Raw genomic sequence first — 57,671 nt, forward strand, 5'->3', positions numbered from 1 at the left:
TTCGATTGGCCGGTGGGGCAGGTCAGGCCCTCGTGTTGACGAGGGTGACGAAGTCGCGAGGATCGGTGGCCAGGCCGGTGACTCGCTTGTGCAGCGCGAACAGCGACGGCTGGGTGGAGATCCCGATCGCCCAGGACTCGTCGGCCAGTACCTTGTTCAGCGCCGCGTACGCGGCCTTCTGGTCCGCCGGCGTGATCGCGGAGCCGGCCGCGGCCACCGCGTCGACGTACGCGGGTGGCACCCTGTCGCGGAACGTCGTGTTCTCCTTGCCCGGCAGCATCTGCCGGCCTCGGGCGATCAGCGACGGGCTTTGCAGGTTGTTTGGCTGGTTGGCGACCGTGCACTGCAGTTTGCTGGCGAACAACGCCTCGAGGTACGCGGCCTCCTCCTGCGGGGCGATCTCCAACTCGAACCCGATCTTCTTCAGGTCCGCCTGGATGATCTGAAGCGCCTCCACCGCGACGGTCCCCGAAGCGACCCCCGCGACCGCCTTGCGCGCGCCACCGGACTGCGCCAGCATCGCGGCCGCGGCGTCCAGGTCGAACCCGTGCGAGTCAAGGTAGGCCCGGTCGAACGCGGGCGACGGCGGCATGAACGCCGTGTAGATGGGGTCGCCGATGCCGAAGTTGACCTGCTTGATGATCCGCTCGCGGTCGATGGCCCGCGCCAATGCCTGCCGCAGCAGCTTGTTGTCGAAGGGCGGGATGGTGGCGTTCATGAAGAACAGGGTCATCCGGCCGCTACCCTCCACCAGGGTGAACCGACCCTTGAGCCGCTCGGAGTGCCGGAACCCGATGTATGCGGCGCCGTCGACGGACCCCGACTCGAGCGCGGCCACCAACGCGTCCTCGTCGGTGAAGAACCGGTACTCGACCTCGTCGAGGTACGGCTTGCCCGCATCGTAGAAGTCGGGGTTCTTCGTCAGCTTCAGGCGCTGGTTGCGCTGGAACTCCCCGAGCCGGAACGCCCCGGAGCCGGCCGGCTCGTGTTCCAGCTGGGTCGGGGTGTTCTTGTCCGCCGGAATCAGCGGGAACGCGAACATCCAGTCGATGACGAGCGACTCCGGGGTGGGCGCCTTGAAGGTGACGCGTACGGTGCGGTCGTCGACCGCGGTGGCCGTGGCGATGAACGCGGACGGCTGCGCGAGGGTGAATGCGGTGTCGGGGTTCTGCGCCCGCTTGATGCCGGCGACGACATCCGCTGCGCTGACCGCCGCACCGGAGTGGTACTTCGCCTCCCGCAGGGTGACGGTGACCGACGCGTGGTCGGCGGCGAACTCCCACTTCTCGGCGCCGGCGGGAATGGCCTGGTACGTGCCGTCGGTCGGGTAGTCGACCAGGTACGTGTAGAAGGCATGGATATGGATGTCGGTGTTGGTCAGGTACGGGTCGAACTGCATGATCTTCGTCGTACCGAGCGTGAGCTTGCCGGTGCCGGCACCGGTGCTCCCGTTGTCGCCGGAACCGCAGGCGCTCAGCAGCGGCGCGGTGGCGAGCGCGCCGGTGGCCGCCAGGCCGGTCCGTAGCAGCGCGCGGCGGGAAACGAGGCGGGACTGTCGCGGAGAAATGCCCATGGGGATGCCCTCTGAAGTGGGGTGGGGTGGATGTCAGGTGAGTCGGATACGCGGATCGAGGACGCCGTAGGCCACGTCCACCAGGAGATTCAGCAGCAGGAACGTGGCGACGACGAACAGCACCCCGCCCTGGACCAGGGCGTAGTCGCGTTCCCCGATAGCGGTGTAGAGCAGCCGCCCGAGTCCGGGGTAGTTGAAGACGGCCTCGATGACGACGGTGCCGCCGAGAAAGCTGCCGAGTTGGAGCCCGACGACGGTGACGGTCGGCAGTGCGGCGTTCCGCACGGCGTGCCGGCGGATCACGTCCCGTTCCGGCACGCCCTTGGCACGGGCGGTACGGATGTAGTCCTTGCCCATCACCTCGCCCAGCGAGTTCGCGAGGAACCGGGCGGTGACGCTGGAGGTATGCACGGCGATGGCGGCCGCCGGCAGGATGGTGCTGCGCAGCGCGGCACCGGGGTCCTGCCACAGCGGCACGAAATCGCTGGAGGCGGGCAGCCATCGCAACTGCACGGCGAGCACGATGATGAGCAGCAGACCGAGCCAGAACGCCGGCACCGCCAGGCCCACCGTGAGGTAGCCCTGGAGGACCCGGCCGACGACCGAGTACGGCCGCAGCGCCACCACGATGCCGACCGGCACCGCGATGAGCAGCGTGAGCACCAGCGTGAAACCGGCCAGCTGCACCGTCGCCGGGATCCGGTCCATCAGCTCGGTGAGCACCGGCTGGCCCGAGTAGTACGACGTGCCGAGGTCACCGGTGAGCGCGTGGCCGAGCCAGACCCCGTACTGCGCCAGGAAGGGCTGGTCCAACCCCATCCGGGCGCGGATCGCGGCCAACTCGGCATCACTCGCGTCCGGGCCGATCAACACCGTCGCCGGGTCGCCGGGCAGCAGGAACACGAAGGCCCACACCGCGACCGAGCCGAGCAGCAGCACCACCGCGAACTGCATCAGCCGACGAACCAGGTAGCCGTACATCTACACCGCTCCTCTGCCGATCCCGCGCTCCGCCGCGCGAGGCCCGCCGCCACCGACCGCACGTTGCAGGCCACGCCCGATCCGTTCCAGGAAGAACACGGTGGCGGCCAGGCAGATCCCCGGGAACAGTCCATAGGTCGGGCTCTGGTACAGGTACGAACGGGCGTCCTGGAGCATGCCGCCCCACGACGGCGCCGGCGGTGGGGTACCGAGCCCGAGGAAGCTCAGCCCCGCCTCGATCACGATCGCCATCGACGCGGTGATGACGAACTGAACCACGACCGGACCGAGCACGTTCGGCAGTACCGTGCGGGTCATCGTGTCCGGCGTGCTCGCGCCCATCCCACGGGCCGCCAGCACGAAGTCGCGCTCGCGCACCTCCAGGGTCGCCACCCGGGTCAGCCGGGCGAACTCCGGTATCGCGCCGATCCCGATCGCCAGGATCAGGTTGAGCCGGCCCGGCCCCAGCACCGCGATGATGACCAGCGCGAGCAGGACCCCGGGCACCGCCAGCAGCAGGTCGACCACCCGCATCGCGACCGCGTCGGCCCACCGCCCCAGGTACCCGGCGACAAGCCCCAGCGGGACCCCGACGCCCGCGCCGACCGCGGCGGCACCGGCCGCGACGAGCAGTGAGGCGCGAGCACCGTAGATCATCCGGGAGACGATGTCCCGGCCGAGCTGATCGGTGCCGAGCAGGTGCGTCCCGGACGGGCCGAGCAACGGCTCGCCGCCCTGCGCGGCCGGGTCGAACGGCGCGACGATCGGCGCGAGCAGCGCCATCACCGTGAGCGTGGCCAACCCGACCGCACCGACGACGGCGGACCGGGACCGGGCGAACCGGCGCGCCGCCGCCAGCCGGCGCCGTTGCGGCGCGACCATGGAAGCCTCGGCGGCTGGCGCGCTCATGCGCTCACCTGCGGTACGAGATCGGGAACCTCGTCGGCGTAGTGGCAGGCCGTGTGTCCACCGGCGACGGGACGGAGCAACGGTTCCTCCTCGGCGCAACGGGCCGCCGCGATCGGGCACCGGGTCCGGAAGCGGCACCCCGACGGCGGGCTCACCGGACTGGGGACGTCACCGCCCAACGGCACCCGGCGCCGGGTCTCGCGACCGACCGGATCAGGTACCGGCACCGACGCCAGCAGCGAACGGGTGTACGGGTGGCGCGGGTCGTCGTACACCCGGGTCACCGACCCGGACTCGACGACCTTCCCGAGGTACATGACCGCGACCTGGTCGGCGACCTGGCGGATGACCGAAAGATCGTGGCTGACGAACAGGTACGCCATCCCGGACTCCCGCTGCAGGTCCGCCAGCAGGTTCAGCACCTGCGCCTGCACCGACACGTCCAGGGCTGACACCGGCTCGTCGAGGATCAGCAGCCGGGGGCGAGATGCCAGGGCGCGCGCGATCGCCACCCGCTGCCGCTGGCCGCCGGAGAACTCCGCCGGGAACCGGTCGACGTGCTCCGGCCGCAGGCCCACGCGGCTGAACAGCTCGCGTACGTCTTCCCGGCGCCGCGCGCGGGGCAGGCGCTGTAGCCGCAGCGGCTCGGCAACGTTGTCACCGACGGTCAGGCGCGGGTTCAGCGACGCGTACGGATCCTGGAAGACCATTTGCGCGCGCCGCCGGATCCGCCGCAGACCGGCCCGGCCCGCCCGCCCGACGTCGTCGCCCTCCACGAGGACCTGCCCACCGGTCGGATCCACCAGCCGCAGGACGAGCCGCGCGAGAGTTGTCTTGCCACAGCCGGACTCGCCGACCAGGCCAAGCGTTCCCCCGGCCGGGATGCGCAGCGAAACCCCGTCGACCGCGTGCACCCAGGCGGTCGCCCGCGCGAAGACCCCGGATCGCACCGGGAACCAGCTCACCGCGTCCCGGACCTCCAGGACCGGCACCGCCGACTCCGGTGCTGCCTCGCCGGCACCGACCGGCTGCGCCACGTCGCTGCTCAGTGCCGGCGCGCCGTCTCCCGTGCCGGGCCGCGCCGCCGCCTCGTCCGGGAAGTGGCAGGCGCTCGCGCCGGTACCGGCATCGTCGGCCCGCAACTCCGGCCGGGTCTGTACGCAGACACTGCGGCCGCGAGTAGTCGGGCAGCGCGGCGCGAACGCACACCCCGGCGGTATCTCGGTGAGGTCGGGCGGCTGTCCCGGGATCGGAAGCAGCCGTTCCGCCGTGCTGTCGAGCCGGGGCAGCGCGCGCATCAGGGCGGCGGTGTAGGGGTGTCGCGGCCGAGTGAAGATCGATGTGACCTCGCCGGTCTCCACGATCCGACCGCCGTAGGTCACGGCGACCCGGTCGGCGGTCTCGGCGACCACTCCGAGGTCGTGGGTGATCAGTACGACGCCGGCGCCGGTCTCCTCCCGCGCCAGCCGGAGTACATCGAGGATCTGCGCCTGGACGCTCACGTCCAGCGCCGTGGTGGGCTCGTCCGCGATCAGGACCGTCGGGCGGTTGGCGATCGCCATGGCGATCATCACCCGCTGGCACATCCCCCCGGAGAACTGGTGGGGGTATTGGTCGTAGCGGGTCCGCGGATGAGGCACGCCCACCATCTCGAGCAGTTCCACGACGCGCTCCCGCGCCGCGTTGGCCGGCAGGGCCCGGTCATGCACCCGCAGCGCCTCGGCGATCTGGTCGCCGACCCGCTGGACCGGGTTGAGGGCGGAGATGGCGTCCTGGAAGATCATCGCCACGTCACGTCCGAGCCGCCGCCGGAGCGCCGCCTCCGGCAGGCTCAGCAGATCCACCCCGGCGAGCATCACCTCGCCGGAGACCCGCCGCAGGTTCGGCGTCTGGAGCAGGCCCAGCGCGGCGAGCACCGAGACGCTCTTGCCCGAACCGGTCTCCCCCACCACGCTGAGCGTCTCGCCGCCGTAGACGTCGTAGCTCATCCCGTCGACCGCGCGCACCACACCCGCCGGCGTCGAGAACTCGACGACCAGGTTGCGCACGCTCAGCACCGGCTGGCCGGCACCGCGATCCGGCACGACGGGCGTGGTGCCGCTGTGGGCGATCACGTCTCGGACCACGCCATCCAGGGCTCCACCTGACACCGACGACCTCCTCGCACCGGGGATGCCAGCACGTTGCTGCAAGATGTCCTACAGATTTCGTTACCGTAGGCGGCACCCGATCATGGTGTCAAGGGTGGCAAGATATCCTACAAGTTGACGCGAACGGGAGGTCGATCGAAAGCGTGGCAACTCGGCAGAACGACGTGCAGCCGGAGTTCCGGCGGCTTGGCAACACCCCTCCGCTGCACCAGGTCGTGCAGCAGGAGATCAGGAACTACATCCTCAAACAGCGGCTGCGCCCCGGTGACCCGCTCAAGCCCGAGTCCGAGCTTGCCCGGCTGTTCGGGGTCAGTCGCAACTCGGTCCGCGAGGCGGTCAAGGCACTGGAGTCCACCGGTGTACTGGAGACGCGACGCGGCAGCGGCGTCTACGTATGCGACTTCTCCTTCACTCCGCTGCTCGAGCACCTCCCCTACGGCCTCATGCAGGACTATCGGGCCCTGCGGGAGTTGGTCGCGTTGCGGAAGACCCTCGAGGCCAACCTGGTCGCCGACGCGATGCGGGCCATGTCGCCCACGAGCGTCGCCGCGCTGCGGGAAAACCTGGAGACGATGCGCAGGCTCGCCGAACAGGGGGAGGGCTTCGCCGAGCAGGACCGCCAGTTCCACCAGTTGCTGTTCCGCGATCTCGGCAACGGGATGCTGCTGAGGCTGTTCGACCAGTTCTGGCTCGCCTTCCACGCCGCGGCGCCACCGTCACGCGGTCGCACGCCGATGGATGCCTACCACGGTCACGCCGCCATCTTCGACGCGATCCTCAGCGGCGACCCGGACCAGGCGCGTACGGCGATCCAGGACCACTACATCGGCATCGAGTCCAAACTCACCGAGGACCCGCCGGCGAAGACGCCGCCGCCCACAGAGACACCCACGGAATCAGGTTCCGCCCCGACGTTGGAGGTTTGACCGTGAGATCCCGCGCGCTGTGGAGCAGACTGTCCGTACTGCTGCTGATGGCCGGCACGTTGCTGGTGGTTGCGCCGCCGGCATCGTCCGATGCGGCGATCCCCAACCCGACGGTGCTGTTCACCCGGGGCATGGGGGGCTACGACTGCATCCGGGGTGCCAAGCTGGTGCCCGCCCGTGACGGCACTCTGATCGCCATCGGCAGTGCGAAGTACCGGAACGAAACAGGCGAGTGCCCGGACCTGACCCACACCGACATCGTGATGCGGCGGCGGGCCCTGGACGGCACCTGGGGTCCGCTGGTGAAGATCCGCTCCAACCCCAAGGGCGACGGCAGGATGCTCTCCGCGACTCCCGTCGTCGACCAGCGCACCGGCAACATCATGCTGTTCGTCCGCGACGGTTCGGACACCGATTTCGGCGAGTCCGTGTCGTACGTGCTGACCAGCGACGACAACGGCCAGACATGGCCGGAGACCGCCAGGTACCCGTGGGTGACCCGACCCGGCCCCAGCCACGGCATCCAACTGGAGCACGGACCACATGCCGGGCGGCTGGTCGTCGCCATGTGGCTCGACACGACACCGCAGAAGACCCAGTTGATCTACAGCGATGACGGCGGCGTGAGCTGGACTCGTGGCGCCACGTCCACCGGGGAGTGGTCGGGCGAACCGAGCATCTTCGAGCGCAACGACGGCGCCATCTACGTCATGGCGCGCAACCAGGGCGCCGAGGACCTGGGCGACACCAAGACCTTCGGCATCAGCGCCGACGGCGGCGAGACGTTCACCGGCCCGTTCCAGGTCGTCGACAACCTGGTGGCGCCGAAGGTGTACGGCACCGTACTGCGCCTGCGGTCCACCTTGGACGGTGACAAGTACAACCGCGTGCTGTTCTCCTCCCCCGCCGAATACCGGGAACGGGCCGGGAGCAACACGAAGGACCGCCATCGGATGGTGATCCGGTCGAGCTACACCGAGGGCCGCACATGGCAGGGCGTCAACGACTCCGACAGCCAGACGATCCACACCGGTCCCGCCAGCTATACCAGCATGGCGGAGCTGCCCGACGGCAGGATCGCCCTGGCCTTCGAAGCGGGCGACGAGGGACAGGTGTCCCACCACGAGGTCCGGTTCACTACGTTCACCGAAGCGGACCTCGGCCTGCCGGACGACTACTCGGGCGGCACCAGCACCCCGGACACGTCCGGGCTGGGCAACACTGCCCGCATCCGGGGCACGACCCACGGCGGCGACGGCCGGTTCGACGGGGGCGTGACCCTCGACGGTGTCGACGACCACGTGCAGGTCCCGTTCGCGGAGTCGCTCGCGGTCGACGACACCGACTTCACCACGATGGCATGGCTGAAGTACAACGCCACCACAGGCAACCACCCGATCTTCTGGGCGTACGGCGTCGGCGACGACCGCTCCCAGATGTGGCTGCGGGCCGAACCGGGGAGCAACCGCATCCAGGGCCGCGTCCAGAGTGGCGCCAACGGCGGCTCGGTCATGTCGAGCAGCGCGTACAACGACGGCGCGTGGCACCACATCGCGTTCCAGCGACAGGGCAGCACATTGCGGTTGTTCGTCGACGGCACGCTCACCGGCACCGCCACCGGTCCGACCAGCACGGTCAGCCCTGGCCGACCGTTCCAGATGGACATCGGACAGCGAATCGACGGTGCCCAGCACTTCGCCGGGTCACTGGATGAGGTTCGGCTCTACCAGAGGGCGCTCACCGAAGCCGAGATCGACCGCATCCACGCCAGCAACGCCGTCAACGTCCCCGGCGCACTGTTGCGGCTGCCGTTCCACCCGAACTTCAAGACCACCGACGACACCTCGGCCAACAACAACGACGGTTTCGTCCGGCAGGCGGTGCCCGGTCCCGGCAGGTTCGGCAACGCGATGACCTTCTACGGCGTCGAGGACCGGGTCCACATCCCGTACAGCAACGCGACAAACCTCGGATCATCCCAGTTCACCATCACCACCTGGGTCAAGTACTCCGGCGGCACCGCCAGGCAGACACTGTTGTGGGCCTACGGCGTCAACGAGTCGAACAGCCAGTTGTGGATCCGCGCCGACCCCGCCAACAACACGATCACCACATCCGCCAGAACCCCCACCGGCGTCGTCCGCATCGACACCGACAAGGCATACGCCGACAACGCCTGGCATTTCCTCGCCCTGCGCCGTACCGACAGCCAACTGATCCTCTCCATCGACGGGGAAAACGTCGGCACTGCACCAGCCCCAACGGGATCGCTCACCGCCGGCCACACAGACGGCGTTCAGGGCATCCACCTCGGCGAAAAGCTTGACGGCACCGACACGTTGACCGGTGCCCTCGACGAGTTGCACCTGTACAGCCGGGCGCTGTCGGACGCCGAACTCGACGCGATGCGCGCCGACAACACCACACCTACCAACGGACTAGCCCTGCACCTTCCGCTGAACGACACCAACGTCCCGGCACCCTGACCCGAGCCACGTCGCTCGGGAACCGCGAGCGCGTTTCGAGTGGATACGGTCGTACCTGCGCTGAACCTCTTTCAACCTGAACTGCGCGGCGCTCACACACCGCGTCGGACCTCGCCCTCCGACGGACCGCAAGGGGAGGTTGAGAGAGGTTCACTGGACGTGGAGGTACGACCGCCCTCGGTCGCCAGTCCTGACGAGCGGGCCGACCTGGCCGCCGAGCGATCCGAGGTCGGCACCCGAACGCACGAGCTGCTGGTGCGCTGGCTCGACGGCACCAAGCCGCTGGCACCCGAGGCCAACCGGCAACCGGAAGCTTCATGGTGGACTGGCCGGCCACGGCGATGGTGACGTCGGCGACGGGGTTGCCCTGACAGGTAACCGCTCCGGCGACCGTGCCGGTGCCGGGCGGGTTGGGCGCGAAGGGCACGCCCTGGCCGCTGGCCAGTGCCTGCTCGTTGAAGGCGTACTGGAAGCCGATGGTTCCCGGGCGACCCCCAGCTCAGCGCCAGTTGGCCACACCGTCCCCGTGGAAAGGGAACCCGGACCGCAGGGCAGGCAAGTGGATCCGTCACCGTACTGGGCGGGCGGCTCGATCCCGCACCAGTGTGAACAGCTTTTCGTGCTCGTCCAGGCTTCGCTCGGCCGCGAAGAGTTCCCGCGCCTCGCGGGCCTTGGCCTCCCGCCAGTCCGCCGGGGTGGCCGCCTGCTCCAGGATCGCCCGGTGCAACGCGTCCGGGTCGCGGAGCGGGACCATCGAGCCGAACTGCGTCACCTGGACGGGATACCGCCCGCCGGGCAGGTCGGTGGTCACCGACGGTACGCCACACATCATCGCCTCGGCCTGCACGATGCCGAACGACTCTGCGTTGGACGGCAGTGCGAACACGTCGATCGAGGCGTAGAAGTCATCGATCTCCTGGCCTCGTAGCTCGCCGAGCACCTTGACGCGGTTGTCCGCGCCGATCTCCGCCCTGATGTCCGCGAGGTTGTTGCCGCCCATCACGGTCTGGTAGTTGCCACCGATCAGCAGCCGGGCGTCGGGGTCGGCGATCCGGCGGAAGGCCCGGACGAGGTAGGGAATCCCTTTGTCCTCGACGATGCGGCCGAGGAAGCCGATGTGCAGCCCGCCGGTGCGGCGGTAACGCGGCTGGCCGCCACGGCGGTCGAGACATGGTGCGGCAATAGCGCGGAACTCCCGCCCCTTCATCAGCGGCCAGAACTTCGACGCATGGGCCTGGTCCTCGCTGTAGGCGACCACCGCCGCGGAACGGTGGATCGCGGCCCGGGTCGTCAGGTCAGACACGGCGACCGCGATCCGGCTCAGCCCGCCAGGAGGCAGGTACAGGTCGATGTGCAACATGCTCACAATCGGGGTGGGCCCGGCAAGTCTGGCCACCAGCGCGGCCTCGGCCATCGGCAGGTTTAGGTGGAGCAGGTCGGAGCGGCGGACGATCCGGGCCACCTCGAACGGGTACGCCGGGCTGATCTGCGTCCGGGAGATCCGGCCGAGCACCGGTGACCGGTAGACATCCACCCCATTGATGGTCTCCCGGCGCGGGGTGGACCGGTCGTGCTGGCTGGCCACCACCGCCACCCGCCAGCCACGCGCCGCCATCCCCTCGGCGACGGTACTAGCCGTATGGGTCAGGCCGCTCATGTACGGCAGGTAGTAGGTCAGCGCGACGGTGAGATCGTACCGTTGGTCGGAGTTGTTCATCGACAAGGCGTCCTTTCTCGACAGTCTGGGATCGACACGACGACGAGCTTCCCGCTGAGGTCCGAAAGGCTGCCCTGGGACACCGCGGGAACCGCCCGAAGGTGGATGGTCAGCCGGCTGCGGTCGACGCGCTGATCTCCCACGACCAGCACGTGTCCGGCCCGGTGGCTACCAGCTCGGGTACGACCCGCGCCGGGTGGGTGGCCTGACGGCCGCGGTTTCCGGACCTCACCGTGTTCGCCCAAGATCCGGTACATGGTCGACACCGAGGCCACTTCGTCCATCGACCGCTCTGCGCCCTACTGGCCATCCCCCTCTCAGCCACGTGGCCCCGAGCCCAGGATGTGGTTCGCGCGATTCTTCAGGGCTCACCGCCGGACCACCTCCGCGTACGCCTGCAGCGTGCGGGCGGCCGCCGTATCCCAGGAATGGCGGCCGAGGATGTACCGGCGGGCACGGTCACCCAGCCCTGGGTCGTCGTCGCTCAGCACCCGGAGCAGCGCGGCCGCCAGTTCGTCTGGATCAAGTGTCTCGGTCCGCACGCACGCCCCCTCGGCGCTACCGACCACGTTCGGGTCGAACCCGGGGCCGACCACCGCGCGGGCCCGCAGCGCCATTGCCTCCACGGCGGCGAACCCGAACGGCTCGTACGTCGACGGGAAGACGCAGGCGTCGGCCGCCACCACGTGGGCACGGAGCTCGTCGGTGTCCAGGTACCGCCCGAGTACGTGCACGCGCCCGGCCAGCCCTGCCTTCTCGACCCGCTCGCGCAGCCGCTGGTCGATGGAGGTGTCGTCGGGCCAGCCGGTGCCGGCCAGGATCAAGGTGACGTCGGCGCCGTCGGCGAGCATCCGACGGACCGCCTCGATCAGCTCGTTCACCCCCTTGTGTGCCCCGTACCGGCCGGCGAACATGATCATCCGTCGTTTGTCCGGGATCCCGTACAGCGCCCGGATCTTGTCCCTTACGGCGCCGCGTTCGATGTCGTCCGGGCATTCCATCCGCCATGCCTTCCCAGGGCCGTGTGAGACCACGGCGATGTCGTCACGGCCGGCCAGGTGGGGGATGCCAGCTACGGTGTGCGTCGACGGGACCATGATCAACCAAGCTCGACGACTCAGCGCCCGGTTCAGGGTCCGTCCGAGCGCGGCGACCAGGCCCCGGCCCCGATCCCGGAGAAAGATCTCGGCTGAGTGCACGTGATAACAGACGGGCATCCGAAACAGGACGGCACAGATCAGCCCGGCTGGCGCACACATCCAGTCGTGCACCGCGACCAGGTCGACCTTCTCCCGGGCGTGCAGCCGGCGGGCGTACCAGACCCCGACCATGTTCAGCCGGGCGACCGCGGCCATCATCCCGATTCGGGACCGCGGCAGTGAGGTCCGGGCCCATGGCGGCGTGACCAACACCCGGCGGATGGTCGCCTCGTGGTACTGGAACACGCGCTTCAGGCGGTGGTGCCGGGACGCACCTACCAGATGGACCTCGGCATCCTGGGAGGCCAGGGCACCGAGCAGCCCCTCTATGTAGGTACCGATCCCGCCAAATGGATCGGGCGGCGCGCCGGTGGAGACGATGACGATCCTCACGTCACCCTGCCTTTCTGATCATCCGGAACGACCACCCGGAACACCTGGGCCGCATGGTCGGAGAAGGCCTCACCGCCGCTGCCGAGCCGATAGTCGAACGCGGTCAGGTCTCCGGTCGTGAACAGCCAGTCGAGCCGCCACAGCCGAGGCAGTGGATAGTCGGAGGCGGGCCACGTGCCGGGCGGCGCGAGAGACCCCGTGGGGACATGCACCCGGATATCGGCGCCGGGCGGGGACAACTCCATCCAGGGCGAGTTGAAATCACCGGCCAACACGGCCGCGTGGGGGTTTCCAGCCAGATCGGCGCGCAGCTTGCGTAGCTCGCGGAGCCGCCAGACGCCCTGCTCCTTGAGTGCCCGATAGAAGCCGCCGCTCAAGGGGTTGCCGTTGATCCGGAAGGGCACCGGGAGGTGCACATTGTAGAAGGAGACTAAGCGCCCCCCGACTTGGATGTCGGTACGTTGCGCCTTGGTCCCCTTTCTGAACCATTCCATGCCCGTACCGGGAACTGGATGGTGGTACGCCGCGACGATGGGCAATCGGGACAGCGTTACCAACTCGCCCTCGACCGACATCTGGTAGCCAGGGAACTCCGTGCGGAGCCGGGCCGAGTCGTCGATACGGACCGGCTCCCCCCGCCGATACACGTATTCCTGCAAGAGATAGATATCGGCGTCCTGCTGGCGCAGGAAGGCGTAGAAGGCGTCCTCGTCGTTCACCATCTCCCAGTAGTCCGTGTTCCAGGCGAAGACCTTGACCGTCCTACCTCCGGGGCCGCCGGTAGCGGTGTCCGCACACGCCGGGCCATAGCCTGCCAACTGAGTCCCGGAAAGCAGCACAAGAACCAGGACCACGGAAAGCCGACAGCGCATCTGCCGCGCGAACGGCACCAGCGTGAGAAAGAGCAGTGGCACCGTCACCACGGCAAGCGGTGGGGTGGCCTCGAAGATGAACCATGGCCACCAGCGGCCGACGAGCAGAACATGTAAGAGGAGGAACGTGATCCATGCCGCGGTGGCCGCGACGAGGAGCCGTGTTCCCCTGCCCCAGAGGCCGGTCACCGTGTCCGGGTCAGGAACCGCAACAGTGCCTCTCTTCCGAAGCCACGGCCACGGCCGCTGGCGATCTCCACTGTGGTGCTCTTCAGCGGGAACGGCTCCGCCGGCACCGGGACACCGAGAAACTCGCACAGTGGTCCCCATTCATCACGGATATCATAAATGAGCAGGCGACCAGCGGGGACAGTCTCGATGACCTGATCCGTGTGTGCCTGAAATTGCTCGACGGCGCGCTCTGGTTTCCCTTCGGCCACCAGTTTCAGGGCCTGGCCTTCGAGCGTACGCTGAAACAGCTCAATCAGTGGGGCAAGGTCCGTACCGAGCGTCGACGACACTCGTATGGCACCCCTGCCGTACCACGTGTTTATGTGCCGTCGCCGCTTGAGCAGTGTCCTTTGGATACTGCTTATCCATTGCTCCGGGTCGCGTACCGTGTGGACGACTTTCACCTCCGGGCAATACTCGACAAGTCGCCGCCAGCAGGGCGTGACCGGCTCGCACACGATTGATCTATAACCAGCGAATATCTCCTCCCAGTTCGACGCCCTGCCTTCAACGGCTCCGAGCAATGGCCGGATCAGCCGGGGATTCCTGAATACCTCCCCGGCCTCAAGACACGGCCCGAAGCCGAGTTGCACCAGCGCGGCAGTGAGGGATGTCGTCCCCGTCCGGCCGTACCCGGTACCTATGACGTGCATCATTGCCTACTCCCTGGTAAGCGATTGGGCAGGTGACGCGTGAGCTGCCTCTCGTCTGGCTGTCACGAAGCGGGTCCCGGCCAGCACTCCCAGCACTCCGAGGGTCGCGATCACATGCCCCAAAGTGGTGACGAACCGGCTCAGCAGCAGCAGTACGATGAGGTCCGGGCCACTGACCAGAGCGCCGAGCGTGAGGCCGAGCACGACCTCACGCACGCCGAGGCCGGCAGGTGCCTGCGACAGCGCTCCGGCGATCGCGCTGAGGACGAAACCGCCTATGCCAAGTGTCATCGCGGATGCGGGAGGTGCGCCGAGGGCGACCGCGACGATCACCGCGTGCGTACCGTTGCAGCACCACCCGAGGACGTTGAGTGCGACCACCCCCAGAGTGGTCCTACCGCTGGGCAGCACGATCTCGTGTCCACCACGTCGCAAGATGCGTTGTCCGAGGCCGAGCAGTCTGGTGAGCAGGCGTGGCACCAGGATGACCGCACCGGCGGCGGAGAGCACGACCGGCACCGACAGCCACCACATCGGATCGTCCGTCGCCAGGTGCGGAACCGCCACCAAGCCGACGATGCCCCCGCTGAGCATGGTCATAACGAGCGTGATCAGACCAGCCGCCATGAGCCGGGACGCTGGCGCTCCGACCCTCCTCGCGAGCGCGGCCTGCACGATCGGGGGCCAGATCCCGCCGGGAAGATAGACCGTCACTCCAGACAGGAAGTACACCCAGGCCGCATCAGAAATCGTGAGTCGTACACCGGTGCCGGCTACCAGCAGTCTCCACCCGAAGAATCCTGGAGCGGTTCCCACCACGGTGAATCCGACCGAGAGACCGACGGCGCTCCAGCCCACAGAACTCAGACTGTCGCCGAGCCCATCTCGTACACGCCAGATCTGCCAAAACAGAAATGCGACGATGATCGAGTAGACGATGGTTCGGAGAACCTTGAGCAGACACCGACGGCCGTTCGGTGAATTCGTCACTGCCGCACCAGCGTCCCCGGCAGCCGGGCACCGATCGCCGGCGAGTAACCCTCCACCGGGGCGGCCACTTCGGCTCCTCACGGTAGACGGATTGCATTGATGGAGGGGACCTTGATCACGAGTACGAGTGCGCCGATCGCGCAGACCCAGCTCCCGATGGACACGATGAGGGCACGGTCCCGCAGGAGCAACCGGACCGGGTCACCGCCTTCCTTCAGCACCAGAACCACCTGGAGGTACCGGAAGAGCGTGTACAGCACGAAAGGCAAGGAGATCAGCAGCACCTCCTGTCTGTACGGTGCGATCGGCGCCTCGGTGGCCAGGTACGTCAAGGTGGCGGCGAGACAGAGCACGCTGGCGAGCAGCAGCAGATGGTTCAGGAATTCCACCGAGTAGCCACGGAGCGAGGGGCGGTGCTCAACTCCCACCTCCACCAGTTCGTACCGGCGTTTTCCGAGGATCAGCAGGAGCGATCCGGAGAAGACAGCAATGAGCATCCAACTGGATGCCGCGACGCCGGTGGCCAGGTATCCCTGAACGACCCGCAACACGAACCCACCGGAGATCGCGCCCATTTCGATCAACGGCACATGTTTGAGGCCGGCGGTGTAGACGAGGTTCAGACCCAGATATCCGAGTATCGGCCAGGAACTGCCGTGCGGCGCGAACGCGAACAGCAGGCCCAGACCGCCGGTCAGCACTGCGCCGTACAGGACGAGCGCGGTGACGGAGAGCCGGCCAGCGGCGATCGGACGCCGGCTCTTTCCCGAGTGCAGTCGGTCGAGGCGCCGGTCGACCACGTCGTTGACGAGGTAGACCACGGCGGCGGCGAGGATGAACGCCACGATGGACCAGGCCACGCGCTCGAGAGCGGGCCACGACCACACCTCCAGGTCCACCAGCGCAATCGGCACCACCAGCACGTTCTTGATCCAGTGCGCCGGCCGGGCCAGCAGGAAGAGGTCCATGACCTGCCGCCGTACACCGGCCCGTTCCCGCTTGGTGGGTTGTTCCCGCTTGGTGGGTTGTTCCCACACGACATTGACGCTGTCCACGCGGCCCCCTGCCTGCCTTAGAAGAAGACTCTCGCCAACGACAGGGCTCCCTGGCGCCAGGCGTCCCGGCTGGTTCGGCCTACACCCGCCGGGCGCTGTTGGCACCACCAGTCATAAGAGCGCAGAATCGCGTCCTCATTGGAGAACCGTGGCGAGAATCCGAGTCGTTCACGTGCCTTGTCGATGGACACGTACGAGTCAATCAGCAGTTTGTGTGTCAGCCGGCGATAGACCGGCGAGAGGTGGCTACGCTCCAGCAGCCGCAGAAGCGGCAGGGCAGGCCATACCGGCAGCGATACGACACGCTTACCGTGCCCCGCGGCATCGAGTACCGACTGAAATGCGGCGCGCAGCGTTCCGAACTCGGCGGCACCTAGATTGTACGTATCGCTGGCGGCCTCGTCGGGTGCCGACAGCAGCAGCATGATGAACTCGACGAGGTCCTCCACGGCGAGCATCTGACTCAGAATGTCGCCGCGCCCGAGAACGGGAAAGTTGCGGCCGTCCGCGGCCCATTCGAAAAGCATCGCGAACAGGCCCATGCGGCCGGGGCCGAGAAAGGTCTTCGGGCGGACAATCGACACGCACATTCCATTGTCGCGAAATTCCTCCGCGATCTCCTCCGCCTCCGCCTTGGCCCGGCTGTAGGCGTCCACCGGCCGGCGCGGATGGGTCTCCGAAGTCGGCACCTCTAACGGCAGGCCGTACACCGCGGCCGAGGAGACATGGATGACACGAGGCACATCGGCGGCCCGGGCGGTCTCGAAGACATTGCGGGTGCCGTCGACGCTGATTTCCCGGAGCCGTCCCTTCGAATAGCTCGGCAATCCGCTCGCACAGTGCACGACGGCGGCGGCACCGGAGAACAGGTCGGTCAGGAACACCTTATCGCCGATGTCTCCGATCGTGTGCTCCACGCCGTTCGTCGGCTCCACGGGCGGGCGTAGGTCGACGCTGTGAACCACATATCCCGCACGCGCCAACCGGCGAACCAGGTTGTCCCCCAGCATTCCGGATCCGCCTGTCACCACGATCCGATCGCCCACCGAATCGCCCCCTTCTTACGCTGAACTGAGTTGTTTTGCTCGCGGTGGCGCAGTCCCACGTCCTGAACGATTCCCGAAAAGCCGCCGGACGTCTCTGGCGGGCCGAACAAATGCCCTGAGATAGCCACGCATCGCGGCGGCTACGTCAGCTCGGATCACATTAAGATCGATGAACGATGGATCGATCTTCCCCGGGACACTGGTTTCCTGGTGTCCACGGGCCTAGCTTGCGTCTCGGCCGAGTTCTCGCAGGACGGCCGCGGTCGCGGTGACGGATGCCCTGTACTGTGCATCGGTCACGGCCTGGCCGGCGCCGGATTTGCGGGGCTCGAATACCGCCGCAGTGTGATGCATAGGACGCCGATGGGGTTAAACGGCCCGCTCGCACCTCGTACTGTTGTCTGCCCTTCGCGGGGATGATCGGTTTTGGTCGAATCTCATCAAACCGGCTCCTTATATCCAAGATCTTTGGTGCGCGAGAGTCGCATGCGCCAACCCGATGAACCGAGCACATTGAAGCACACCACACGGCTGTTTCAATCTGGCTTCACCCCGGAAAGTAGTCGTCTGGTCTCTGTCTCTAACCGGGAAAAGACCCTCCCGACTTGGCTCATTTAGTGCGTGCCGTGGATGTCATCGAGGGCGGTGGCGGAGGTCGTCGGGTACTGGGTCGGCTGCCGGTGAGGGTGTGGTCGCCGGTCCGGATTTTCGATGGTGCGGTAGCGGCGGGCGGTGGTGACGAAGCGCCTGATCGATGTGCTGCGGGACGCGGAGCCGGAACACCTCGGCCCCTGCGAAGGCCGCCGAGGCGGCCCGGGCGCACTCGATGTTGCCCACCTGGCCGGCCTCCTGCCGGTACACCCCGGAGACGGCTACCCCGACGCTGCGGCGTCGCCCCGCGCTCGTGCCTGGCGCCGCCCGTGCCCCTGCGGTCGGTCAGCATCGCTTCCCGCGATGCCTGGACCCTCTGTTGCCATGCCGGACCTGGGGATCGAACCTCGATGCCTGCCAGCACAGCCCACACGTCACGGGTGTGGGCTGGGTTACGAGCCCCAGATGGTCGGGACGACGGCATCGCACGTGGTCGCGTGGCGACGCATTGACTGTCTCCTATTCGGTCGGCTAACGTATGACGTCTGATGAATGTTGGACACAGTGACACCCTCGAAGGATTCCCGCGATGTCCTCGTCAACGTTTCGGTTCTCCTGCCGTGCGACCGTCACGACCGGGGCGGCTGGGGCCGCCGCTGCCACTGGACTGTGGACGGTAGGCGCGGCCGCTGCCACCGACGGTCCGAGCAGCTACCCGGCGATGAGGGCGTCGGTTGACCAGCATCCACCGGCCCCCGCGTGGTTCCCGGATGCCAGGTTCGGCATCTACTACCACTGGCGTTTGTAGGGCCCACCACTGACGGCCACGCTGAGCCCCGTCCTGCGCCAGCTAGCGGCCGTTTCAGTCCTCGCCCGGTAGGGGCGGGTGTGGGTCCGTTCGATGGCAAGGCGGACCCGGGCCCTGATCCCGAAGTACCCGTATGCCCGAGCAAAAGCCGACGACCAAGGGTGTGACCGTCCTATGAAACTACGCGCGATCGCCGCGACAGCCGCCGCTGTCCTCCTCGCCGCCGGCACGGCGGCGGCCATTGTCAACCCCGGGTCACCGGCCGCCGCGCACCCGGTGAACTCGGCCGACTTCCAGCAGGTCGAGCTCGCCCGGGGGGTGGCCGAGCTGGGTGAGCCGATGTCCATGGCGGTACTGCCGGACCGCTCGGTGCTGCACACCGCCCGTAATGGGGCGCTGCGTCGAACCACTGCCACCGGGGTCACCAACGTGATCGGCACCCTGCAGGTCTATACGCACGACGAGGAGGGCCTGCAGGGCGTGGCGGTGGACCCGGGTTTTTCCAGCAACCGGTTCATCTACCTCTACTACGCGCCGCCACTGTCCACTCCGGGCGGCGACGCGCCGGCCACCGGGACGGACTTCTCGGCGTGGAACGGGGTGAACCGGCTGGCCAGGTTCACGCTCAACGCTGACTTCACACTCAACACGGCCAGCCAGGTGACCGTGTTGGAGGTCTCGACCAACCGCGGCATGTGCTGCCATGTCGGCGGCGACATCGACTTCGACGCGGCTGGCAACCTGTATCTGTCCACAGGGGATGACTCGAACCCCTTCGACTCGGGCGGTTACACCCCCATCGACGAACGCACCAACCGCAACCCGGTCTACGACGCGCAGCGCAGCGCGGGCAACACCAACGACCTGCGTGGCAAGGTACTGCGGATCAAGGTGAACCCGAACGGGACGTACTCCATTCCGGCCGGCAACCTGTTCCCGCCCGGCACCGCAGGCACCCGGCCGGAAATCTACGCGATGGGCCTCCGCAACCCGTTCCGGCTCAGCGTGGACAAGTCGACCGGCGCGGTGTACGTCAGCGACTACGGACCCGATGCCGGCACGACCAGCGCCACCCGTGGCCCGGCGGGCCAGGTCGAGTTCAACCGGATCACGTCGGCCGGCAACTACGGCTGGCCCTACTGCACCGGGTCGAACACTACGTCCGAGACCTATGTGGACTACGTGTTTCCGAGCGGGCCGTCCGGAAACCGGTTCAACTGCGCCGCGCCGGTAAACAACTCTCCGCGCAACACGGGGCTGACCAACCTGCCGGCCGCGCGCCCGGCGTGGATCAAGTACGACAACTGTTCGCTGGCCGCGTTCGGCTGCGGCTCGGAATCACCGATGGGCGGCGTGGTGTACCGCTACGACGCGGCCAACCCGTCCGCGGTCAAGTTCCCGGCCTCCCTCGACGGGCACTACTTCGCCATGGAGTTCGGTCGGCGCTGGATCAAGACCATCGACGTCAACGCCGACGGGTCGGCCGGGCAGATCAGCGAGTTCCCCTGGCGCGGCACGCAGATCATTGACAGCGACTTCGGCCCCGACGGAGCGCTGTACGTGTTGGACTACGGCACCGGCTGGGGCAGCGGCGACGCCAGCTCCGCGCTGTACCGCATCGAGTACAACCCGGCGGGCAACCAGGCGCCGGTCGCCCGCGCCAGTGCCAACCGCACGTCCGGCATCGCGCCGCTGACCGTCGACTTCTCCTCGGCCGGATCCTCGGACCCCGAGGGCGGTGCACTGACCTACTCGTGGAACTTCGGTGACGGCGGCACCTCCACGGCGGCCAACCCCAGTCACACCTTCACCGGCGACGGCCAGCGTACGGTCACGCTGACCGTGACCGATCCCGCGGGTCGCACCGGCGCCGCGTCGGTGGTGATCACGGTCGGCAACACCGCACCCACGGTCACGATGAGTACGCCGATCGACGGAAGCCTGTTCAACTTCGGCGACAACGTGCCGTACACCATCACGGTGTCGGACCCCGAGGACGGCACGGTCGACTGCGAGCGGGTGAAGCTGACCTATTTCCTCGGCCACGACGATCACGGGCATTCGATCACCTCGCGTACCGGGTGCTCGGGAACGCTGCAGATCCCGGTGGACGGTGAGCACGACACGGCGGCCAACCTGTTCGCGGTGTTCGACGCCGAGTACACCGACGGAGGTGCAAACGGTCAGCCGGCGCTGACCACGCACCAGCAGCACGTCCTTCAGCCACGGCACCGGCAGGCCGAGCACCGTGACACCCAGTCGGGTACCGGGCTGTTCAACAAGGCGACCGCGGAGGGCGGGCAGACAGTCGGCGACATCAGCAACGGCGACTGGATCGCGTTCCAGCGCTACGGGCTCGCGGGAGAGACCCAATTTACCGCCCGGGTGTCCTCCGGCGGCTCGGGTGGCACGCTCTCGGTCCGCGCCGGCTCGCCGACCGGCACGGTGCTCGGCTCGGTCACCGTGCCGGCCACGGGCGGTTGGGACATCTTCACCGAGGTTTCCACGGCGCTCTCCGCGGTTCCGGCCGGCACCACCACGTTGTACCTGACCTTCCACGGCGGCACCGGAACGCTGTTCGACGTGGACGCCTTCACGTTCGGCACGGCCCCCAGTGGCGGCGGCACCGGACGGATCGTCGGCGCCGGCGGCGCATGCGTCGACGTCAACGGGGGCAGCACCGCCGACGGCGCCAAGATCCAGCTGTGGGCCTGCAACGGCGGCACGAACCAGCAATGGACCCGCAACGGCAACACCTGGCGGTCACTCGGCAAGTGCATGGGCGTGGCCGGCGGCGCCACCGCCGACGGCAGCCTGGTGCAGCTGTCGACCTGCAACGGCGCCGGCGGGCAGAACTGGACGGCGGGAGCCAACGGCTCCCTGGTCAACGCTCAGTCAGGCAAATGTCTCGACGCCAACGGCGGCAGCTCCGCCAACGGCACCCAGCTCATCATCTGGAGCTGCCACGGCGGCACCAACCAACGCTGGACCCTGCCATGAGAGGAATCCCAGCCATGCGACCAACAACACGTAACATCCTCGGCGTCGCGGCGGCGGCGTTGGTGATCCTGGCGAGTACCGGCAACACGCCGGCGAATGCCGCGGACGCGCCGTACGACGTGCTGGTGTTCTCCAAGACCGCCGGCTTCCGGCACGACTCGATCCCGGCCGGCATCCAGCTGATCCGAGACCTGGGCACCGCCAACAACTTCACGGTGACCGCGACGGAGGACTCGAACCAGTTCAACGCCACCAACCTCGCCCAGTTCGAGGCCGTTGTCTTCCTCAACACCACCGGTGACGTGCTGAACGCCACCCAGCAAACCGCCTTCGAGAACTACATCCGGACCGGCGGCGGGTACGTGGGCGTGCATTCAGCCTCGGACACCGAGTACGACTGGCCGTTCTACGGCGAGCTGGTCGGCGCGTATTTCGCCTCGCACCCGGCGATCCAGCAGGCCACCGTCCGAGTGGAGAACCGGGCGCACGCGGCGACGGCCGGGCTGAGCCCGACCTGGGTGCGTACCGACGAGTGGTACAACTTCCGGACCAACCCCCGGTCGTCGGCCCGGGTGCTGTCCACCCTCGACGAGTCGAGCTACTCCGGCGGCGGGATGGGGGCCGACCACCCGCACACCTGGTGCAAGACTCTCCAGGGCGGACGCTCGTTCTACACCGGAAGCGGCCACACCCAGGCCAGCTACACCGAGGCGGGCTTCCGGTCGCTGGTGCTCGGCGGCATCAGGTACGCAGCCAACCGGACCAGGGCGGACTGCCGCGCGGAAACCGGCTACACCGCCCTCTACGACGGCGCCACCACCGGCTGGTCCCAGGCCGGGCCGGGCGGGTTCAGCAACAGCAACGGCACGCTGACGTCTTCCGGCGGGCTGGGCATGCTGTGGTACAGCACCAAGGAGTTTCGCTCCTACTCCCTGAAGCTCGACTGGATGATGCCGGGCGACGACAACTCCGGCGTGCTCGTCGGATTTCCGGCGAGCAGCGACCCGAACTCGGCCATGAGCAACGGGTACGAGGTGCAGGTCGATGCCACCGACACCGCGGACAGGACCACTGGCGCGGTGTACGGGGTCAAGTCGGCGGACATCGCCGCCCGCGACGCCGCGCTGAACCCACCCGGCGAGTGGAACACCTACGAGCTGCTGGTCGAGGGAGAGCGGCTGCAGGTCTTCCTGAACGGCGTCAAGATCAACGATTTCACCAACACGGATCCGGCGCGATCGCTGACATCCGGCTACATCGGCATCCAGAACCACGGCACCGGCGATGACGTGTCGTTCCGCAACATCCGGATCAAGGAGTTGGGCGGCACCGCGCCCCGGGTCGGCCCGATCACCAGCGCCACCGGCAAGTGCGTCGACGTCAGCGGTTCCAGCTCCGCCGACGGCGCGAAGATCCAGCTGTGGAGCTGCCACGGCGGCACCAACCAGCAATGGACGGTCAACGGGAACACGCTGCGCGCGTCCAACAAGTGCATGGGCGTCGCCGGCGGCGGCACGGCGAACGGCGGCCTGGTCCAGCTGTCGACCTGCAACGGTAGCGGTGCGCAGAACTGGACCCCCGGAGCCAACGGCGCCCTGGTGAACTCGCAGTCGGGCAGATGCCTGGACGCCAACGGCGGCAGCTCCGCCGACGGTACCCAGCTGATCATCTGGACCTGCCACGGCGGCACCAACCAGCGCTGGACCCTTCCGTAACGGCATCGCTCGGCTGCTTGGAGGAGACAAGATGCCTGAAGTGACACGAAGGAAACTACTCGGAGCCGGGGCGGCGGGGGCCGGCGTCATGCTGCTGCCGGCGGGTTGGACCGCAGCCGCTCGGGCCGGGTCGATTGCACCGCCACAGGTGCTGGCAGCCAATGACATGGCGTTGTGGTACGACGAGCCGGCGGGTTCGGATTGGTTGCGGGCTCTGCCGATCGGTAACGGCCGGTTGGGCGCGATGGTGTTCGGGAATGTCGACACCGATCGGCTTCAGCTGAACGAGGACACTGTGTGGGCCGGTGGCCCGTACGACTCGGCCAACACCCGTGGTGCGGCCAACCTGGCGGAAATCCGGCGGCGGGTCTTCGCCGATCAGTGGACGCAGGCGCAGGATCTGATCAACCAGGCGATGCTGGGCAGCCCCGCCGGGCAGTTGGCCTATCAGCCGGTCGGCGACCTGCGGCTGGCCTTCGGTAGTGCCAGCGGGGCGTCGCAGTACCAGCGGACCCTCGATCTGACCACGGCCACCGCTACCACCAGCTACCTGCTCAACGGGGTGCGGTTTCAGCGTGAGGTGTTCGCGAGCGCACCGGACCAGGTGATCGTGATCCGGTTGACCGCTGACCGGGCCAACGCGATCACCTTCACCGCCACGTTCGGCAGCCCGCAACGGACGACCGTGTCCAGCCCGGACGCCGCCACGATCGGCCTCGACGGTGTTTCCGGCAGCATGGAGGGGATCAACGGGCAGGTCCGGTTCCTCGCTCTGGCCAATGCCGCCGTGAGCGGCGGTACGGTCAGCAGTTCTGCTGGCACGCTGCGGGTCTCCGGCGCGACCAGCGTCACCGTGTTGGTGTCGATCGGATCCAGTTACGTCAACTACCGGACGGTCAACGGCGACTACCAGGGCATCGCGCGCCGGCACCTCGACGCGGCCCGCAACATCGGCTTCGACCAGCTGCGCGGCCGGCATGTGGCCGACTATCAGGCGCTGTTCAACCGGGTGTCGATCGACCTGGGACGCACGGCGGCGGCCGACCAGACCACCGACGTGCGGATCGCACAGCACGCGAGCGTCAACGATCCGCAGTTTTCCGCGCTGCTGTTCCAGTACGGCCGCTACCTGCTGATCTCCTCCTCGCGGCCGGGCAGCCAGCCGGCGAACTTGCAGGGGATCTGGAATGACCAGATGGCCCCGTCCTGGGATTCGAAGTACACCATCAACGCGAACCTGCCGATGAACTACTGGCCGGCCGACACCACCAACCTGTCCGAGTGTTACCTACCGGTCTTCGACATGATCAAAGACTTGACGGTGACCGGCGCCCGCACCGCTCAGGCGCAGTACGGCGCCGGGGGTTGGGTCACCCACCACAACACCGACGCGTGGCGCGGCTCGTCGGTGGTCGACGGTGCCCTGTGGGGGATGTGGCAAACCGGGGGCGCCTGGCTGGCCACCATGATCTGGGACCACTACCAGTTCACCGGAGACGTCGAGTTCCTGCGCGCCAACTACCCGGCCATGAAAGGCGCTGCCCAGTTCTTCCTCGACACGCTGGTCACCCACCCGACGCTCGGCTACCTGGTCACCAATCCGTCGAACTCGCCGGAGCTGCCTCATCACGCGAATGCCAGCGTGTGCGCGGGGCCGACGATGGACAACCAGATCCTGCGTGACCTCTTCAACGGCGTCGCACGGGCCGCCGAAGTCCTCAATGTGGATGCCAGCTACCGCACCCAGGTACTGGCTGCCCGGGACCGGCTGCCACCGACGCGGGTCGGGTCCCGCGGCAACATCCAGGAATGGCTCGCCGACTGGGTGGAGACCGAGCGGACTCACCGGCACGTTTCCCACCTGTACGGGCTGCACCCCAGCAACCAGATCACCAAACGCGGCACCCCGCAACTGCACCAGGCCGCACGTCAAACCCTGGAACTGCGGGGCGACGACGGCACCGGCTGGTCACTCGCCTGGAAGATCAACTACTGGGCTCGACTGGAAGACGCCGCCCGCGCCCATAAGCTCCTCGGCGACCTGGTACGCACCGACCGGCTCGCACCGAACATGTTCGACCTGCACCCGCCTTTCCAGATCGACGGCAACTTCGGCGCTACCTCCGGCATCGCCGAAATGCTGCTGCAAAGCCACAACAGCGAACTACACCTACTACCCGCCCTACCGTCCGCCTGGCCGACCGGGCAGGTTGCCGGGCTCCGGGGCCGCGGCGGATACACCGTCGGCGCCGCTTGGAGCAGCAGCCGGACCGAGCTCGTCGTCACTCCCGACCGCACCGGGCCCGTCCGCGTTCGCAGCCGGATCTTCGCCGGCACCTTCGAACTGCGCGACGAGACGAGCGGCGCCGCCGTCCAGCCGACGCGGATCGAGGCCGATCTCGTCGAGTTCGCCGGCCAGGCCGGCCACACCTACCGCGCGTCCGGGGTCATGTCGGGGCCGGTCGAGGCCGGTGTGCACTACCGGCTCGTGGCCCAGCACAGCGGCAAGGCCGCCGACATCAACGGTGCGTCCACCGCCGCCGGTGCGTCGCTCATCCAGTGGCAGGCCGGCAGCGGACAGAACCAGCAGTTCGAGTTTCTGCCGGCGGACGGCGGCCACTTCCGGATCAGGGCGCGGCACAGCGGTCTGTTCCTGCAGGTCGCCAGCAACAGCACTGGCGCCGACATCACCCAGCAACCCGACACCCCCAACGCCGCCAGCCAGCAATGGCGGGTGGACGACCAGGGCGGCGGGGTGGCCAGACTGATCAACCGGCAAAGCGGTCTGGCGATGGACGTTTGGCAGGCCTCGACCGCCGACGGTGGCCGCATCTCCCAGTGGACACCCGGCACGGGCGCCAACCAGCGATTCCAGCTTCAACGAATCTAGCTCGCGAAAGGAGTCACGTGATGACAGGCCGTCGATCAATTCTCGGATTTTCCGCAGTAGTGGCACTGATCGTCCTGGCAGCGGGTGGCGCGGCGCAGGGCGGCGCTGTCGGCGGGCGCTCGTCACCTACCGATATCGTGGCAGCTGCGGCAACCGCCGGTTGCGGGAAGGCCCCGACACTGACGAGCGGCACGCATACGATCCAGAGTAGCGGTAAGAACCGATCCTTCATCCTGAGCATTCCCACCAACTACGACAACAACCGTCAATATCGGTTGATATTCGGGTTTCACTGGTGGGGTGGCACCGCCGAGGCGGTCGCCTCGGGCGGAAGTGATGGGGACGTCTACGCCCACTACGGACTGCGGCGCCTTGCGAACGACAGCGCGATCTTCGTCGCGCCGCAGGGCATCGGCAACGGCTGGGCCAACTCCGGCAGCGAAGACGTGACCTTCGTCGACGACATGATCCAACGGATCGACGCAGCCCTTTGCATCGACACGACGCAGCGCTTCTCCCTGGGCTTCAGCTACGGCGGCGCCATGAGCTACGCACTCGCATGTGCCCGACCGACGGTTTTCCGTGCGGTCGCGGCCATAGCCGCCCCCGGACCCATCAGCGGGTGCAGCGGCGGTACCCAGCCCTTCGCGTACATGGGTATCCACGGCATCGGCGACAACATCGGTGCCGGACGGGCGCTGCGGGACAGGTTCGTGAACAACAACGGCTGCACTCCCCAGAACCCGCCAGAGCCGGCCGCGGGTAGCCGTACCCACATCACCACCGCCTACACCGGGTGCCGGGAGGGGTACCCGGTTGTCTGGGCCGCCTTCGACGGAGGGCACCAGCAAGGCCCCGTGGACGGGTGCGCCGGCTGTGAGAGCGGCGCCAGGAGTTGGGTCAAGGACGAGGTGTGGAAGTTCTTCACGGGTGAGACGAACCCCAACCCGAACCCCACCGCCTTCCGGCTGCGGAGCGAGTCCGCGGGCCGGTGCCTGGACGTCAACGGCGCGAGCTCGGCCAACGGCGCCCAGATGATCGTCTGGGACTGCCACACCAACGCCAACCAGCAGTTCAGCCAGAGTGGACAGACCCTGCAGGTGTTGGGCAAGTGCCTCGACCTGCCCGCCAACGCCGCCGCTGGCACCCAGGTGCGCATCTGGGACTGCGGAGGAGGCACCAACCAGCAGTGGAACGTGAACAGCAACGGCACGATCGGCAACGCGCAGAACGGGCTGTGCCTGGACGTCAACGGCGCCGGCACCGCAAACGGCACCCCCGTGGTGGTCTGGAACTGCCACACCGGAACCAACCAGCGCTGGGCCCGAGCGTAGGCAGAGGCGTGCAGGCGGCTGTGGTAGCAGCGGCCGCCTGCACCCACCAAGTGTCAGGTAGCGGTGCAGGTCGCGCCGGGCGGTCGATACGGTGGAGTTCAGCCGGTCGGCTCGGTTCTACCGTTCTTCGGGTAGGTGGGCGCGTAACCAGGTCTCGGTCGTGGTGATGTGCATAAGGGCGGCCGCTTGGGCCTGGATGGCGTCCCCGGCGGCCAGTGCCAGGTAGATCGCCTCGTGTTCGCGCAATGTGTGCCCGGCGGCGTCTGCGTCGACCAGCCCGCGCCACACCCGGGCGCGTAGGGTCCGGCTGGAGATGCCTTCCAGGACCATCGTCAGCGTCTCGTTGCCGGTAGCGGCGACGACCGCGCGGTGGAAGGCCAGGTCGTGCTGGTTGAGTAGCTCCACGTCGTCGGCGGCGGCGCGCATGGCCTCCAGATGGCCCTTGACCTCGGCGAGCTGCAGTGCCGAGATGCGGGTGGCGGCGAGCCCGGTCGCGGCGGTCTCGAACAGCCGGCGCACCTCGGTGAGCTCCAGCATGGTGTCGCCCTGCAGCAGTTCGACCGCACCGCCGATGCCTTCCAGCAGCACCCGTGGTTGCAGGCTGGTGACGAAAGTACCGTTGCCCCGTCGCACTTCCAGCACCCGGGCCGCCACGAGTGCCCGTACCGCCTCCCGCATGATGTTGCGCCCCACACCCAGCTCGGCGGCGAGCTGCTGCTCCGGCGGAAGCTTGGTGCCAGGCGGGAGCTCGCCCGACTGGATCAACTCGCGAAGGCGTGTCATCGCCTTCTCGGTCAACGACATGTCGTGACCCCTTGGTGGTCTCCCGCACGGGAAGGGAGCGGGTTGAGATCGCCTGCGAGTCTAACCCTAGCAGGTGATCCCATGTCTGGAGCATGAAGCTTCGCTGATCTACAGGTGCGCTCTGTCATCACCCGTCGAAACCGGCCCCAGAGCGTATGTTTCCGGCTCGTGTCTAGACGGAGGCTACGAGTGAGGCTATAAAGACATCCCATGGCAGACGGTTCAGCCGGCGATGGAAGATCGCCGCGACGGACGGCGACACCGCGGCCGACCGGACCAGCGAGCGGACGAGGCAGATGGTCATGACCGAGGTGATCACGGCGGTCGACGCGGTCGACATCCGGTTTCCCACCTCCCGCGAGCTCGACGGCTCCGACGCGATGAACCCGGAACCTGACTACTCGGCGGCCTACGTGACGGTCCGCACGAGTACCGGGCAGGAAGGATTCGGGCTGGCTTTCACCGTGGGACGCGGCAACGACGTACAGGTGGCCGCGGTTCACGCGTTGGCCCCCCTTGTCGTCGGCCTGCCGATCGCGGACATCCTCGCCGACATGCGCGGGTTCTCGGAGACGATGACGGGCGACAGCCAGCTACGGTGGCTGGGCCCGAACAAGGGCGCCATCCACATGGCCGCCGGAGCGATCGTCAACGCGACCTGGGATCTGTACGCGCGCCGGGAGCGCAAGCCGCTGTGGCGGCTGCTGGCCGAGATGTCGCCGACGCAGCTCGTCAGCCTCATCGACTTCCGGTACCTACGGGACGCTCTCACTCCCGAAGAGGCGCTGGACATCCTCCAACGCGCCCAGCCGGGACGAGCGCAACGCCAGCGGCAACTGCTGGACAGCGGATACCCGGCGTACACCACCACACCGGGTTGGCTCGGCTATACCGACGACAAACTGGTCCGACTGTCGAAGGAGGCCGTCAACGACGGCTTCGACCTGATCAAGCTGAAGGTCGGCGCCGACAACGAAGCCGACGTACGACGGCTGGCCCTGGCCCGCGAGGCGGTGGGCTCCGAGGTCCGGATCGCCGTCGACGCCAATCAGGCGTGGGGGGTCGACCAGGCGGTCGCCTGGCTGGAGTCCCTCGCGCCGTACGACCCCTACTGGATCGAGGAACCGACCTCGCCGGACGACATACTCGGCCACGCCGCGATCCGCAGAGCGGTCGCACCGATCAAGGTCGCCACCGGCGAGCACTGTCACAACCAGGTCATGTTCAAACAGCTACTGCAAGCGGAGGCGATCGATGTCCTGCAGCTCGACGCCACCCGCGTCGCCGGGGTGAACGAGAACGTCGCGATCCTACTGCTCGCCGCCAAGTTCGGCGTGCCGGTCTGCCCGCACGCCGGCGGCGTCGGCCTGTGCGAGATGGTGCAGCACCTGGCAATGTTCGACTATGTCGCCGTCAGCGGCAGCACCGACGGCCGCGTGATCGAGTATGTCGACCACCTGCATCAGCACTTCGTCGACCCCGTCGTCATCCGGAACGGAAACTACGTGGCGCCACGGGCCCCCGGTATCGGCGCGCGCATGCGTCCCGAGTCGATCGCCGCATACCGCTTCTCGACCGGTCCGAAGTCCACACACGCACGCTGGTGGGTCGGCCGGTGACACGCTCTCGGGTCGGCCGGTGAACAGAAGCATCGGCGCGACAGGCAGCTGAGCTGTCGGCTGGCTGCTCCGCGAGCTGACGGCCGGCACCTTCGAAACCGTACGTTCGGGCATCTTCCAAACAGGAGCTGTGATGAACCGTAGCTCAATCGCCGCGACCGCGGCCGTCGTCATGTCCGTCGTGGCACTCGGCGGATGCGCTGGCGGCGAGAACTCCACCGGTGCCGACGGCAGCGCCGCGGTGGTCGGTGTCGACTACCCGCGGTCGGACACCGACTTCTGGAACTCCTACATCAAGTACACCCCGCAGTTCGCCACCGAGCTGGGGTTGGACCTGAAGACGACCAACTCGCAGAACGATGTCGCGAAGCTGACCTCCAACGTGCAGTCGTTCATCAGCCAGGGCGTCCAGGGCATCGCCATGGCACCGCAGGACACCGCCGCGATCGCCCCGGCGCTGCAGACTCTGGCCAGCAAGAAGATCCCGGCGGTGACCATCGACACCCGCCCCGACCAGGGTGAGGTGTTCATGGTCGTACGCGCGGACAACCGCGCCTACGGCGAGAAGGCGTGCCAGTTCCTCGGCACCAAGCTCAAGGGCGCCGGCAAGGTCGTCATGCTCCAGGGCGACCTTGCCTCCATCAACGGGCGTGACCGCACCGAGGCGTTCAGCGAGTGCATGAAGAAGAACTACCCGGGGATCACGGTCTTCGGCGAGGCGACGAACTGGGACGGCGCGATCGCCTCGCAGAAGCTGCAGATCCGGCTCACCGAGCACCCCGACATCAAGGGCGTCTACATGCAGTCCAGCTTCGCGCTGGCCGGGACGCTTCAGCTACTGAAGCAGCGCGACCTGCTCACCGCGCCGGACGACCCGAAGCACGTCTTCGTCGTCTCCAATGACGGCATTCCGAAGGAGCTGCAGGACATCGCCGCCGGCAACATCGACGCCACCGTCTCACAGCCGGCCGACCTCTACGCCAAGTACGCGCTCTACTACCTCAAGGCGGCCATCGAAGGAAAGACGTTCCAGCCGGGCCCGACCGACCACGAGAGCACCATCATCCAGGTACGCGACGGAGTGCTCGAAGACCAGCTTTCCGCACCGCTGGTGACCCTCGACGGCGGAACCTACGGCGGCGTACCGAGCCTCAAGCCTGACGACAAGTCCCTCTGGGGCAACAACATCGGCTGACCGGCCCCGGAGGAGAAACCGGCACATGAGCGGCAACGAGAAGTCATCGACGCACTCGTCATCCGCCCAGAACGGCCACGGGCGGACCCGGTCGGGCCCGCCCGTGGCGGAGGCGACCGACATCACCAAACGGTACGGGCCGACGGTGGCACTCGACCAGGCGCGGATCACCGTACGTAGCGGCGAGACGCACGCACTGGTCGGCCGGAACGGGGCCGGCAAGTCCACCCTCGTCTCGATCCTGACCGGCTTGCAGCCCGCCGACTCCGGAGAGATCCGGTTCTCCGGGCAGGCGGCACCACGCCTGTCCGACCGGGACGGCTGGCGGCAGCGGGTCGCCTGTGTCTACCAGAAGTCGACCATCATCCCCCAGCTGACCGTGGCCGAAAACCTCCTGCTCAACCGGTACGACAGGGGTCGCAGCGGGCTGATCAGCTGGCGTTCGCTGCGCCGCCGGGCGCGGGACCTGCTCGCCGTCTGGTCCGTCGACGTGGACGTCGATGCCAGGGCCAAGGATCTCAGCGTCGAGCAGCGGCAGTTCGTCGAGATCGCCCGGGCCCTGTCGTTCGGTGCCCGGTTCATCATCCTCGACGAGCCGACCGCCCAACTGGACGCCGGCGCGATCGCCCGGCTGTTCGACCACATCCGCGACCTGCAGACCCAGGGCGTCACCTTCCTGTTCATCAGCCACCACCTACAGGAGATCTACGAGATCTGCGACATGGTGACCGTGTTCCGCGACGCCCGCCACATCGTCACCGCCCCGGTCGCCGAGCTGCCGCGCGACGAACTCGTCGCCGCGATGACCGGCGAAGCCACCACACTCGAGGCCCCGCGCTCCCGGCAGGCGCCAGCCGGGCACGCCGACGTGGTCCTCGACGTGGCCGCCCTGTCCCTCGACGGCGTGTTCGAGGACGTGTCGTTCCAGGTCCGGTCCGGCGAGATCGTCGGCCTCGCCGGCTCCGGCGGCAGCGGACGGACCGAGGTGGCCGAAACCATTGTCGGACTCCGCGCGCCGCAGGCCGGGACCGTCACGGTCGGCGGTCGGCACCCGCGCCCCGGCCACGTCGGTGCCGCCCTGGCCAGCGGCGTGGGATTCGTCCCCCAGGACCGCCACCACCAGGGCCTGGTCGCCGGCATGTCGATTGCGGACAACGCCACCATGACCATCCCGGAGCGACTCGGCTCAGCCGGCTTCCTCAGCACCCGCCGGCGGGACGCCGTCGCCACCACCCTGATCGACGACCTGGCCATCAAGACGCCCGGACCCGACCTGCCCGTCTCCGGACTCTCCGGCGGCAACCAGCAGAAGGTCGTCATGGCACGTGCACTCGCCAATGACCCCCGAGTGCTCGTCCTCATCACCCCCACGGCGGGCGTGGACGTACGGTCCAAAGAGTTTCTCCTCGACAAGGTCGACGAGGTCGCCGGCACCGGCACCGGGGTCGTCGTCGCCTCCGACGAACTCGACGACCTGCGCATCTGCGATCGCATCCTGGTGATGGTCCAGGGCCGCATCGTCGCCGACATGCCCAGCGGCTGGCGTGACCACGACCTCGTTGCCGCAATGGAAGGACTGACCGTCGATGCCTCAGACCCTGACCTCGGCTGACACCGCCGCCGACGGCACCGCCGGCACGGCCGGCCCGGTCCCTCGCCGTCCGCTCGGCAAGCTGGCCGTCGCCCGGCTGCGGGACCTCGCGCTGGTACCGGCGATCGTGCTCATCGCCATCGTCGGGCAGATCGTCAACCCTGTCTTCCTCAAGCCCGACAATCTGATCAACATTGTCCAGACCATGTCGGAGATCGCGCTGCTCGTCCTGGCCCAGACCATCGTCCTGGTCGCCGGCAAGATGGATCTGTCGCTGGAATCCACCTTCGGCCTCGCCCCGGGAGTGGCCGCATGGATGACCGTCGCCGTCGGCACCGGCCATGGCATCGGGCTCGTACCCGGCGCCTGGAGCATCCCGATCACCCTGGCGGTCGGCGCGCTCATCGGCGTCGCCAATGCCGCGCTGATCGTCCGGTTCGGCCTGCACGGCTTCATCGTCACTCTCGGGATGCTCATCGTGCTGCGCGGCCTGCTCACCGGTATCTCCGGCGGCCAGACGTTCTTCAACCTCCCCGCGTCGATGATGTACCTCGGCACCGCCATGTGGTTCGGCGTTCCCGCATCCATCTGGCTCTGTGTCGCCCTGTTCGCGGCCGGGATCATCCTGCTCGGCTACACCGGTTTCGGACGATCCCTCTACGCCATCGGCGGCAACGTCGACGCGGCCAAGGCGGCTGGCATCCGCACCGACCGCGTCCTCTGGATCGCCCTCGTCGGTGCCAGCGTCCTTGCGGCCCTGGGCGGCCTCATGCTCTCCGGCCGCCTCGCCTCCGTCGCCGCGTCCCAGGGCAACGGTGCGATCTTCACCGTCTTCGCCGCGGCGGTCATCGGGGGCGTCAGCCTGAATGGCGGCAAGGGCACGATGTTCGGCGCGTTCACCGGCATCCTGCTGCTTTTCATGATCCAGAACGTGCTGACGCTCGCCGGTGTCCCGGCACAGTGGATCGGCGCGCTCAACGGCGCGATCATCCTCATCGCGCTCGTCGTTTCCCGAATCACCGGAGGCAAGGCGCAGGAGTGAACCTTTTTCAACCTGGACCGCGCGGCGCTCACGCGCCGCGTCCGAACTTGCGGTCTGCCGGACGCAAGGGGGATCGGGAAAGGTTCAGTGAGCCTTTTCAACCTCAGAGACGAAGGTTCTGAGGTCGGTGAGGACCGGGTGAGGGCTGCTCGTGTCAGACTTCGCGGGTGCAGGTGAACGAGTTCTGGTCGCTGGTCGAGAGGGCCCGCGAGGACGTGCTCGGCGACGGCGGGGATTGGCCGTCAGGCTCGGTGATTGGTAGAGCGCTGGCGGCGAGGCTGGCGCAGTTGCCGGCGGAGCGCATCGTGGAGTTCTACCACTGCTACGAGCGGGTAGCCGCACGTGCGCATCAGTGGGGCTTGTGCGCGGCGGCGTTCGTGATCTGGGGGTACATCTCCGATGACACGTTCAGTGACTTCAAGGCCGGACTGGTCGGCTTGGGGCGCAAGGCGTTCGAGCAGGCGGTAGCCGATGCGGATGCATTGGCGGAGCACCCGATGGTGCAAGCAATCGCCGCTGGCCACGCCGACCGATTCGCGCTAGCGGCCGGAGAGATCCAGTTCGCGGCGTCGAGTGCGTTCGAGCAGCACAGCGATGATGCCGACGGGTTTTGGGAGGCGTTGGAAGCCCAGCCCGACGAGCCTGGTGACGGGGAAGAACCCTCGGCTGAGGATCAGTGGTCGGGGTGGTTCGGCAGCGCCGACGATGCTGCCCAGATTCCCCTGCGGCTGCCCCGCCTACTCGCCCTGTTCCCCGAGCGCGGACGCGGCGAGCGCTGACCCATGAGGGTCTTCCATCGCGATTATGCTGGTCACGATTGGTACAGCAGGCCCGGAGATCGATAAGGGCGAGGCTCCAGGTGAGACAGCAGTCGACCAAGATCCGATGCCCCAACACGGGAGCCTCGCCTGTGCTGTCTTACCCCGCCACGATCCCGCTGTCCAGTCGAACCCTGAACCCACCTCGCAGACCGTATTCGCACCCGCCGCCGGCGGCATCGCTCGCGGTGGCGGCGCCTCGACCCCGGCCGGCAAGCCCTGCTCACCCTTGCTCACCTGCGCAACGGCGACACCTACGCCCGCCTCGCCGCCGGGTTCGGCATCGGCGTCACCACTGCCTGGCGCTACGTCCGCGAAGCCGTCGACCTGCTCGCCGCAGCCGCCGACGACCTGGCCACCGCCATGGACCGTATCCGCGGCCGGGCATCACGCGTGGGGTAAGCCGCCGTGTCGATCGCGCCTCCTGGCCACCGCGGACATCAGGACCAGCGGCGGCGTCTGCCCGACAACGGCGGTCAGGTAGTTCCGGCCTTGCCCACGCTCGCGTTGAAACCGGGCAGTTTGATCCCGAGCGCGGCCGGCAGTTTGTTACGGCTGGTCACGCGGAGCTTCCGGTAGACCTTGGTCAGGTGCTGCTCGACGGTGCTGACGGTGATGTAGAGGCGACCGGCGATCTCACGGTTGCTGTATCCCTGCACGGCCAACGTCGCCACCCGCAGTTCCGCCTCGCTGAGCTCGTCGGTCCCGTCGGTGTCGGCGGCTGTCACCCGGTACGGCACCACGGTCGCGCCGTTCGGCCCGACTGGGCCGTCCGACGGGAGGGTCGTGGAGGCCACCACCGCCACCCGCTCGCGCACGGCCGTCCGCTTGGGCGCGACCGGCACCAGGTGCGACGATCCCGGTCTACGCACCCGACGGTTGTTGAAGGTGGCCTGGACAGGCGGCACGGGGACCGAGTAGCCGAGTCGCGCGACCTGGTGGTACAGGGCCTTCCGTTCCTCGCCGGTGAGGGACGCCGCCAGGCCCGCCCGCACCTGCGGATGCCGGAAGGTGCCGTGGTCGAGCAGCCCAGCGCGGTCCAGCAGGAGCACCGCGCGCGTCGCGAGCCCGTCGGCCACGCCGAGCAGTCGGCCCAGCAGCTCGGACGGGAGCCGGGTGCCGAATACGGCCAGTGCCCGGGCCGCCGAGACAACGGTCGGCTCGAGTCCGTGGAAAATGCTCAGGACCGCCTCGCCGAACGCGTCGCCGACAATCGGGGAGCCCGACGACCCGGCGTCCTCGATCGCCGCCCGCAGCAGCAGCGGGCTGCCACCGGTGAGCGCGTGGTATTCGTCGGCGAGTTGGCCGAAGCGCGGATTGCCGTGCTGATTCAGGACCCGGGCGACTCCGTTGCGGGTGAACGGCTCCACGTGCATCCGTCGGCAGTACGGGTGGTGCAGCAACTCCGCGCGATCCGCGCAGTCACTGGGAGCCATCCTGAGGCTCTCCGTCATAACCACCATCACCCGCGCCCCGCGCAGGCGTCGTACGAGCATCGACAGCCAGCGCCGCGACGGCGCATCGGCGTGTTCGAGGTCGTCGATGGTGATCACCAGTGGCGTCCGCTCGGCAAGTTCCAGCAGGGTCTGGCCGAGCCCCCGCAGCACCCAACCCTTCTCCCGGGCGGCCTCCGGGGACTGGTCGTGCCACCGGAGCAACGACGCGTCGTTGAGCTGGGTCGCCAGAGGCTCCACGGTTCCGCGTCGCGGGTACGTACCGCGGGCCAACTGGTCGACCACTCCCAACGACAGCGGCTGCTCGGCACGTGCGGCGACGGCCGTAAGAACCAGTGCACCCGAATTCGCGGCCTGATCGGCGAACGCGTGCAGCAGTTCGGTCTTGCCTCCTGCCACCGATCCGCTGATCAGCGTCGCGCTGCCCATACCCTCCACAGCTGCGGCCAGGCGTAGGTTCAGCATCCGCATCTGCTGCGTACGCTCGACCAGCTCCGCTGCACCAACGGTCATGAAGGCTCACCTCCCCCGTGGCGGCCATACGGCCGTCGGCCCTGTCCCCCCGGCGAGACAGGGCGGAACCAGAAAATCCCAGATCTCCACCGTTCACAAGGCGCGGCGGCTGTTCCGAACGATCTCGAACACGCCGTTCCGATCGAGACAAGGCCACCGGCCCGCGCGGGTGAGGAGGATTCCTGGTCATGGCATCGACGAGTACCCCGCCGGACGGCGCGGTCCTTCCTCGGTCGAGGACGCGTTCCGGCTCGCCGGCGCGGTCGTCACCACCACCGCAGTAGGGCGAGTCCCGCTGCCATGCCTCCGCCGAACCCGGCGAGAAGGACAACGTCGTCAGAGCGAATGGCTCCGGACCGCGCCGCCATGTCCAATGTGATGGGGACCGACGCGGCACCGGTATTGCCGTACTCGCCGACCGTCGTGTGCATCCGCGCTGCCGGCAGGTTCAGTTGGCGTTCGAGGTCGGCCAACATGTGTACGTTGGCCTGGTGCGGCACGAGATGCGACACCTCGGCGCCGGCAACTCCGGAGTCCAGCAGGAAGGCGTTCACGGCGGGCGGCACCTGCGCGACGACGAATTCGCGTACCGCGCGACCGTCCATCGCGAAGTAGTGCAACCCGCCGTCGATCGTCTGTGGAGAGGTCGGGAGTCGACTGCCCCCGGCGGGTACCCGGATGAGGTCGGCGGTCGAGCCGAAGGTGAGCAGCCGAGTGGCCAGCACGCCGCCGGCCGGTACGGGCCCGAGCACCACGGCACCCGCGCCGTCGCCGAAGAGGATCGCGGTCCGTCGGTCCGTCGGGTCGAGGATCCGGGAGTAGATGTCGGCGCCGACCACGAGTGCGTAGCCCCCGGAGGCCAGTAGCGACCGCTGCGCGACGGCAAGGGCGAAGACAAACCCGCTGCACACCGCGTTCAGATCGAAGGCGGCCGCGGCGGGAGTGGTGCCCAACCGGCCAGCGACCGTGGACGCGGTAGGGGGCTGCGGGCTGTCCGGGGTCGACGTCGCCACCACCACCATCGAAAGCGCCGTTGCGGGGATACCGGCCTGCTCCAGAGCCGCACGCCCGGCGACCACAGCGAGGTCGGAGGTGGCTTCCCACGACTGCGCCCAACGACGGCTGCCGATTCCGGTCTTTCGCCGGATCCACGCGCCGTCCACGCCGGCGCGGGTCGCTACCTCCTCGTTGCTCACCACGTTGTCGGGGAGGCAGGAACCCGTACCGATGATCCCGATCCCCGCCCCCGGCAGCGGCTCGGCGTCCGGCCACGCCTCCAAATCCGGTCGCGACGGGTCCGGCGACTCGCGACACTGACACTCCCAGTTCGCCGCGAGCTCATCCGGCATCGACCAGGAGGCGACCGCGCAGCCACGCCGGCAATGCTTGCCGTCGTCGGCACCACCATCGCCGGTGGCCTCTTCGCGCCGTCCAGAATTCGACCGTTGTATTCGTGTCATCGGGTCCCCTTCATCACCGGCAGCGCCGGGTCCTGCCCACATTGCCGTATACGCCGTGCGATGACTTGCGATGCGATCCGGTACGGCCCCGGTGCCGCACGCCGCCACACCATAGAGCTATTGGGCAATTCCCCCCGACATCTTGCGGGAGAGCCCAGGTTCAGCACACCCGTAGATAGGAGTGGTCCTCTCTCCGAATAGGGGTTTCCGGCGCAACGCGATCAGGGGTGCCGGTAGGGGTGCCTAGGGGTTACTCAGGGGCTGACGGTCGTACCGGGCTGTCGCTAGGGTGGCCGCAGACCGATTGGCGCAGCACGGCCGGTGCGGTTGTTCATTCGGCCCGGCAGTCTGTTGCCGGCCGGAAAACATCTCGGACGATTCCTTCGCGGAGCGGTGGCACACGTGGACAACATGGCTGAAATCCTCGAAGCGATCGTCACGGGCGAACGGAAAGCGCTTGGCGCTCTTCCCGTTCCCGAGTTCTACCGAGGCGTTACCGTGCACGCCGACGAGGTCGAGATGTTCGCCGGAATGCCGACGCGCCAGAAGGATCCCCGGCGGAGCCTCCACCTCGACCACATACGGACACCCGAGGTCGGGCCGGGCGAGGCGCTGATCGCGGTCATGGCCAGCTCGATCAATTTCAACACGGTGTGGTCGGCGATTTTCGAACCACGGCCGACGTTCGCGTTCCTCAAACGGTACGGCCAGACGTCGGCCTCGGCCGGACGGCACGACCAGCCGTTCCACGTCGTCGGCTCCGACCTCTCCGGCGTCGTGCTGCGCGTCGGTCCCGGGGTCAACGCTTGGCGGCCGGGGGACGAGGTGGTCGCACACTGCCTCGATGTGGAATTGGAGCGCCCGGACGGGCACGACGACAGCATGCTCGACCCGCAGCAGCGGATCTGGGGATTCGAGACCAACTATGGCGGGTTGGCCGAGCTGGCGCTGGTCAAGGCCAACCAGCTCATGCACAAGGCGGACCACCTCACCTGGGAGGAGGCGGCCTCCCCCGGCCTGGTGAACTCGACCGCTTACCGGCAGCTCGTGTCCCGCAACGGCGCCTGCATGAAGCAGGGCGACGTCGTGCTGATCTGGGGCGCCTCGGGCGGACTCGGTTCCTTCGCGACCCAGCTGGTGCTGCGCGGTGGCGGAATCCCGGTGTGTGTGGTCTCCAGTGCTGCCAAGGCCAACGTCTGCCGGGCGATGGGCGCCGAGCTCATCATCGACCGCGCCGCCGAGGACTACCGGTTCTGGGCCGACGAGGACACCCAGAATCCGAAGGAGTGGAAGCGGTTCGGCACCCGAATCCGCGAGCTCACCGGCGGTGAGGACCCGGATATCGTCTTCGAGCACCCGGGGCGTGAGACCTTCGGTGCCAGCGTCTACGTCGCCCGTCGTGGCGGCACCATCATCACCTGCGCCTCCACCAGCGGGTACAACCACCAGTACGACAACAGGTACCTGTGGATGAGCCTCAAGCGCATCGTCGGCACCCACTTCGCCAACTACCGCGAGGCGTGGGAGGCCAACCGCCTCATCATGAAGGGTCGGATCCACCCGACGCTGTCCGTCGTGTACCCGTTGGAACGCTCGGGCCAGGCCACCTACGACCTCCACCGCAATCTGCACCAGGGCAAGGTGGGCGTCCGGTGCCTGGCCCCACAGGAGGGCCTGGGCGTGCGGAACCCCGAGATGCGGGCCCGACACCTCGACGACATCAACCGGTTCCGCCTCGACTGACGAGGACTGGTCGGCAGCGCGTACCCGGTCGCAGGTCGTGGCGTCGCTGGCGGCCAGGGACGTCCAACCCGGCCCGCGCGGCTTACCGTGCCCCCGCACCAACCGGGATCCGCTCCGCAACTCACATGTGCAGGCCACCGTTGACGGCATAGACCTGTCCGGTGATGTAGGCCGACTCCGGGTCGGCGAGGAACTCCACCACCCGTGCCACCTCGTCCGGATCACCGAGACGTCCCACCGGGATCCTGCCGACGATCCGCTGCAGGGCGGCGTCCGGTACGGCGGCTGTCATGTCGGTGGCAATGAACCCCGGGGTCACGGCGTTCACCGTGATCCCCTTGGCCGCTGTCTCCTGGGCGAGACTCATCGTGAACCCGAACATCCCTGACTTCGCCGCGGCGTAGTTCGCCTGCCCGAACCCGCCGGTCGAGCCGATGATCGAGCTGATGTTCACGATACGGCCGGACCCACGGGCCAACATGTGCGGCAGGCTGGCCCGGGAGAGGTAGAACGCGCCGGAGAGGTTCACGGTGATCACCCTGTCCCAGTCCGGCGCCTCCATCTTGCGTACGGTCCGGTCGACCGTGATCCCGGCGTTGTTGACCAGGATGTCCAACCGACCGTGCCGTTCGAGGACCTCGTCCACGACACGTACGCAGTCGTCGTTGATTCCCACGTTGCCCTGGTGGACACTCACGTCGCGGTCGGCGTACAGGTCAAGGAAGCGCCCGGCGGCGTCCTTGTCCTGCCAGTAGCCGGCCGCGACCCGCACCCCACGCTCGATCAGCCGAAGGCAGATGGCGTGGCCGATGCCACGGATCCCGCCGGTGACGAGGGCCACCTGACCATTCATGTCTCCCATTACCGCGTTTCCTTTGCTGCTCGTGACGGGAACCAACGCGCCGGCACCAAAACGTGTTCAGTACCCGAACTCCTCGCCGATCAGGTCCATCAGCTCGTCCGCGGTCGCTGCGTCGAGGTCACGCTCCACCTGCGCGTCGACCGCCTCCAGCTTCGTCAGCAGCGTCCGGAGCCGGCCGGCCAGGACGCCCCGGTCACCGTCCACGGCGGTCATTTCCGCGACGGATGTCTCCAGCGCGTGCAACGCCGTCAGCGCCGCATTTCCACCCGTGGCCGGGCCGAGCGCCAGCTGGGCGGCGAGATGTCCGGCCAAGGCCAGCGGCGTGGGCTGGTCGAAGATCAGAGTCGCCGGTAGCCGTACGCCGGTCATCACGCTGAGGCGGTTACGCAGTTCCACCGCCATGAGCGAGTCGAAGCCGAGGCTCTTGAACGCCTTGCCCGTGGGTACCGAGCCGATCGACGGCAGGCCCGCGGCGGACGCCGCCTCCGCCCGTACCAGATCGACCAGAACCTGATCGCGCTCGGCCTCGGGCATCCGACGTAGGCGGTCGAGCAGTTCCGGCCCGCCCGCGTCACCGCCGCCGCCGTCGCGCGGCGTTGGTGCCGGCGGGACCAGGCCGCGCAGCATCGCCGGTGGTACGGCGCCGGAGGCGCGGAAGGCACGGGCGTCGAACCGGAACGGCAGCACGACCCCGGCACCGACGGCGCCGGCCGCGTCGAACAGGTCCAGCCCGTCCGTCGCCCCGAGCCGCACGAATCCGGCACGGGCGATCCGCTTGATGTCGGTCTCGGCGAGCTTCGCGGTCATGCCGCCGCTGTTCTCCCAGGGGCCCCAGCCGAGCGCGAGCGCCGGTCTGCCCGCCGCCCGGCGCCGTTGGCACAGCGCGTCGACGAACGCGTTCGCCGCCGCGTAGTTGGCCTGCCCGGCGCCTCCCAGGGTCCCGGCCAGCGACGAGAACACCACGAAGGCGGCGAGGTCGAGATGGGCGGTGAGCTGGTCCAGGTGTACGGTCGCGTCGACCTTCGCCCGCAGTACCCGATCGATCTGGTCGTCGGTGAGGGAGCCGACCAACCCGTCGTCCACGACGCCGGCGGCGTGCACGACCGCGGAGAGCGGGTGGCCGGCGGGTGCCTCGGTCAGCGTCTTGCGCAACGCGGACCGGTCGGCCACGTCGCACTTCACGGTACGCACGTGGGCACCCATTTCCACCAGCGCGTCCTCCAGCTCGCGCGCTGCGGGGGCGTCCGCACCCCGGCGGCTGGCCAGGATCAGGTGCCGCACCCCGTGCTCGGCGACCAGGTGCCGGGCCACCAGGCCACCGAGCATGCCGGAGGCGCCGGTGACAAGTACCGTCCCGGTGCCCAGCCACCCGGCCGCGGCCCGTTCGGACGCGGCGGTCCGGACCAGACGGGGTACCAGGAGTTCACCGTCGCGGATCGCGACCTGTGGTTCGTCGCCGGCGCGCAGCATCGCCACCGCGCCGGGCAGGGCCCGGACGGCGCTGGGATCGTCGTCGAGGTCGATCAGACCCAGCCGGCCCGGGTTCTCCAACTGCGCCGAGCGGGCCAGACCCCACACGGCGGCGTGTGCCATGTCGCGTACGCCCTCGCCGTCACGGGCCTCGACCGCCCGCCGGGTGCAGAGCACCAGGTATGACTCGGTCAGCCGGTCGTCGTCGAGCCATTCCCGGATCACGTCGCGGGCCCGGCGCACCGCCGCCCGCGTCGCCGATGCCTCGTCGGCTCCTGCCGCGTCGCCGCTGTCGCCGCCGTCGAGGCCGCATGCCACCACAACCACGTCGGGTACCGGTTCGGCCCGGTCGAGTTCGCCGCGCAGGGTGGCGAGGTCCGGGTAGATTCCAGCCGGCGGGGCGTCCGCACCGAGGTCGACTCCACCCGTGGCGGCCCACCGGCCCGCCCCGGTCACCGGCCCCGCCGCGGCGTGCGCCCAGGAGACGCCGAACAGCGTGACCGGCCGGCCGCCGAGACGCCTGACCTGGTCCCCGGAGAGCTTTCGCAGGGCCAGTTCCGCCACGGCCACGATCGGGCGACCGGCCGGGTCGGAGATCGACACCGAGACCGTGTCCGGCCCGACCTCGGTCAGCCGGATCCGCACCGACCTGGCCCCCCGGCGGTGGACGGAGACACCACGCCACACGAACGGCAACCGGGGGTCGCCCGCGCCGTCGTCGGTGACCGGTCGGAAGGCCAGGGTGTGCAGCGCGGCGTCGAGAAGGGCCGGGTGCAGGACGAATCCGTCGACCCCGCCGGCCGCCTCGGGCGGCAGGCTCGCTTCGCCGAACACCTCCGTGCCCCGACGCCACGCCGCCGTCAGGCCACGGAACGCCGTACCATAGCCGAACCCGGCCTCGGAGAACCGGTCGTAGCAGTCGGTCAGGTCGATCGGTTCCGCACCGGCCGGCGGCCACACCTCGACCACGGGCGGCGGTGGCGGGTCGTTCTCCGCCGCCACCACGCCCTCCGCGTACGACGTCCAGGTGTCGTCGGACCCGCTCCGCGCGTACACCGCCAGCGGGCGGCGACCGGACCCGTCCGGGCCTCCGACCAACACCTGCACCGGAACCCCGCCCCGCTCGGGCAGGACGAGCGGGCTCCGCACGACCAGCTCCTCCAGCACGCCGCAGCCCATCCGCTCACCGGCCGAGAGCGCGAGTTCGAGAAAGCCGGTGCCCGGGAACAGAACCGTGCCCAGTACGACGTGTCCGGAGAGCCAGCGCTGTACGGTCGTCGCCAGGCGGCCGGTGAACATTGCCTCGTCGCGACCGGCCGATTCGACCCACGCGCCCAGCAACGGGTGGCCGGTGTCCCGCAGTCCCACCGTGGCGGGATCGCCCCGGTCGGTCGCCACCGTGTCGGGCCAGTAATCGCGCCGCTGGAACGCGTACGACGGCAGGTCGACCCGGACCGCGCCGCTGCCGGCGAACACGGCCCGCCAGTCCACCGCAACGCCCCACAGGTGTACCGAGGTCACGGCGGTCAGCAGTGACTCCGCCTCCGGGCGCCCCCGGCGCAGCGCCGGTACGCAGACTGCCCGCGTACCGCCCGCGGCGAGGGTGTCCTGGGCCAGTGCGGCGAGCACCGCGTCCGGCCCCAACTCGACCAGGGTGCTGACGCCCTCGGCGGCCAGGGTGGCCACCCCGTCGGCGAAACGCACCGCCTCACGCGCGTGCCGCACCCAGTACCCGGGGGTGCGGATCTCGTCGGCGTCGGCGATGGCGCCGGTCACGTTGGACACCACCGGCATCCGTGGCCGCCCGATCGACAGCCCGGCGACGACCGTCGCGAACTCGGCGAGCATCGGCTCCATCAGCGACGAGTGGAAGGCGTGGCTGACGGTCAGCCGCCGGGTGCGGTACCCGGCGGCTGCCAGGTGTGCCTCCACCCGGGCCACCTGCTCGTCCGGTCCGGACAGTACGACCGAGGAGGGGCCGTTGACCGCCGCCACGCCCACCGCCGGCGCACCGTCCGGCACCTCGGCCAACGCGTGAACCGCGGTGGCCTCGTCGGCGTCGACCGCCAGCATCGCGCCGCCGCTGGGCAGGGCCTGCATCAACCGTCCCCGTGCGGCCACGAGCGCGCAGGCGTCAGGCAGCGAGAGCGCCCCGGCGACGTGCGCCGCCGAGATCTCGCCCACCGAGTGACCGAGCAGGTAGTCGGGGCGTACGCCCCACGACTCGACGAGCCGGTACAGGGCCACCTCCACGGCGAACAGGGCCGCCTGGGTGTAGCCGGTCCGGTTCAGCTCGTCGGCGGCCTCGGGATCTTCGGCCGCGAACACCACGTCGCGCAGCGGCCGGTCCAGGCTCTGGTCGAGGTACGCGCAGACAGCGTCGAACGCCGTGGCGAACACCGGGAACGTGTCGTACAGTTCCCGCCCCATGCCGGGCCGCTGCGCACCCTGACCGGAGAACAGCACCGCGAGCCTGCCGTCGCCGGCGGAACCGCGCAGGGTCACCGGCCCGGTCGCCTCGCCAGCCCCGGGGGTACCCGCTGGTGGCGTCGGACGAACCCCGGGCGACGCCGCCGCGGCCGGTGCGCCGGCGAGCACGGCCAGACCGGCCAACGCGTCCGCCCGGTCCCGGACCAGCACCGCCGCCCGCTCGCCGAGGGCGGCGCGGCTGGCGGCAAGCGAGTACCCGACGTCGCGCGTTTCCCAGTTCTGGTGCTCCTCCAGGTACGCCAACAGCCGCCCCGCCTGGGCCCGCATCCCGGCCTCGTCCGCCCCGCTGATCAGCCACGGCTGCACCGGCAGTACCGAGCCGTCGGCCACGGGCGGGGCCGGTACCGGCTCCGCCGGCTGCTCCAGGATCACGTGGGCGTTGGTCCCGCTGATGCCGAACGAGGACACCGCCGCCCGTCGCGGCCGGTCACGGTCCGGCCACTCCCGTGCCTCGACCAGCAGTTCGACCGCGCCGGACGTCCAGTCCACCTGGGGCGTCGGCTCGTCGACGTGCAGGGTGCGCGGCAGCAGCCCGTGCCGGATCGCCTGTACGACCTTGATGACGCCGCCGACCCCGGCCGCGGCCTGGGCATGACCGATGTTCGACTTGAGCGAGCCCAGCCACAACGGATCGTCGGCGGGCCGGTCCTGTCCGTACGTGGCGAGCACCGCCTGCGCCTCGATCGGATCGCCGAGCCGGGTACCGGTGCCGTGCGCCTCCACCAGGTCGACGTCGGCCGTGGCCAGCCCGGCGTTCGCGAGTGCCTGGCGGATCACCCGCTGCTGCGACGGCCCGCTGGGCGCGGTCAACCCGTTCGAGGCACCGTCCTGGTTGATCGCCGAGCCACGCAGTACCGCCAGTACGGGATGGTCGTTGCGTCGGGCGTCGGAGAGCCGCTCGATCAGCACCAGACCGGCCCCCTCCGACCAGCCCGTGCCGTCCGCCGCACCGGCGAACGCCTTGCACCGGCCGTCCGGCGCCAAGCCGCCTTGCTTGGCGAAGTCGTCGAACAGAAACGGGCTGGCCATGATGGCCACACCGCCGGCCAGGGCCAGGTCGCACTCCCCGTTGCGCAGCGACTGCGCCGCCGTGTGCAGCGCCACCAGCGACGAGGAGCACGCGGTGTCGATCGTGACCGCAGGACCTTCCAGGCCCAGCACGTACGACACCCGACCGGACACCACGCTGGTCGCCGCGCTGGTCACGCCGTACCCGGCGATGGTCTCCGAGCCACGCCCGAACAGCGCCGCGTAGCCCTGCGTGGAGGCGCCGACGAACACGCCGGTACGGCTGCCGCGCAGCGCGGTCGGATCGATGCCGGCCCGCTCCACGGCCTCCCAGGAGATCTCCAGCAGCAGCCGCTGCTGCGGGTCCATGGTCAGCGCCTCGCGCGGGGTGATGCCGAAGAAGGCGGCGTCGAACCCGGCCGCGTCGCGGACGAAGCCGCCCTGCTGTGGCGCCGGGTTCCCGGCTGCGCCAAGGGCACCGACCGGGATCTCCCAGCCACGGTCGGCGGGGAAGACCGAGATCTCGTCCCGCTCCTCGACCACCAGGTTCCACAGATCCTCCGGAGAGGTCACGCCACCCGGGTACCGGCAGGCCATGCCGACGATCACGAGCGGGTCACCGTCCACCGATGCCGCCGGTGTCGGCGCGGCCCTGTCCGGCTCCGCCGTACCGGGGTCGCCCACGAGTTCGGCGTACAGGAGCCGGGCCAGGTGGACAGGGCTCGGGTGGTCGAAGACCAGGCTCACCGGCAGCCGCAGGCCGGTGGCTGACGCCAGCCGGTTACGGAGCTCGACGGCGGTCAGCGAGTCGAACCCCAGGTCCTTGAAGGGCTTGGCGGTGTGGACCGAGTCGGCATCGGAGTGACCGAGCACCGCGGCCACGTGCTCGCGGATCAGTCGCAGCAGGATCCGGTTACGTTCGGTGTCGGTCAGCGCGGTCAGCCGCTGCCGCAGCGACCCGTCCCCGCCGCCGGACGCGGTGTTCGCCGCCCGCCGGACCGTCGGCCGTACCAGCGCGCGCAGCATCGGCGGCGGCACCGCCGTCTGGCCGGCGAGACCGGTCACGTCGAGCCGGATCGGGACGACCGCGGCCTCACCGGACCGGACGGCGTCGTCGAACAGCGCCAGTCCCTCGTCGCTCGCGATCGGAAGCACGCCGCCGCGCCGGTACCGCCGCATGTCGCGCTCGTCCAGGTGCTCGGACATCTCGCTGCGCTGCTCCCAGAAGCCCCAGGCCAGGGCGAGTCCGGTCTGGCCACGGGCACGTCGCCACTGGGCCAACGCGTCGAGCATCGTGTTGGCGGCGGCGTAGTTGCCCTGGCCCGGTGCGCCCATCGTGCCCGCCGCCGACGAGAACAACACGAACGCGGACAGTTCGAGATGGCTGGTCAGCTCGTGCAGGTTGAGCGCGCCGAGGACCTTCGGCCGGAACACCCGCTCGATCCGTTCCGGGGTCAGCGACTCGATCAGCCCGTCGTCGAGCGCCCCGGCGGTGTGTACGACACCGCGCAGCGGGGCGTCCGGCGGGATCGTGTCGAGCACCCGGGCGAGCGCCGTGCGGTCGGCCACGTCGCAGGCCTCGACGGCCACCCGGGCACCGGCGGCGGTCAGCTCCTCGACCAGCTCGGCGGCGCCCGGGGAGTCGAGTCCACGCCGGCTGGTGAGCACGAGGCTGGTGACCCCGTGCGCGGACACCAGATGCCGGGCGACCAACGAGCCGAGGGTGCCGGTTCCCCCGGTGACCAGGACCGTCGCCCCGGTTGGCCAGGGATCGGGCGGGAACGTCAGCACGGCTTTGCCGACCAGCCGCGCCTGGCTGAGCGCGCGGAACGCCTCGCGTGCCCGCCGGATGTCCCAGGTGGTCGCGGGTGGATGTCGCAGTACGCCCTGTCCGAAAAGTTCGACGATCGCCAGCAGCATCTCGTGGATACGGTCCGGCCCGGCCTCCGGTAGGTCGTACGCCTGGTACCGCACACCGGGGTACCGGGCGGCCACGGCGTCGGGATCACGCTTGTCGGTCTTGCCCATCTCCAGGAAGCGCCCGCCCCTGGGCAACAGCCGCAGACCCGCGTCGACGAACTCACCGGCCAGGCAGTCGAGCACGACGTCGACACCCCGGCCACCGGTGGACTCGCGGAAACGGTGCTCGAAATCGAGGGTACGGGAGTTCGCCAGGTGGTCGTCGGGCACGCCGTTGTCCCGCAGGACACCCCACTTCGGCGGGCTGGCCGTGCCGTACACGTCCGCGCCGAGGTGGCGTGCCAGCTGGACGGCCGCGGTGCCTACGCCGCCGGCCGCCGCATGGATCAGCACAGCCTCCCCGGCGTGCAAACCGGCCAGGTCGACCAGACCGTAGTACGCGGTGAGGTACGCGACCGGGACGGCGGCGGCCTGCGCGAACGACCAATCTGCCGGTATCCGGACGAGCAGCCGCTCGTCGGTGACCTCGACCGGACCGAACGTCTCGGCGCACAGGCCCATCACCCTGTCGCCCACGGTCAACCCGGTGACCTCCGGACCGGTCTCGGTGATCACCCCGGCCACCTCGCCACCGAGGCCGGTCAGCCCCGGTACCAGGTTCAGGGCCACCACGACGTCCTTGAAGTTGATCCCGGCGGCGTGGATGGCGACGCGTACCTGCCGCTTCCGCAACGGCTCGCGGGCCTGCGGGTACGGCACCAGGTCGAGGCCGTCGAGCGTGCCGGGCCGGGTACTCTCCAGGCGCCAGGTCGGCTCGTCCGTCGGGGGCAGCACCACCGCGTCCCGGTCCCAGCGGACCAGCCGTGGTACCAGCACCGTCCCGGCGCGGATGGCGGACTGTTCCTCTCCCCCGGCCAGCACCGCGCCGAGCGCCCCGGCGGTCTCGTCCCCGCCGTCGAGGTCGACCAGAACAAACCTGCCCGGATGCTCCGACTGCGCCGAACGCACCAGGCCCCACACCCCGGCGGCGGCGACATCCGGTAGGTCCTCGCCGGTCCGTACCGCCACCGCCCCCTCGGTCACCACGACGAGACGGGTATGGCCGCGCCGCTCGTCGGACAACCAGCTCTGAAGCACCGGCAGGATCGCCGGTACGGGCCCCCACGCCCGGTTGTCCGGGTCGCCGTCGTCGGGTTCGACCCGCGCGGGGACCGGGTACACGACCGCCTCGGGCATCCCGTCCGGGTCGGTGCGCCCCAGCAGCGCGTCCAACTCCGCCAGATCGGCCACCACGGTGCTGCCCGGCAGCGTGTCGGCCAGCCGTGACCCGGCCGTACCGAGGACCACGCAGCGCGGCGCGGTCCCGGTCCCGGCCGCCGGAGCCGGGCGCCAGTCCACCCGGTAGAGCAGGTCCCGCCGGGCGGCCAGCGGGCCGCTAACGCCCAGCGGGCGTACGACCAGCGCCTCGACGTCGGCGACCGGCACGCCGGTGCCGTCCATCAGGAGCAGCGTGAACGTGTCGCCGTGCCGGGTGATCCGCACCCGCAGCGCGGTGGCACCGGTGCCGTGCAACTCCACCCCGGTCCACGAGAACGGCAGCCGGACGTCGGTCTGGCCGGTACCCAGCACAAACATCGAGTGCAGCGCCGCGTCGAACAGCGCCGGGTGCAGGCGGAAACCCGCCGCCTCGGCGTGGTGCTCCTCGGGCAGCAGCACGTCGGCGTACACCTCGTTCTCGTGGCGCCACGCGGCGGCCAGACCACGGAACTGCGGTCCGTACTGGTAGCCGATCTCGTCGAGCCGGTCGTACAGGCCGCCGACATCGACCGCGACCGCCTGCGCGGGTGGCCACTGGGCGGGGACCGTGGTCGGGTCGCCCGACCGTCGTGGACCCACCGCCCCGGAGGCGTGCCGTACCCACACCAGGTCCATGCTCTCGTCGTCAGCCCGCGAGGACACACTCAGCGCCCGCAGGCCCGCCTCGTCGGGCGCCTCCACCCGCACCTGTACGACAACCGCGCCGCTTTTCGGCACGATCAGCGGCGTATGCAGAGTCAGCTCCTCGACCCGGCCGCTGCCGACCTGGTCGCCGGCGACGACCGCCAGCTCGACCAGCCCGGTGCCGGGAAACACGACCTGGCCGGAGAGGGCATGGCCGGACAGCCACGGGTGCGTACCGAGGCTGATCCGGCCGGTGAGCACCACCCCGTCACCGTCGGCCATCGGCACCAGCGCGCCGAGCAGCGAATGGTCCACCGAGGTGAGTCCGATCGCCGTCACGTCCCCGGGCGACGGCCTGGTACGGATCCAGTACCGGTCACGTTGGAACGGATAGGTGGGCAGGTCCACCTGACGGCCGCCTGCGGGCAGTACCGTCGACCAGTCCACCCCTATCCCGCCCGCGCCGGCCTGGCCCAACGCGGTGAGCATCCGGTCCGGACCGCCCTCACCCCGACGCAGGGTGCCGGACACCGACGCGTCGACGTCGCCTTCCTCGGTGGTCTCCTGCACCGCCCCGGTCAGTACCGGATGAGCGCTGACCTCGATGAACAGCCGGTGTTCGGCGGCGAGCAGAGCCCGTACCGCCGGCTCGAAGGCCACCGGCTCGCGCATGTTGCGGTACCAGTACCCGGCGTCCAGTCCCACGGTGTCCAGCCGGCTGCCGGTGACGGTGGAGTAGAACGGGATCGATCCGGTGCGCGGTGTGACCGGGGCCAGCTCGGCGAGCAACCGGGCGCGCATCGCGTCCACGTGTGCCGAGTGTCCGGCGGTGTCCACGCCCGGGATCCGCCGTGCCCGGATGCCGTCGGCCGCACACCGGGCGACGAACTCGTCGCACGCGTCCGGGTCGCCCGCGACCGAGCACATGCCCGGGCTGTTGACCGCCGCCAGCGACAGCCGTCCCGTCCAGTTCGCGAGCAGGCGCCTGACCTCGCCGGCCGGCAGCATCACGCTGGCCATCGCACCCCGTCCGGCGAGAGCGAGCCAGGCACGGCTACGCAGGGCCACCACCCGCGCCGCGTCCGCCAGGGACAGTCCGCCGGCGACGTACGCGGCCGCGATCTCGCCCTGGGAGTGGCCGACCACGGCGGCCGGGCGTACGCCGTGCGAGCCCCAGAGGGCGGCCAGCGACACCATCATGGTGAACAGGACCGGCTGGACGACGTCGACCCGCTCCAGCGGCGCCGCGGCCGGGTCACCACGCAGCACGTCCAGGACGGACCAGTCGACGAACCGCTCGATCGCGCTGGCGCACTCCTGAGCGGTCTCGGCGAAGACGGCCGACGACTCGAGTAGTTCCCGGCCCATGCCGGGCCACTGCGGACCCTGACCGGGGAAGACGAACGCCACCCGGCCGGGAACGGCCACGGCCCGGAGCACGTCCGGTGCCGGACGGTCGTCGGCGAGCGCGTCCAGGCTCGCGAGGAAGTCGTCGGAATCGCCACCCAGCAGGACCGCACGATGCTCGAACCGGGTCCGGGTGTCGGCCAGCGACTGGGCCACGTCGGCCGTGCCCAGGTCCGGTCGCTCCCGCAGGTGCGCCGACAACCGGCGGGCCTGCTCGCGCAGCGCCGGCTCGGTACGGGCGGCGAGCAGCCACGGTACCCGGACCGGCGGCTCCGGCCGTGGCGCCGGAGCGGCGGTCCCGGCCGGTTCGGGGGTGTGTTCCAGAATCACGTGTGCGTTGGTGCCGCTGATGCCGAACGACGACACGGCGGCGCGGCGGGCCCGGTCGGCGTCCGGCCACGGTCGCGCCTCGGTCAACAACTCGACCGCGCCGCTGGACCAGTCGATGAACGGCGACCTCTCGGCCGCGTGCAACGTCTTCGGCAGGACCCCGTGGCGCATCGCCATCACCATCTTGATGACACCACCGACGCCCGCGGCGGCCTGGCTGTGGCCGATGTTCGACTTGAGCGACCCCAGCCACAGCGGCTGGTCCGTCGGCCGGGCCTGCCCGTACGTGGCCAGCAGCGCCTCCGCCTCGATCGGGTCGCCGAGCCTGGTCCCGGTACCGTGCGCCTCCACCGCGTCCACTTCCGCCGGGGACAGCCCGGCAGCGGCCAGCGCCTCCCGGATCACCCGCTGCTGTGCCGGGCCGCTCGGCGCGGTGAGCCCGTTGGACGCCCCGTCCTGGTTGACCGCGCTGCCCCGCAGTACGGCCAGGATCCGATGGCCCTGGCGGACCGCGTCGGAGAGCCGCTCGACGAGCAGCACCCCGACGCCCTCGCTCCACCCGGCCCCGTCGGCCGAGGCGGCGAACGCCTTGGACCGCCCGTCCGGGGCGAGCGCGCGCTGCCGCGACAGCGCGGTCAGTACGGCCGGCGTGGACATCACCGTCGCCCCGCCGGCAAGGGCCAGGTCGCATTCGCCGCTGCGCAGTGCCTGGGCGGCCAGGTGCAGCGCCACCAGGGACGAGGAGCACGCGGTGTCCACCGTGACCGCCGGCCCCTCCAGGCCCAGCGTGTACGAAATCCGGCCGGACAGGACGCTGTTGGAGCTGCCGGTCCCGGCGTACATGTCCACGCCGTCGACCGAGTTGGCCAGCAGTACGCTGTAGTCCAGTTGGGACAGACCGACGTAGACGCCGGTACGGCTCCCGCGCAGGGACGTCACATCGAACCGGGCCCGTTCGAACGCCTCCCACGACGACTCCAACAGCAGGCGCTGCTGCGGGTCCATCGCCACCGCCTCGCGCGGTGAGATCCCGAAGAAGGCGGCGTCGAACCCGGACACGTCATCGAGGAACCCGGCCTCGCGGACGTAGCAGGTGCCGACTCGTTCGGGGTCCGGGTCGTAGAGACGATCCAGATCCCAGCCACGATCGGTCGGGAACGCCTGGATCACGTCCCGCTCGGTCAGCACGAGCCGCCACAGGTCCTCCGGCGAGCGCACCCCGCCGGGATAGCGGCAGGCCATGCCGACGATGGCAATCGGTTCGGTCTCGCGCGACTCCAGCTTCGCCAGTTGCTGGCGAGTCCGGTGCAGGTCCGCGGTAACCCACTTCAGGTAGTCCCGAAGCTCCGTCTCACTCGCCATTCGCGTTACTCCCGGATCGTCGCCGTGATGCACTGCGGAACGGAACTCGGTGGCCCATCAGTCACGCCCGAGCTCGCTACGGATGAACTCGAACAATTCCTGGTCGCTGGCATCGCCGAGCCGGTCGGAGACGTCGGCGTCGGTGTCGTCGGCCGGCTTGTCCCACCAGGCGACCAGGTCGCGGAGCCGGCCCCCGACCCGGGCCCGCAGGCCGTCGTCGGGCGCCATACCAGCCAGGGCGGCCTCCAGGCGGTCGAGCTGGACGAGTACCGGCAACCGGGGGCCGCCGAGCTTGGTCAGGATCCGGGCGTCGAGATACTCGGCCAGCGCCGTGGGCGTCGGGTGGTCGAAGACCAGCGCGGCCGGTAGGGACAAGCCGGTTGCCGCGGCCAGGCCGTTACGCAGCTCCACCGCGGTCAACGAGTCGAACCCCAGGTCCCGGAACGACTGCCCCGGATCAAGTTCGTTCGGCGTGCGGTGGCCGACGACGGCCGCCGCACGTGTCCGAACCAGGTTGACCAGTATCTCCCTCCGCTCCTCGTCGTGCCGACCGGCGAGTTGCTGGAGTAGGGACTCCCCGGCGGGTTTTCCGTCGCCGGCCACGACCCGCCTGACGTCGGCACGAACCAGACCACGCAGCGCCGCCGGCAACGATCCGTCGCCGCCCCGGCCCGCCAGTACGGCCAGGTCGAACCGCACCGGCACCAGCACCGCGTCGGCCCGCTCCCAGGCCGCGTCGAAGTGCGCCATGGCGTGCTCGGCGGTGAAGGCGACCACGCCGGACTTTGTCATCCGGCGGAGGTGCACCTCGGACAGCTCCCCGACCATCCCACCCGTCGTCCCCCACAGGCCCCAGGCGAGCGCGGTGCCGGGCAGTCCCGCACCGGCACGTCGACGGGCCAGGGCGGCGAGGAACGCGTTGGCTGCGGCGTAGTTGGCCTGGCCGGCACCGCCGAGCACTCCCACCGCCGAGGAGAACAGGACGAACCGGGACAGGCCAAGGTGCGCGGTCAGCTCGTGCAGGTGTACCGCCCCGTCCACCTTCGGCCGCATCGCGGTGTCGACTTGGTCCGGGGTGAGCGTGCCGACCACCCCGTCGTCGACCACCCCGGCAACGTGGACCACCGCGACGAGCGGATACTCCGCCGGAACCGTGTCGAGGACGGCCGCCAGGGCATCGCGGTCGGCGACGTCGCACGCGGCGAAGGTGACCCGCGCGCCGGCCCGCGCCAGGTCGTCACGCAGATCCGTGGCGCCGGGCGCGTCGGCGCCCTGCCGGCTCAGCAGAAGCAGGTGGCCGAACTGGTGCGCGGTGGCGAGGTGCCGGGCCACAAGCTGGCCGATCGCGCCGGTGGCCCCGGTGACGAGTACGGTTCCGGTCGCCGCCACCGGCGCCGTCGTCGGCGCTGGCGGAAGCCCGTTCGGTGCCGCGTGGGCGGGCACCAACCTCGGCACCAGCACCACACCGTCGCGTACCGCGACCTGCGGCTCGGCCTGGGCCAGTGCGGCAGCGACCGCCCCGGCCAGCAGATCCGCCCCGCCGTCCCGGTCGTCGAGGTCCACCAGGACGAACCGGTCCGGGGTCTCCTCCTGCGCCGACTGCATCAGGGCCCACGCTGCGGCCTGGGCCGGGTCCGGGCCCGATGGTGCCGTCCCGGCTCCGGTCGCGCCCCTGGTCACCATCACGAACCAGGAATCGGACAGCCGGTCGTCGGCGAGCGCGGACTGGACCAGGGCGAGCGTCCGGTGGGTGGTGTGCCGCACCGAGTCGACGAGCCCGCCGGGCGCGGTGTCGACGGCGACCACCACGACCCGTGGTGCCGGCGCGTCTCGGTCCGTCGCTCGGTGCAGCGCGGCGAGGCCGGGCACGGTCGGCACGGCGGCGTGGAGCGCGCTGGCCAACGCATCGGCCAGATATTCGCCACGGACGCCGGGGGAACCGACGACAGCCCAGTCTCCGGCCGGTGGCGTGGCCGCCCCGGACGGCAGCGCGGTCCACGTCAATCGGTACAGCGAGTCGGGCAGCTCCACAGGCCGTGCCGGGACCGGCCGGTCGACGGGTACCGCACGCATGGCCAGCCGCCGCACCGACAGCACCGGAAGACCGTCGACGTCGACGGCATCGACGGCGTATCCGTCGGCGTCGTCCGGGCTCAGGCGTACCCGTAGCACCGTGGCGCCGCTGGCGTGCAGTGTCGCCCCGGCCCAGGTCTCCGGAATCCGCTCGGGGCGGCCGGACAGCCGGTCGGCGGTCGCCGCAAGCCGCGCCAGTCCGGCGAGCAGCCCCGGGTGTACGGCGTACCGGTCCGCCTCGCCGGATGGTTCCTCGGGCAGCGCCAGTTCGGCGAAGAACGCGCCGTCGCCCTGCCAGACCCGGTCGGGCCCGACAGCCGGACCACCGGTGGCGTCGGCCGTGGTGCCCGCCGGCAGCCAGTCAACCGAGACGTCGGCCGTGGACGGCGCACCGGGTGCCAGGGCGCCCACAGCCGCGCAGGTCCATGGCGACGAGTCCGCGTCCTCGGACCGGTAGTGCACGGTGAGGGCCCGACCGCCCCGCTTGTCCGGCGCGGCCACCACCACTTGGAGTCGCACGTCCACGTCGTCCACCGCGACGATCGGGGCACGCTCGACCAGCTCGGCGATCTGCGTACGGCCCATCCGCCAGCCGGTCCACAGCGCCAGCTCCAGTACCAACCCGGACGCGTCCGCCGGGCCACCGGCCAGTGACGACGCCGGCAGTCGGCCGCTGAACAGGAACCCGCCGAGTTCCGGCAGGTCCACACCGGCGCCGAGCAGCGGATGCCCGGTCTCACTGAGCCCGACGGCCGACAGGTCGGCCGACCCGTGCGGTGCCCGCAGCCAGAACCGCTCGTGCTGGAACGGGTACGTGGGCAGATCCACCCGCCGGGCCCCGCTGCCGGCGAACACGGCCGACCAGTCGACGCTCCCGTGCCGGACGTGTACCCGCCCGACGGCGGCCAGCACGGTACGCGACTCGTCCGCGTTCCGGCGCATCGTGGCGACGTAGGCCGACCGCCCGGCCGGGTCACCCGAGGCCGCCACGGTCTCGGCGGCCATCGCCGTCAGCACCCCGTCCGGCCCCACCTCCAGGAAGGTGGCCACGCCCAGTGCCCGGAGGGCCGAAACGCCGGCGGCGAACCGCACCTCGTGGCGTACCTGCTCCACCCAGTACGCCGGCTGGCAGAGTTGTTCGGCCGTGGCCGGCTCGCCGGTCACGTTCGACACCACCGGCAGCACCGGCGTGGCGTACGCGACGCCGGACAGGACCTCGGCGAACTCGGCCAGCATGGGCTCCATCAGCGGCGAGTGGAACGCGTGGCTAACCGCCAGTCGACGGGTACGTACACCGGACGCGGCGAACTCGGCGGCGATCTCCATGACGGCCGGCTCGGGCCCCGATATCACCACCGACGACGGGCCGTTGACTGCCGCGACGGCGACCTGGCCGGTGTGGCCGGCCAGTTCCTGTCGCACCCGGTTCTCGTCTGTCGCGACGGCCACCATCGCCCCGCCGTGCGGCAGGGCCTGCATGAGCCGGCCCCGGGCGGCCACTACCCGAGCCGCGTCCGGCAGCGACCAGACGCCGGCGACGTACCCGGCGACCAGCTCACCGATCGAGTGCCCGAGCAGGAACGCGGGCCGCACGCCCCAGTGTTCGAGGGTGCGGAACGTGGCCACCTCGACGGCGAACAGCGCTGCCTGGGTGTAGTCCGTCCGGTCCAGCAGGGCGGCCTCGGCCGAGCCCGGCTCGGCGAACACCACCTCCGCGAGCGGTTGCCCCAGATACGGGTCCAGCTCACGGCACACCTCGTCGAACGCCACCGCGAACACCGGCACCGCGTCGTACAGTCGCCGGCCCATGCCCGGCCGTTGGGCGCCCTGCCCGGTGAACAGGATCGCCAGTTCGCCCTCGACCGGGCCATCCACCGGAACACGGGTCCCGTCGGCGGTGGACAGCGTGGTCAGGCTCTCCCGCAACTCGTCCCGGTCCGCCTCCACCAGCACGGCGGATCGGTTCAGCACGGTTCGGGTGGTCGCCAGCGACCAGGCCAGATCCACGACCCGGCCGGTCGGTTCCTCGTCGAGCCGGGCGACCAGCCGCCGAGCCTGTGCCCGCAGCCCCGCATCGGTACGCGCCGAGACGACCAGCGGAACCGGAGAGCCTCCCGCGAGTCCCATCCCGTCCGGTGCGCGCCCGGCGTCATCGGTGTCCCCGTCCGGCGCCTCCTCCAGGATCACATGCGCGTTGGTACCGCTGATCCCGAACGACGACACGCCGGCCCGGCGCGGCCCGGCGGCCGGCGACCAGTCCCGGGACCGGGTCAGCAGGTTGACCGCGCCGGCCGACCAGTCCACGTGCGGCGTCGGCTCGTCCACGTGCAGCGTCCTGGGCATCAGTCCATGCCGCATCGCCATGATCGTCTTGATCACGCCGGCGATTCCGGCGGCGGCCTGTGGATGTCCGATGTTGGACTTGACCGACCCCAGCCACAGCGGGTTCTCCACGGGGCGCGCGGCCCCGTACGTCGCCAGGATCGCCTGCGCCTCGATCGGATCGCCGAGGGTGGTGCCGGTGCCGTGCGCCTCCACGACGTCCACATCGGCGGCGGTGATCCCGGCGTCGGCCAACGCCTGCCGGATCACCCGCTCCTGTGCCGGCCCGTTCGGCGCGGTCAGGCCGTTGGACGCGCCGTCGGAGTTGACCGAGCTGCCCCGCAGCACGGCGAGCATCGGGTGGCCCAGCCGCCGCGCGTCCGACATTCGTTCCAGCACGAGCACACCGACGCCCTCGGCGAGGGCGAAGCCGTCGGCGGCGGCGGCGAACGACTTGCACCGGCCGTCCCGCGCGAGTCCGCGCTGCCGGCTGAACGCGAGGAACGTCGTCGGGTCCGACATCACCATGACCCCGCCGACCAGGGCCAGGTCGCAGTCGCCAGCGCGCAGGGCCTGTCCGGCGAGGTGCAGCGCGACCAGCGAGGACGAGCAGGCGGTGTCGACCGTCAGGGCAGGCCCCTCGAGTCCGAACGTGTACGCGACGCGGCCCGACGCCACACTGGTCGAGGTGATGACGAGGTAGCCCTCCATGTCCTCGCCGACATCAC

General features: G+C 69.6%; 29 protein-coding genes and 3 pseudogenes (1 of these 32 running past the window's edge). 14 read left to right on the forward strand and 18 right to left on the reverse strand.

From position 1 onward, the window contains the following. Window positions 1–22 precede the first annotated feature (22 nt). The 4 genes from AAH979_RS34585 to AAH979_RS34600 are packed head-to-tail and all read right to left on the reverse strand — an operon-like array spanning window position 23 to window position 5,613. Window positions 23–1,573: an ABC transporter substrate-binding protein gene (locus tag AAH979_RS34585; protein ID WP_346262337.1), complete on the reverse strand. Its 1,551-nt coding sequence runs from the start codon at window positions 1,571–1,573 to the stop codon at window positions 23–25. A 33-nt stretch (window positions 1,574–1,606) separates the two neighbouring features. Then, window positions 1,607–2,554 (reverse strand): ABC transporter permease, encoded by a 948-nt coding sequence (locus AAH979_RS34590; protein WP_346262338.1) that lies wholly within the window; start codon window positions 2,552–2,554, stop codon window positions 1,607–1,609. Continuing rightward, entirely contained in the window at window positions 2,555–3,463 is a 909-nt protein-coding gene (locus tag AAH979_RS34595) for an ABC transporter permease (RefSeq protein WP_346262339.1), read from the reverse strand. Continuing rightward, entirely contained in the window at window positions 3,460–5,613 is a 2,154-nt protein-coding gene (locus AAH979_RS34600) for an ABC transporter ATP-binding protein (protein WP_346262340.1), read from the reverse strand. Before AAH979_RS34600 ends, AAH979_RS34595 begins: the two co-directional genes overlap by 4 nt. A gap of 143 nt (window positions 5,614–5,756) precedes the next feature. Between AAH979_RS34600 and AAH979_RS34605 the strand changes: the two genes are divergently transcribed. The 3 genes from AAH979_RS34605 (at window position 5,757) to AAH979_RS34615 (ending at window position 9,373) form a co-directional block, all read left to right on the forward strand. Beyond that, on the forward strand, window positions 5,757–6,539 hold the full coding sequence (locus tag AAH979_RS34605) for a FadR/GntR family transcriptional regulator (protein ID WP_346262341.1): 783 nt from the start codon (window positions 5,757–5,759) through the stop codon (window positions 6,537–6,539). Window positions 6,540–6,541: 2 nt separating this feature from the next. Beyond that, window positions 6,542–9,025 carry a sialidase family protein gene (locus AAH979_RS34610; RefSeq protein ID WP_346262342.1) on the forward strand — a complete coding sequence of 828 codons (2,484 nt, stop codon included), beginning with the start codon at window positions 6,542–6,544 and terminating at the stop codon, window positions 9,023–9,025. A 159-nt stretch (window positions 9,026–9,184) separates the two neighbouring features. After that, window positions 9,185–9,373 (forward strand): hypothetical protein, encoded by a 189-nt coding sequence (locus AAH979_RS34615; RefSeq protein ID WP_346262343.1) that lies wholly within the window; start codon window positions 9,185–9,187, stop codon window positions 9,371–9,373. Between the two features lie 220 nt (window positions 9,374–9,593). On the opposite strand, the gene AAH979_RS34620 is transcribed toward AAH979_RS34615, so the two are convergent. The 7 genes from AAH979_RS34620 to AAH979_RS34650 all read right to left on the reverse strand — a co-directional run bounded on the left by AAH979_RS34620 (window position 9,594) and on the right by AAH979_RS34650 (window position 17,181). After that, window positions 9,594–10,742: a glycosyltransferase family 4 protein gene (locus AAH979_RS34620; RefSeq protein WP_346262344.1), complete on the reverse strand. Its 1,149-nt coding sequence runs from the start codon at window positions 10,740–10,742 to the stop codon at window positions 9,594–9,596. A 368-nt stretch (window positions 10,743–11,110) separates the two neighbouring features. Beyond that, complete coding sequence (locus AAH979_RS34625; RefSeq protein ID WP_346262345.1) at window positions 11,111–12,334, reverse strand: glycosyltransferase family 4 protein; 1,224 nt, start codon at window positions 12,332–12,334, stop codon at window positions 11,111–11,113. Then, the gene (locus AAH979_RS34630) at window positions 12,331–13,395 is read right to left on the reverse strand and encodes an endonuclease/exonuclease/phosphatase family protein (RefSeq protein WP_346262346.1); all 1,065 of its coding nucleotides are present in this window, start codon (window positions 13,393–13,395) and stop codon (window positions 12,331–12,333) included. Before AAH979_RS34630 ends, AAH979_RS34625 begins: the two co-directional genes overlap by 4 nt. After that, on the reverse strand, window positions 13,392–14,093 hold the full coding sequence (locus AAH979_RS34635; protein WP_346262347.1) for a sulfotransferase family protein: 702 nt from the start codon (window positions 14,091–14,093) through the stop codon (window positions 13,392–13,394). The genes AAH979_RS34630 and AAH979_RS34635 overlap by 4 nt, the downstream gene beginning before the upstream one ends. Window positions 14,094–14,096: 3 nt before the next feature. Next, window positions 14,097–15,080 carry a lysylphosphatidylglycerol synthase domain-containing protein gene (locus AAH979_RS34640; protein ID WP_346262348.1) on the reverse strand — a complete coding sequence of 328 codons (984 nt, stop codon included), beginning with the start codon at window positions 15,078–15,080 and terminating at the stop codon, window positions 14,097–14,099. A gap of 77 nt (window positions 15,081–15,157) precedes the next feature. Next, window positions 15,158–16,048: a UbiA prenyltransferase family protein gene (locus AAH979_RS34645; protein ID WP_346262349.1), complete on the reverse strand. Its 891-nt coding sequence runs from the start codon at window positions 16,046–16,048 to the stop codon at window positions 15,158–15,160. Between the two features lie 104 nt (window positions 16,049–16,152). Next, window positions 16,153–17,181, reverse strand: coding sequence for an NAD-dependent epimerase/dehydratase family protein (locus AAH979_RS34650; RefSeq protein ID WP_346262350.1), 1,029 nt, complete (start codon window positions 17,179–17,181; stop codon window positions 16,153–16,155). Between the two features lie 1,573 nt (window positions 17,182–18,754). Between AAH979_RS34650 and AAH979_RS34655 the strand changes: the two genes are divergently transcribed. From AAH979_RS34655 to AAH979_RS34670, 4 genes are read left to right on the forward strand one after another with little or no spacing between them, the layout of a single operon-like run. Then, the gene (locus AAH979_RS34655; RefSeq protein ID WP_346262351.1) at window positions 18,755–21,580 is read left to right on the forward strand and encodes a PQQ-dependent sugar dehydrogenase; all 2,826 of its coding nucleotides are present in this window, start codon (window positions 18,755–18,757) and stop codon (window positions 21,578–21,580) included. 14 nt (window positions 21,581–21,594) lie between these two features. Continuing rightward, window positions 21,595–23,295 carry a ThuA domain-containing protein gene (locus AAH979_RS34660; RefSeq protein ID WP_346262352.1) on the forward strand — a complete coding sequence of 567 codons (1,701 nt, stop codon included), beginning with the start codon at window positions 21,595–21,597 and terminating at the stop codon, window positions 23,293–23,295. A gap of 31 nt (window positions 23,296–23,326) precedes the next feature. Then, the gene (locus AAH979_RS34665; protein WP_346262353.1) at window positions 23,327–26,185 is read left to right on the forward strand and encodes a glycoside hydrolase N-terminal domain-containing protein; all 2,859 of its coding nucleotides are present in this window, start codon (window positions 23,327–23,329) and stop codon (window positions 26,183–26,185) included. Window positions 26,186–26,205: 20 nt separating this feature from the next. Further along, complete coding sequence (locus tag AAH979_RS34670) at window positions 26,206–27,519, forward strand: RICIN domain-containing protein (protein ID WP_346262354.1); 1,314 nt, start codon at window positions 26,206–26,208, stop codon at window positions 27,517–27,519. A gap of 117 nt (window positions 27,520–27,636) precedes the next feature. Here the strand turns inward: AAH979_RS34670 and AAH979_RS34675 are convergent, their stop codons facing one another. Further along, window positions 27,637–28,323 (reverse strand): FadR/GntR family transcriptional regulator, encoded by a 687-nt coding sequence (locus tag AAH979_RS34675; protein WP_346262355.1) that lies wholly within the window; start codon window positions 28,321–28,323, stop codon window positions 27,637–27,639. Between the two features lie 302 nt (window positions 28,324–28,625). Between AAH979_RS34675 and AAH979_RS34680 the strand changes: the two genes are divergently transcribed. The 6 genes and pseudogenes from AAH979_RS34680 to AAH979_RS34705 form a co-directional block, all read left to right on the forward strand. Continuing rightward, the gene (locus tag AAH979_RS34680) at window positions 28,626–29,942 is read left to right on the forward strand and encodes an enolase C-terminal domain-like protein (RefSeq protein ID WP_346262356.1); all 1,317 of its coding nucleotides are present in this window, start codon (window positions 28,626–28,628) and stop codon (window positions 29,940–29,942) included. Between the two features lie 133 nt (window positions 29,943–30,075). Further along, the gene (locus tag AAH979_RS34685; RefSeq protein WP_346262357.1) at window positions 30,076–31,137 is read left to right on the forward strand and encodes a sugar ABC transporter substrate-binding protein; all 1,062 of its coding nucleotides are present in this window, start codon (window positions 30,076–30,078) and stop codon (window positions 31,135–31,137) included. A 25-nt stretch (window positions 31,138–31,162) separates the two neighbouring features. After that, window positions 31,163–32,749, forward strand: coding sequence for a sugar ABC transporter ATP-binding protein (locus AAH979_RS34690; protein ID WP_346262358.1), 1,587 nt, complete (start codon window positions 31,163–31,165; stop codon window positions 32,747–32,749). 106 nt (window positions 32,750–32,855) lie between these two features. Continuing rightward, the gene (locus AAH979_RS34695) at window positions 32,856–33,770 is read left to right on the forward strand and encodes an ABC transporter permease (RefSeq protein ID WP_346262359.1); all 915 of its coding nucleotides are present in this window, start codon (window positions 32,856–32,858) and stop codon (window positions 33,768–33,770) included. Window positions 33,771–33,937: 167 nt separating this feature from the next. Continuing rightward, window positions 33,938–34,549 carry a DUF4240 domain-containing protein gene (locus AAH979_RS34700; RefSeq protein ID WP_346262360.1) on the forward strand — a complete coding sequence of 204 codons (612 nt, stop codon included), beginning with the start codon at window positions 33,938–33,940 and terminating at the stop codon, window positions 34,547–34,549. 131 nt (window positions 34,550–34,680) lie between these two features. Then, window positions 34,681–34,966: pseudogene (locus tag AAH979_RS34705) on the forward strand (transposase family protein); the annotation flags it as partial. 98 nt (window positions 34,967–35,064) lie between these two features. On the opposite strand, the pseudogene AAH979_RS34710 reads toward AAH979_RS34705, so the two are convergent. The 3 genes and pseudogenes from AAH979_RS34710 to AAH979_RS34720 form a co-directional block, all read right to left on the reverse strand. Continuing rightward, a pseudogene (locus AAH979_RS34710) lies at window positions 35,065–35,283 on the reverse strand (helix-turn-helix transcriptional regulator); the annotation flags it as partial. A gap of 771 nt (window positions 35,284–36,054) precedes the next feature. Beyond that, a pseudogene (locus tag AAH979_RS34715) lies at window positions 36,055–36,555 on the reverse strand (ATP-binding protein); the annotation flags it as partial. A gap of 266 nt (window positions 36,556–36,821) precedes the next feature. Further along, window positions 36,822–37,904, reverse strand: a complete 1,083-nt coding sequence (locus AAH979_RS34720; protein WP_346262361.1) for a ketoacyl-ACP synthase III — start codon at window positions 37,902–37,904, stop codon at window positions 36,822–36,824. Window positions 37,905–38,426: 522 nt separating this feature from the next. Between AAH979_RS34720 and ccrA the strand changes: the two genes are divergently transcribed. Next, entirely contained in the window at window positions 38,427–39,758 is a 1,332-nt protein-coding gene (gene ccrA / locus AAH979_RS34725) for a crotonyl-CoA carboxylase/reductase (protein WP_346262362.1), read from the forward strand. A 121-nt stretch (window positions 39,759–39,879) separates the two neighbouring features. Here the strand turns inward: ccrA and fabG are convergent, their stop codons facing one another. The 3 genes in view from fabG to AAH979_RS34740 are tightly spaced (at most 57 nt apart) and all read right to left on the reverse strand, a layout consistent with a single transcriptional unit that may run on beyond the window. Continuing rightward, window positions 39,880–40,620 (reverse strand): 3-oxoacyl-ACP reductase FabG, encoded by a 741-nt coding sequence (fabG, locus tag AAH979_RS34730; protein WP_346262363.1) that lies wholly within the window; start codon window positions 40,618–40,620, stop codon window positions 39,880–39,882. A gap of 57 nt (window positions 40,621–40,677) precedes the next feature. After that, window positions 40,678–52,548 (reverse strand): SDR family NAD(P)-dependent oxidoreductase, encoded by an 11,871-nt coding sequence (locus tag AAH979_RS34735; RefSeq protein ID WP_346262364.1) that lies wholly within the window; start codon window positions 52,546–52,548, stop codon window positions 40,678–40,680. 57 nt (window positions 52,549–52,605) lie between these two features. After that, a protein-coding gene (locus tag AAH979_RS34740) for a type I polyketide synthase (RefSeq protein WP_346262365.1) crosses the window boundary here: on the reverse strand, window positions 52,606–57,671 show its final stretch. The gene runs 8,344 nt beyond the window's last position; only the last 5,066 of its 13,410 coding nucleotides appear in the window; the start codon falls outside the window, past its right edge; its stop codon occupies window positions 52,606–52,608.

Origin of the sequence: Plantactinospora sp. ZYX-F-223 (assembly GCF_039649625.1) — a bacterium.
Lineage (GTDB): Bacteria > Actinomycetota > Actinomycetes > Mycobacteriales > Micromonosporaceae > Plantactinospora.

What these genes read in the sequence shown, in the direction of transcription:
- AAH979_RS34665 (WP_346262353.1), top strand. Translation starts at nt 23,327, where the DNA reads ATGCCTGAAGTGACACGAAGGAAACTACTCGGAGCCGGGGCGGCGGGG.
- AAH979_RS34675 (WP_346262355.1), bottom strand. Translation starts at nt 28,323, where the DNA reads ATGTCGTTGACCGAGAAGGCGATGACACGCCTTCGCGAGTTGATCCAG.
- ccrA (WP_346262362.1), top strand. Translation starts at nt 38,427, where the DNA reads ATGGCTGAAATCCTCGAAGCGATCGTCACGGGCGAACGGAAAGCGCTT.
- AAH979_RS34735 (WP_346262364.1), bottom strand. Translation starts at nt 52,548, where the DNA reads ATGGCGAGTGAGACGGAGCTTCGGGACTACCTGAAGTGGGTTACCGCG.
- AAH979_RS34670 (WP_346262354.1), top strand. Translation starts at nt 26,206, where the DNA reads ATGACAGGCCGTCGATCAATTCTCGGATTTTCCGCAGTAGTGGCACTG.
- AAH979_RS34660 (WP_346262352.1), top strand. Translation starts at nt 21,595, where the DNA reads ATGCGACCAACAACACGTAACATCCTCGGCGTCGCGGCGGCGGCGTTG.
- AAH979_RS34620 (WP_346262344.1), bottom strand. Translation starts at nt 10,742, where the DNA reads ATGAACAACTCCGACCAACGGTACGATCTCACCGTCGCGCTGACCTAC.
- AAH979_RS34585 (WP_346262337.1), bottom strand. Translation starts at nt 1,573, where the DNA reads ATGGGCATTTCTCCGCGACAGTCCCGCCTCGTTTCCCGCCGCGCGCTG.
- AAH979_RS34655 (WP_346262351.1), top strand. Translation starts at nt 18,755, where the DNA reads ATGAAACTACGCGCGATCGCCGCGACAGCCGCCGCTGTCCTCCTCGCC.
- AAH979_RS34685 (WP_346262357.1), top strand. Translation starts at nt 30,076, where the DNA reads ATGAACCGTAGCTCAATCGCCGCGACCGCGGCCGTCGTCATGTCCGTC.
- AAH979_RS34645 (WP_346262349.1), bottom strand. Translation starts at nt 16,048, where the DNA reads ATGGACCTCTTCCTGCTGGCCCGGCCGGCGCACTGGATCAAGAACGTG.
- AAH979_RS34595 (WP_346262339.1), bottom strand. Translation starts at nt 3,463, where the DNA reads ATGAGCGCGCCAGCCGCCGAGGCTTCCATGGTCGCGCCGCAACGGCGC.
- AAH979_RS34590 (WP_346262338.1), bottom strand. Translation starts at nt 2,554, where the DNA reads ATGTACGGCTACCTGGTTCGTCGGCTGATGCAGTTCGCGGTGGTGCTG.
- AAH979_RS34690 (WP_346262358.1), top strand. Translation starts at nt 31,163, where the DNA reads ATGAGCGGCAACGAGAAGTCATCGACGCACTCGTCATCCGCCCAGAAC.
- AAH979_RS34720 (WP_346262361.1), bottom strand. Translation starts at nt 37,904, where the DNA reads ATGCCGGATGAGCTCGCGGCGAACTGGGAGTGTCAGTGTCGCGAGTCG.
- AAH979_RS34635 (WP_346262347.1), bottom strand. Translation starts at nt 14,093, where the DNA reads ATGATGCACGTCATAGGTACCGGGTACGGCCGGACGGGGACGACATCC.
- fabG (WP_346262363.1), bottom strand. Translation starts at nt 40,620, where the DNA reads ATGGGAGACATGAATGGTCAGGTGGCCCTCGTCACCGGCGGGATCCGT.
- AAH979_RS34680 (WP_346262356.1), top strand. Translation starts at nt 28,626, where the DNA reads ATGACCGAGGTGATCACGGCGGTCGACGCGGTCGACATCCGGTTTCCC.